Source organism: Marinobacter sp. ST-43 (assembly GCF_030541085.1).
Taxonomy (GTDB): domain Bacteria; phylum Pseudomonadota; class Gammaproteobacteria; order Pseudomonadales; family Oleiphilaceae; genus Marinobacter; species Marinobacter nauticus.
In genome coordinates this window covers 57,672-107,034 of sequence record NZ_JASSVO010000011.1, presented here as the reverse complement: position 1 = coordinate 107,034, position 49,363 = coordinate 57,672, and the positions used below count along the sequence as shown (strand labels likewise).

The following is a 49,363-nucleotide window of genomic DNA, read 5'->3' as shown; positions in this document are numbered from 1 at the left end:
CTACCGGCTGTTCCAGTACATCGGCGGCGGCCACATCCGGGTCGGTGCTGGCCAGCTGTAACCGGCCATGGAACAGATCAGACAGCCGTTCGGTCAGCGCGAAGCCGACAACGACAAAGTGATCCGAGGGGAATTCGCCTACACGGGCGGTGAACTGCAATCCGCTTGCCTGGGGCATGACTTCGATCCCTGAAGATTGAATGTATCCGTTTTCAGCCTGCGCCATCCGGGTGCCGGCTCCCGCCAACCCGGGCACACATACCCGGGCGACGGAACACAGTTTAATACAAGCTGCGGGGTATGCGGTACCCTGAGAGCAATTGCTCTGTGAACGGGTTGGTATTGCTGGCCGCGTGCAGGCGATAACGCATTTCCCCGTCATCCACCGTGAACTTCACGTCCACCGCATTGCTGCTGACACCGGTGATGTCCGCCTTACCCAACAACCGGAACAGTGCCCAGGGACCACTTTCGGAAATGCTCCGGGGCGAGCGGTTAACCTGGATCGGCACCAGCGTTACCCGACTCTCCACGGTGTCCCGCAGGGTGTTCGGCCATACCAGCGGAATGCTCTGGCTGGGACCATGGGAGAACTCCACCAGCTGGCCATCGATATTCACCACCGAGCGACGTTTGTTGTTGCTGAGGTTCAGGGGTTCCAGCGCGAATTCCACATCCAGCGTACCGCTGCGGGTGAAAAACGCCTGGCGAATCTGCCGGGCACGATCAAGCGCAGCAACCACGTCCCGTCGCACCAGGCTGGCCCGGCGGGCATCACCCACATGTTCCGGATGGTCTTCCAGGAACAGCTTCAGGTTGTCGTTGTAGAAGGTTTCCAGAATACCGTCCGGCGCGAAGAAGCGCTCGAAGTCCTGCAGCGCAGCATCACGCCCTGCCCCCTGGGTAAACGGATAATGCCGGGCCAGGTTCTGCTGGAAAGGCTGGTAAACCTCGCGATACCAGTCACGCTCCAACTGGGCCACCGCACTGTCCAGAACCACCCGCCAGCTTTCGGTGGCCAGGCGGTTCAGTATCCGGTTCAGGGGTTCCGGCTGATGACCGGCCATGCGTTGCAGGGTGAAGATAGGGTCAGCGCCCTGCAGGCCCATGCGAGCACGAGCGGCACTGAGGGCGGCTTTGCCGGTATCCGGGGATTCCTGGATGTTTCGCATGTATTCATGCAGCTCACCCACCACCAGCATGACTTCCTCCAGCCCAGACGGCTCCTCACCCTGCTTGCGGGTAAGCTGGTTCAGATCACTGAACTGGCGCTCGATGTCCTGCAGCATGCGGTAATGGGGAGATTGCTCAAGCAACTTGCGTGCGGCTTCCGCTTCGCCTTCACCTACCGGAATCAGGCGGGTGTTTTCCCGCACCTGCGCCAGCAATCGGGCCAGTGGCTGATGGCCGCTGGTCAGGCTGTCGAGAATACGAACGCCGTGGTTGAGATCCTCAAACCGATGGATATCCAGCCGGCTCAGCGCTGTGCGCCAGGCCTCGGCATAGTGCTCGGCGTACAGCGTTTGCAGGCTGGCCAGCAGTTCGGCTTCATCGGCCTTGCTGAAATCAACATCATCCCGACGGCCCAGCACCCAGGCGTCAATCAAGGCCAGTTCGGTGACCGATCCGGATTCCCGAAGGAACCATTTTTCCAGTCCCTCCCGGGTCAACAACGCTGGTATCGAAAGTGGATCCTCAGCAGACGGCACATCCTCGGCAAGCGGCTCGCCGTAACTGTCCAGGCGGGTGAACACGGTCGAGAACGCCGGGCCGGAGCTGCGGGCCAGTTCCAGTGGGGTCGGGAAATCACGGCTGGCCTCATTCTCCAGCTCGCGGTATACGCGGTCTGAGGTGCTGATACGACCAAGCTCGTGCTGTGCCCATTCAACACTGCTGCGGAAGGGCGCCAGAGCCATAGTGGCGGTTGGGTCGCCGTTGGCTGCCAGGTCCGACAGGTCGGTGTGGGCCATGGCGTATTGCAGGTGCCCATACAGGCGATTCTGTACATCGCGCTGTCCGGGGAAACGGGCCTGCCAGTATTCACGCATGTAACCGGACACGATGTCGGTACGGCGGCCGCTGGCATCGTAAAGCATCCGCAGCACGCGCAGGTGTTCGAGCCGCTCAGTGCTGTTATCCGGGGCCTGGCCCATTTCCTCCATCACACCAAACATCAGCGCAGGCAGGTATTGATAGGCCAACATGTTCAGGTAGGCCTTATCCACTTCCGGGCCCACCTTGTGCCCCTGGTACAGCCCCATATCGGTCACCAGCCGCCACTCCTTGCGGTAATCGCCGAAGGCCAGAGTGGCATCCCGCAGCTCATCCAGCGGTTGCAGCAGATTACGGCCGGTGGTGTCCGGCTCATAGCCAACCGGCTGCCAGTCGTTCAGATAGCTTTTCACCCGGTTTTCCACCTGGGCGGCCGCTTCGGCATTCTGGAGAAAATAGTGCTGCCAGCCCGCCGTCATGCCCGCACCGGCGGCCAGAGCCACCACGGCGGCAACGGCCACCCGACGATGACGCTGGCGCACCACCCGCCGGTTATCCCCTGCCAGGCCCGCCTCCGGATAGATGATTTCGGGGAACAGCCCCTTGGTGAACAGGCTCGCAGACTGGCCACCACGCTGGGCCGGCTGAATCGGGTCGGACATCTGGTAGTTCCGGGCAGCAGCGGAGACAAAGGCGTCCTCGGGCACACCTTCCTGCAACACCGAGGTGAAGTAGGTGCCGCGTACCAGTGCCGGTGTGGAGAAGGCATCCGCCGACAGCAAATCCGTCAGGAACTGCTCCATGGCCGGCTTCAGGCCCGCCAACTGGCGGGTGAACGAATAAGCCGCCGCCCGTTCTTCGTTATCACGGGTGTTGGCCAGCACGTCCGGCAGGCGTTCGGTGAGCTCATCCACCATATCGGCGTAACGCTCGGCAAACTGTTCCAGCCACTGGTCCTGATCCTGCTGGCCGTCCAGCCTGAAGGTGAACCCCAGGGCCTTATCCTTCTCCGCCTTGCTGAGAGTACGGACAAACGGCGCAAATCCGTACATCAGATCCATCTTGGTGAAGGTCACATACACCGGCAGCCGGGACCCAAGCTGTTCCATCAGCTCCCGCAGGCGGGTGCGCAGCAGAATGGCGTGGGCTTCACGCTGCTGTTCGTTGGCGGCGCTCAGGCGCGCAAGATCCACAGCCAGGATAACGCCATTGAGCGGCCGCTGGGGCCGACTGCGTTCCAGCCAGGCGATAAAGTGGTTCCACAGCCGGCTCTGGATTTCACCGGTGGCACCCTCGCCCTGGTTCTGGCTCAGCAGTTCGCCATCCGGGTCGATCAGGACACCGTTGTCGCCAATCCACCAGTCAAAACTGAACGGGTTACGGTCGCCCCGGTTGTTACGGGTGACGTTGGTCAGGGTATAGGTTTGCCCGGCACGCTGAATCAGGCTGGTCTTACCGGCATCTTCCAGGCCCATCACCAGATACCAGGGCAGACGGTACAGGCCCTTGCGACCCGGCAGATTGCTTTTCAACGCCTGCAGCTGGCGGTCCAGCAACCGCTGTTGGCGACGCTCCATGGGCAGAATCGGGTCTTCCTGCTCCCGCTGCTCCTCGGCCTTGGCCTTGTTCACTTTACCCAGGCGACGGGCCAGCATGGTACCCCAGACCATCACCACCAGCAGGACCACCCCAAGGGTGACCAGAGCACGCATCTGCCAGGCCATCAACGGGTAGTCGCCGTTGATTTCCAGGCGTGGCCCCAGCCACCAGGTGGCTACCAGCAGGGCAATTACCCCCAGAGCCAGGGTGACGGGGGCGGCGCTGCGGATGTAGGGCAGAAGCCAACGACCAATGAGTAATGCTTTTCTCCACATGGTTTCCATTCCTGCGTTCGTTGCGTCTTGCGGGCGTTACGCCAGTCGTTCCAGTTGTTTTATAAGAGCCGGTTCCCAGTCTTCGAGAACCCGCCCCTGGATCTGGTTTTTCAGATCCTGAATCTGTTCGGCGGCCAGGGCTTTCAGGCCGGTTTCCTTGAGCAGCCGGGCCGTGGCCAGGCGCCAGTAGAAGCGCTCGCGCGGCTCCCGGGCATCGGCCAGACCCTGCTCCAGCAGTTCCATGGCCGGCGCCAGTTTGTTCTGCCGCACCAGCTCAAGCGCACCGTCGAATGCCTGCTCCCAGGGATTGGCACCTGCGCCCGTTCCTTTGCCAGCTGCCGGGGCTGTGTGCAACCAATCTGCACCATCGTCACTGAGAAACGGTGTGCCATCGTTGAAGGTGAGCTCGGCCAGTTGCGGCAGGCGGTCGACAAACGCTTTCAGGGCTTCCCGGATGGCCTCCGCGCAATCGGTATTGCCAAGGGCCATGGCCGCCCGGGCGCTGAGCCAGTGGCCATCGAGCCAGAACGGGCTGACCGACAGGCTTTGTTCAATGCGCTGCCACAGTTCCAGGTCCGGTGTTTTCTCCAGAGCTTCCCTGTACTCGGCCACCCGGTCTGCGCTGACGGCTGCCAGATCTGTGCGCTTGCCATCCCGGGTTGGCGGCAGGCTGGTGATACTCTGCCAGATGGCATACCGACGCATCCGGTAGCCCAGGGCGTTGTCCGGTTCGCTGCTGGTCAGCAGTTCGGCGACCTTGAGCAGACTCTGCCGGGTCGCACGCTCATTACTCGGGTCCAGTGTCAGATTGCCCAGCGACGCGGCCGTAGTGTTGGAACTGGCCGAGCTGGAGGGCGATGAGCTGGCCGTGCTCTCCTGTTTGTTTGTCGGGGAGCTTTCAGACGCCGTCCGGGGCGCGGTGGCCTGGTCAGGCTTGGGCAACTTTTCCACGGCCCGCTTCAGGTCGAACAGGGCGTCGTCAGGCAAATCCCGGTCTTTCGCCTGGGTGTCCAGTTTTTCAACCAGGTCCAGACAGAACTGACGACCATCTCCTACGCTGGCATCAAAGTTCAGGCTCTCGACCGCCTTCAGGGCCCGCTGCAGCATCTGGGTAAACAGCATCTTGCGGGCCCGCTGCCCCTTGGCACCGGGATAGGGCCAGGCGTTTTCCCACCAGTCGTCCAGCACCCGATGCAGCAGGTGCAGCGAGAGGGCAAACCGTTCACCATCGCCGCCACGTTGCAGGCTGAGCATGACAAAACCCAGCACCTTGATGTCCTTGCTGCGATCCGCCAGCAATTTCAGTGCTTCGCTTTCAACCTTGTGCCAGTCGATGTCGTTGTGAGCCAGCGAGCCCACTTTCATGATCTCGTCTTCGAGAAACTCCAGCGTGCTGTCTTCAGCCAGGCTTTCGCCTACCCCGGTGTCACCCGGAATCGCGTTCAGTACCTGATCCACGTAAGGGTGCTGTTCAATCACCTGCATGCCATCACTCCTTACCAGCCACAGGCCTGGCGCAAAGGCTTGATCGCCTCAGCAAAGCCGTTGAGGTCAAACAGCAGGCCATCAAGCTCCCGAACCCCCGCCTGCAGGCGCACATCCGGCTGGTTGACCACATCCAGCACGGTGCGGATAGCGGGCAGGCCGCGACCCGCGCTGACCACCAAACCTTCATCCCGAACCCGCCAGTGTGCCCGATGGGGCCCCAGAGTTACGTCCACTCGCTCGCGATCCAGTGGCTCCGGCAGCATGATGGCCAGCTCGGTGATGTTGTTGTGGCACTGCAGTGACAGCACCGGGCGTGGAGGTTGTACCCCGAGCGCGGTCACCGTCACCAGATGACCCGCCGCGCTGCCGGTGTCGCGATAGACCACCCCGCCGGCATCGTTCCCGCTGGCCTGTGCAAATACCCTGCGCCAGCGCTCCGACTGGTTCACCAATGCTGGATGCTGGCCGGCCTCGTACTGCGCCAACGGCGTACCGAACACCTCATCAAAACAGGCCAGACGTTCCAGCCGGTTCGGTTGTTCAGTGCAGGCCCGGGCTTCCGCCAGGCGGGTATCAGCCCAACTGCTGGCACTCACCAGCAACAAAACCATCAAGGGCAATCGGTGCAGGTCTTTCAGGGTCATACGTCGGTTACCTGATACTTCAGACATTTATGGGCCAGTGTGCGTTTTGGCAGGCCCAGGCTTTCCGCGGCCTGAGCGCGATTGCCGCCATACTGGCGCAGACGTTCGCGGATGATGGCGGCCTCAAAGGCCTGGGCGGCGGCTTTCAGATCGCGGATATCATCGGCCGGAGGTACGCCCGGAATGGTTTTGGCTTCCACGAAGGCCATGGTCGACTCCGGGGAGTCGGCAAACAGATCGTCCAGGCGCAGGACTTCCGGCTGAATGTCGTCACCGGCCGGGGTCTGCAAACAGGCCAGTTCGATGATGTTGCGCAGTTCCCGGACATTGCCCGGGAAGCTGTAGTCGGCCAGCGCGCTCAGGGCGTGGCTGCTGATGCCCAGCGGGCCACTGCCCTCGCGCTCAGTGTAGAGCCGGATGAAGTGACGGCTGAGCGCTTCCAGATCTTCACTGCGTTCCCGCAGTGGCAGAACGCGCAGGGGAAACTGGCTGAGGCGGTAGAACAGGTCCCGCCTGAACCGGCCATCCTCAATGCCCTCCTGAAGCGGCTGATGGGTGGCCGCCACCAGGCGGAAATCCGAATGTTGCTCTTCCCGGGCACCCAATGGCCGGAACTGTCGGCTTTCCAGCACCCGCAACAATTTGGATTGCAGTGCCATGGGCATATCGCCAATCTCATCCAGAAACAGGGTGCCGCCGTTGGCCTGGGCCAGCAGACCTTCTTTGGCCTGGTCGGCACCGGAGAAGGCACCCTTGGTGTGACCAAACAGTTCACTCTCCAGCAAGGTGTCCGGGATGGCGGCACAGTTGACCACCACCAGAGGCCCACTGGCACGGTCGGACATATCGTGGATGCCCCGGGCCACCACATCTTTGCCACAACCGGTTTCGCCCTGAATCAGCACAGACAGCTGGCTGCCAGCCGCTCGCACCACCTGGGCCCGGAGGTGGGTCATGGCTTCGGAATTGCCAACCAGGGTATAGGCTAACTGGCTGCAGCGCTGGCGCAGGCTTTCGGCATCGTGCAGGTGGTCCAGGGAGCGCTTGAGCAGCCGCCGTTGCCACACCTGGTCACGGGTTTGCAGCTGGCTGATCCATTGATGCACCAGCAGTTGCTTCAGGCCGCTGTAAAGTGGCTGCGTGACGATGCCCTGCCAGTCCGGGTGGTCGCCGCACAACACGAGCATACCGAGGGTGCGGCCATCTTCGCCTTTTAGTGGCTCCAGCCAGAAGCTTCTTGGACGGCCACTGAGTTCCAGGAGCGTCTGGAAGCCGGCATGATCCAGGCGATAGCTGGCAGCACGGGTGAGTTCCCGCGGCTGGCCTGTCTGCAGCACGTGGGCAAAGGGGTGGCTGAAGTCGTTACAATCAAACTCGCCCGCTTCGTCCAGTTTGCTGCAGTGCAGGGTCCGGCCGCTGAGGTCGAGTTCCAGCGCCCAGCACTTGCTGAGCCCGAAGGCGCTTTCGAGTTGGCGGGTGGCGGTGTTCAACAGCGCTGGCAGTGTGTCCTGTTTGATCAGTGCCACCGCCAGATCGATGCCGGTGTGCAGTTCCTTCTGCATCCTTCCCATGCTTTCATTCCCAGAATAATTACTTAGGAGATCGTCGCCCGCGCATCCTGCGGGGTGGCTTTCCAAAACACGCTGTGAATACATCCTTGTAAGCTCCGCTCCGCCCCTCACTGCTTACTGCTCCTGCGTCGCAGTGAGGGTCCTGTCTTGGCCATCCCTGGCCAACCCGTGAAGGGCTTTCGCCCTTCACCCATGGCTCCGCAGGGTTTTGGAAAGCTATCCCCCACGGTGCGCTACGATTCAGTCAGCCCGAAAGTCAGGCGACTGTGCCCGTGAACTTGTTTTCAGTAACCCCAAGCGTCACCTTCGTCACCGGCTCCCTGGCCGCCAGTTTTTCCAGCAGCGCCAGCGACACCGGTGGCAGCAGTTCGCCTTCGATGATCGACTCCAGCATCCGCGCGCCGTTTTCACTTCTGGTGGCGCGGCTGCGGATGGCTTCGACCAGGCCGTCTTCCAGTTCCACATCGGTGTGGTAGCGAGCTTGAATCTGATCCGCAAGGCGCTGGAGTTTGTCGCCGACGATGCGGTTAAGAGTGTCTTCTCCCAGCGGCAGGTAGGGCACCACTTCCATCCGCGCGAGCAACGCCGGCTTGAAGAAGTTGGCCAGTTCCGGGTACAGCGCTTCTTCGATTTTCTCCGGCTCTTCGGCGTGATTGACGATGGTCTGGAAGCCGAGGTTGGAGGTCAGGAAAAAGACCACGTTCTTGCAGTCGATCAACCGGCCTTCTCCGTCAGCCAGTTCGCCTTTGTCGAAAGCCTGGTAGAACAGGTTAAGCACTTCCGGGTGGGCTTTTTCGACTTCGTCGAGCAGCACCACGGAATAAGGCTTCTGGCGGATGGCTTCGGTGAGGATGCCGCCTTCTCCGAATCCGACGTAGCCTGGGGGCGAGCCGATCAGGCGGGAGACGGTGTGTTTCTCCTGGTATTCGGACATGTTGATGGTGGTGAGGAACTGGCGGCCGCCGTAGAGCAGTTCAGCCAGTTGCACCACGGTTTCGGTTTTGCCCACACCACTGGGGCCTACCAGCAGGAAGGCGCCCATGGGGCGACCCGGCCGGCGCAAGTCGGCGCGGGCGGTGAGCAGGTGCTGATGCAGGCAGTCGATGGCCGTGTCCTGGCCTTTGATATGGGCCTGCAGGTACGCCGGCAGGTGGGTGATTTTTTCCAGCTCGTCGGTGGTCATGCGATTAACCGGGATGCCGGTCCAGTCAGCGATGACTTCGGCTACCTGGCGGGCGTCCACCCGGGCGTGTACCAACGGTTCGTCGGCCTGGAGTTCAGCCAGTTCCTGTTCGATGGCGGCGGCTTCGCTTTTCAGGTCCGGGCGTTCTTCGCGATCGCTCTCGGCCAACTCAACAGCAACGTCATCTGCGGTTTCGCGCTCGACATCCCCCACCAACAGCTGTTCACGGATCTCGACCAGCCGGGCAACAAGCTCCCTCTGGTCATTCCAGCTTTGTTCCAGCGCTCCGGATTCGGCGGTCAGGTCAGCAATCTTCTGCTCCAGGGCCTGTTCGCGCTCGGCATCCACGTTCTGGCCAAGCGTGTGTTCCCGGCTCAGAAGCTCCTGCTCCATGGCCAGCTGGTGCAGTTCACTGCGCACATGACTGAGACGGCGTGGCGGTGTACTCAGGTTCAGGCTGACCCGGGCGCAGGCGGTATCGAGAACATCGATGGCCTTGTCCGGCAGCTGGCGACCGGCCAGGTAACGGGCGGACATTTCTGCGGCGGCTTTAAGGGCGCTGTCCGCGATCAGTACCTGATGGGCTTTTTCGTAGACCGTGCGCAGGCCACGGAGGATGTGGACGGCTTCGCCCGGCGTTGGCTCGTCCAGGGCCACCGGTTGGAACCGGCGGCTGAGAGCCGGGTCTTTTTCGAAGTATTTCTTGTACTCGCGCCAGGTGGTGGCAGCAATGGTGCGCAGTTCGCCACGGGCCAGGGCTGGCTTCAGCAGGTTGGCAGCGTCGGAGCCACCTTCGCTGTTACCCGCACCGATCAGGGTGTGAGCTTCGTCGATGAACAGGATGATCGGGGTCGCCGAACCTTTCACGGCTTCGATTACGCCCTTCAGGCGTTTTTCAAACTCGCCCTTCACCGAAGCACCAGCCTGCAGGGCACCCATGTCCAGGGTCCAGAGTTCGACGTTCTTCAGGCGGTCCGGCACGTCACCGTTAACGATGCGCAGGGCCAGGCCCTCCACCACGGCGCTTTTGCCCACGCCTGCGTCGCCCACCACGATGGGGTTGTTCTTGCGGCGACGGCATAGGATATCGATCATCTGATCGATCTCGGCATCGCGACACACCACGGGGTCCAGTTTGTCTTCCCGGGCCAGCTTGGTGAAGTCAGTGGCATAACGTTTGAGCGGGTCCATATCGGCTTCAACCGCTGGCCTGGCACCACCGCTTTCCGTCAGCTGCGGACGCTCCACAGAACCCTCGGTTACCCGATCAAACTGCTTGCGCAGCTGTTCCCGGTTGATGTCCACCAGCGCCTGCGCCACCCGGGGCATCAAGTAGCGATCGGCGTTCATCAGCAGGGCCAGGAACACCGCGCCGGAACGCAGTTCGGTATGGCCGAGTTCGGTGGAGGCCAGCAGCCAGGCGTCCTGCATCAGTTCTACCAGCAGCGGCGAGAACGACGGATACGGTTCGGCGGTCTGAGGTTCGCCGTTCAGGCTGTCACCCACCACGGGTTGCAGTTGCTGGTGGTTGATGCCGGTGTGTTCCAGAATCTGGCGCACATCCGAGAACGGCGTTTCCAGCAGTTTGAACAGCAGGTGCGCCGGGGTAATCTCGGCGCCCTGACGGCTGATGCACAGGGCCGCGGAGGCTTCCAGAGCCTGGCGTGAAATGTCGTTAAGGCGCCCGATCAGCGCCGGCAGTTCTACCCGAATCACAGTGATGTCCTTATTTCGGTAGTTGTTCCAGAACGCTGAGCACATCCCTGATGCGTTCGTTCAGCGCCATGTTATAGAGCGAATAGATCCCGGCCATGGCCGCCACAAACAGGCCACCAATACCCCACAAAGGCAGGCCGCTGCGCAGGCGGTTGCGGGCCGGCATCAGGTTTTCCGTAGCGTCGGCCAGCGGCCGGCTGTCGCGGTCGCCACGCAGTTCCCGAAGCTGGTCATAGAGGCCACGAACCACCTGTTCGTATTCGTCCCGACCGTTTTCCATGACCTTGTAGCGACCCTCAAAACCCAGACACAGGCACAGATAGATGAACTCGAGCATGTCCCGGTAACGAGTCGGCTCTTTTTCCATGCGGGCCAGGATGGCAAACACCTTTTCGCCACCCCAGGTTTCGTTATGGAATCGGCTGAGCAGCGAATGCTGGGACCAGACGCTGTGGGCGCCCCAGTCGGTACCCAGCACAGCCTCGTCGATGAAGGCGCACAGCACGTAGCGGTAGGCCACCACCGTGGGGCGCTCATAGCCCTGCTCCACCAGTTCCCGGTCAACGGCGGCGACTTCGTCCACTACCTGCTGGTACAGGGTTTCCACCTCGCGGAAATCCGCCAGTCGCCGCACCCGAATAACCAGTCCCAGCAGCGGGGTGGCGGCGTCAATCAGCCGGTTATCTTCCAGGCCACGAAGCTGGAAGCTGCTGTCATCGGATTCAACCGGCGACTGGCCGGCGCCGCTATCTGCAAACAAAAGGTCGCTGAATGCACGATCACCCGAATCCCTGGTGTTGTCTGGTCTGTCCATTACCGGTGCATCTGCCATGATTTAGCTCCTGATTGCCCAGAATTGCATCTCCAGCCCCGGGAAGCTGCCCGCCACGTGGAAGGCAAATCCACTGGCGTTGTCCAGCATCTGCCAGGCCTGGCTTTGATCGTCCAATCGGAAATACACAAAACCGGCGTGGTAGGGCAACTGACGCGGGGCCACCGGAAGTGCCGACAGTGGGATACCCGGCAGCTGGAGGCTGATGAGATCCCGAATCTTCTCCACGGAGGCCACCTTGCACTGCTGAACAAACTGTTTGCGCAGGTCGTCCAGTGGCATATCGGCTTTGACCGCCAGAATGAACTCGGCGTCGTTCATCAACTGGCCATCCTGAACCGGTGCGACGGTGAGTCCGTACTGGCGCTGCTGCAGGGCAATCGACAGCGCCCGGGGCTCCAGGACCGTGCTCAAGGCCTGCCTTAGAATCTGCATCAGCGGGCTGAAACAGCCTTCCGGCAGATCGTGATCGTAAGGGGTGAATTCCCTCGGCAAACGGCTTTCATCGGTAAAGGTGACCAGCTCCCCACACAGCTCCAGAAGCGCTTCGTACAAACGCTCCGGGTGCAGCTGACGCAGCCGTGCCAGGTGCATGAAACGCGGGTGCGCCCGGTTCAGCATCTGCAGCAGCATGAAATCCGAGACATCGGCGACACCACCCTGCCCGGGCGCGCCCACCCGTTCGGCAATGTTACGGGCCCGTTCCTGCATCAAACCCGCCATCTCACCGACAAAGCGCTGAAGCCTTGGCGCTGAGCGCACGCTGAGCATGGTCGGCAGGAAGTTCGGGTCCATCACCAGGCTGCCATCGGGACGTTTTTCCAGAATCCGGCCAATGGCCAGTGCTGCATAGGCACTGCGATCTTCCCGCTCCAGCATCAGGCGCGGAGCCACCCGCCCCACATCGATGGTGTGAGCATCGCCGTCAATGGAATGCAGATCCCGCACTTCCACCGGCTGCGCCTGGAACCGGCCGGCCACGGGCGCTTCCGGCCATTCGACTTCGGCCAGGCTATCGCTGCCCAGAGGTAAAGCCAGATAGACCACCTGGTTGGCCACCGAGGCATCGGTGATCTCCAGTGGCTCCGGCATCACGTCGTCCTGGGGCAGGTTGAACCGGGTTCCGTCCGGAAACAGTCCGGAGGCCCGCACCAGTCCGACCCGACCAAAGCTCAGGTATTCGGCATTGAGCTCCAGATCACTGAACCCGAACAGATAGTCCGAGACGGCCAGAGCCCGTTCGTTAATCTGGTGTTCCAGATAGCGTTGCTGTTGCTGGAAGTGCTGAGGTTTGATGAACAGCCCATCACTCCAGACCACTCGATTCGTGACTGCCATTAGCTTTCATCCGACCGTCTGAGTTGCACTTCACGTTCGCGCAGGTTCACCAGCAGGTGATACCGTCCGCCAATCGGGTCGACCTTCACCACTTTTTTCCACTGGGACAGGTTCGGGTAGGCGTAGAAGGCGATCACGGCGATGTAGCGGGTGTCGGTGCTGACCTCAAAGGGCTCGACAAACTTGAACTGGCCGGGCACAAGGCTGTAATCGCTATGGTCCACGTAGTTCTGGCCCAGAGAGTCCTCCAGGTCGTTCAACAGCTGGTCGAAATCGCCCGCCATCAGCAGCGAGCTGTCCCGCAGTTCAATCACCTGAAACGCAATGGGGGTGGGCGCCAGGGATTCGTTCGGGTTCACGTTCGGTTCCGCCAGCATGGTCAGATCCACCCGGCTGGGCAGATCTTCCGGGTAGCCAACAGGAATATCAGGATCCCAGAGCACCTTGGCGGTCTTGGTCACCGCGTTGTAAGGGGTGCTACACCCCGCCAGAATCAAAGCAACAACCAGCAAGCTCCATTTGCAGTACTTCACAACAGTTTCTCCCTCTGTAATTGGCGCAAGTGTTGGTCATAAGCCTGGTCGAACACTTCCTGGAACAGGCGCTCGAAACCCTGCTGACGACTGGATTTCAGTTCACGGTAATAGTGTTGGTACATATCCCAGGCCCAGCGGCCCTCGTCTTCGTTGTCCTGCAAACCACGGCGATAGCCGTGAAACCGGCGCAACAAGGCTTCCGGTGAGAAGGCGTGCAGAATGGCTTCCAGCGCCTCGCGAATGGCTTCACGGGTGGCCTGCTGGTGGTGATTCAGGCTTTCCAGGCTCTCACGGACAGCAGCGGGGGCCGACAGATGCACCGGACTGCGCTGGGCGGCAAACAGAGTCTGAATGGTGTCCGGATAGTCGTTGGCCAGCCGCAGCGGGTTGTCCTCGATGGGCTGCAAGCGGGTCCGCAGCGCCTGGTGACGGCTGTCTTCGCCCTGATGCAGCGCCAGCAATCCTTCCACCGTTGCCTTCAGGGTCTGCCCGGCTTCCTCCAGAAACAGCCGCATTTCGTCGCTGTCGGCAAAATCAATATCCGCATCCAGCCCCCGGAGCAGTGGTGCACCACTGATGTGCTGGCGGCTGACCTCCCGCATGTTTCGTGTCGTTTCGGACATTCCCTGTCGTTCCTTATGCTCGCGTTGTGGGGTAACCGGCAGGCCCATGGCCACATCCCGGTTCTCCCGGTACTCATCGCTAACCTCAGCCGAACGGGCAAACCAGGCTTGGTCGCTGGCCAGCAGCTCGGGAGCCTCCTCGTCCGGGCGCGTCGGTTTTTGCTGCCAGGGCGCCAGCGGATCACAGCTGACCGGATCGCCGGCTGCCGGCTGCAAACCCTCCAGAGGCTCGCGACCTTCAGGCCGGTTCTGTTCGTTGGCGGCATGCCGTAAACCATTCTCGGGCGCATCCACCAGGCCGTGATCTTCGTGTGCGTTGTGTTCGGTTTCGCTGACAGCCGCCGGTGCGCCGGAGAGCTCGGCCCGTATCTGGTAGCGGCCTATGCTCACGGTGTCGCCGTGGCTCAGCCGGGCACGACGGCCCCGCCCCACAGGCTGACTGCTGCTGTTGATGTAGGTCCGGCCACTGCGATCAATCAGGCAGAAGCCGCCGTCCAGGTAACGCACCTCGGCATGGCCGGCGACAGCGCCGGTACGGTGAGGAGAAAGCTGCCAGCTGTCGCTGGCCGCGGTGCCGATGGAACCGCCACGGGTTCCGAAGCTATGTTCAATGCTGGCGCCACCACCGGTTTCCGTCGGGTTGGTGATCACTAATGTCAGTTCTGCTGCTTGTTGTGCCACGTCTCCGGCTCCCTGCCCTAACGTCTGATCTGTATCCGCACCGCCGGACGCTCACGGGCCCGGTCCGGTGTTACGAAGGAATTCCAGCCCAGGCGAACATCCTCGCCCAGTTGCATGGGGCGAATATCCTTGGGCCGCATTTGCAGCTCCAGGTCATAGGCCAGCTGCTCCCGGGTAGCGAACTCCACCAGTTTGACCAGGCGCTGGTGATCCCGGCCATTGGGCAGAAAATCCGCAAACCGCTGCCGGGTCAGATTGCGCAACCGGAGAATAAACTTGCCGCTGCGATCCCGGATGCGCGAACCCACCAGCGTATCTTCGCCCAGGGTGGCGTTGGCCCTGCCCAGCGCGGTCTGCTGATCCCGAGCGATGTCCACTTTGCGCAGCACCCACTGTTCGATGCTGACGTCGTCCAGGTCAAAACAGTGGCCGATGATGCCGCTGACCACTTCCGGTGACCGGCTCCGGCCCGCCATCAAGCCGGCATAGGCCAGCATCTTGGACCAGTTCACCGGCGTCGCTTCCCGCAGCCGACTGTCGCCCAAACCGGTCAGGGCAAACACCAGTTCCGAAAAACCGTCGCTGGCCCCGGGCTGGAATCGGATGTAGTAGCGGTATTTGCGCCAGGCCCGATGGAACAGGGTCACCAGCCGGTGATTGAAGAAATCCAGAAAATGCCGACGAACACCGAGATTCTGGCCCGCTTCCCAGGCCAGATCTTCCAGGTAATAACCGGGCAGTGGCGACTGGGAGCCGTGAAGCCCCAGGAAGCTGACTTCCATCTGATAGGGAGCGTGCTCATGCTCCGGCGACAGCGCCGACACCACATCACTGCCGGGAAACCCCAGGCCGGCCGAGGCCGAGAACCGGATGCGTTCCTGGCGGGGCTCATCGTGACCGCCACGCTCCAGGTCGTCTCCATGGTGCCGGTGAATCAGATCCACCAGCTGAAAAAAACTGTATCGCCGCGCGTTGCCGAGAACGGGTTCCAGCCCGGCTACATCAGCGGCTGCTGACCTTGCTGTAACGTCCATGTATACCGTTCCTGATTGTCTGTATTCACCACTTCCAGTTGGTGAAACGCATTGATACTCGCGTAAAGCGCAAAAAACTGACTCAACACCGTGCCGAACAGGTAGAGGTCACCTTCACTGGCAAACCCATGCTGATCCAGCTGCAGCTCTGAGCGGATACCGCGCACCGGCAGCCCGCGAATCATGCGATCAACCGGCTTGGTGGTGATGCCCGTGATACCCGCCAGCCGCTTCTGGGACACCCGCTCAGCCTGTCGGTCGACGAGGGCCCGGAAGTCATACACTCGCAGCACGGTGCGCAGGGCATCCACATCCAGCATCGACAGGTAGTTCAATGACAGGTTGGATATCAGCGTCCACAACAGGCTGCCATCCAGGGTCGGCCGCAGGGTCGCCGTCGGGCGCGTGATATTGCTGAATGCGGCAAAGGCCGGTGTACTCTCGGTGGCCATGCACACTTCCCCGACGGCCAGTTGTTGTGGCAACTGGCGATTGGTGCACGTGAGAGTCAGCGAGACCGCTTCCTGACGATTCAGACATTCGGTTTCATCACCACGAACAAAGGAAATGTAGTGATCAAAACCATCACCACGCACGCTCTCCCGGGTACGTACCCGGTAGTAAAGGGCGGTGCGGCCGCGATCCCGCTCCACTTCATGCTGGAAACTCTCGAACGCCGTGTAGATGCGCGGCTCACCCCGGCCGGAACGGCCTTCCAGCCAGCCCTCAACCTGCTCGATACTGAACACCTCGTAGTGTTCCGGGCAGCGGCTGGAGGGTGAAATACGGTATTCAGTCTGGCGACCGTTCAGGTCTACGGGCTCGCCTTCGTGGCTGAACAGATTTACCGCGGGGGTGCAGTACAACTGCATGGAGTCCCGGGTTACCCGGGTGTCCGGGGGCAAAATCCGGCTGAAGTGGAAACGCAGACTGATCTCATCAGCCTGCACCGCTGGCAACCGGGATTTCAGGCCGGTGATATCAACAAACCGGAAGGCCTCCGGAAAACTCAGGTACTCCTGGATAATCCGGTAGCCGGCATAAGCATTCTTGGGATAAGGCAGGATCGCCTCGTCTGCCGCAAAGCCAACCGGCTGCAACAGGGATGAAGGCAGACTGACCACACGGTCGCCCACCACCAGCTCCATACGGCTGAGGTAATGGTTTAACCACAGATACAGAGTCTCTGCCGTGTGGTTGTCGCCCCCCAGGTAAAAACGCAGATTTTCCAGGCCAATGCCATTCAGTGGCTGGTCCGTATGCAGGGCCAGGTCTACGGTCACGGAGGAAACTTCCCGTGAGTGCTCGGCATTGGCATCGGCCACACTGATCGGAAAAATATCCACCGACCGGCAGGTGCGGAACCGGCATTGGGTCTGGCGGCTGGCGTCGCCCAGGGGGCGGCTCTTGATCTCGGTATGACGATCCACAACCTGACGTTCACTGATGGCATGCAGCTGTGGATCAAAACGCATGATGGTGCAGCTGGGCACTGGCCGCAGATAATTGGGCCAGAGCATGTTCAGCAGCGAATGAGTCAGCTCCGGAAACTCGTCCTCAACTTTTTCCCGCAGTTTGCCGGTCAGGAAGGCGAAGCCTTCCAGCAGCCGTTCTACGTCCGGGTCGGTGCTCTGTTCGGATAGAAAGCGGGTGAGCTGCGGGTGGGCTTCGGCAAATTCCCTGCCTTGCAACCGCAGAAAGCTCAACTCATCCCTGTAAAAGCGATTTAACTTCATCGTTACTGCACCACTAGTCTGGCCCCGAGCAAGGGTGTGGTTGGCCTTTCCAAAAGACGCTTCAAGCCCATCCATGGGGCGCTTGAGCTCCGCCATCCATGGCTCCGCACACTTTTGGAAAGGCCAACCACACCCTCGCTCTCATCCTTGCCTGCAGAATACTACCCATGACGCTAGATCACGCGGTAGTACCGCTTATCATCCAAAACCAGGTCTATGGTCGTCCGATCATCGCTTCCTGCAACGTTCAGGTAGACCGTCACCTGGAACTTCAACTGCAACGGGTCCGGGCCCGGTGGCATGGCTACCACATCCACCCGCTTAACCCGCGGCTCAAACTTCTCGATGCACTGACGGATGGCCCCGCGGATCTGGATGCTCAGGTCATGAGTGCCCAGAGTGGCGTCGTTGAAATCCAGCAAGCCAAGATCCGGTGCGCTGCTGCTGTTGCCCGGGTGGGCGTTCAGCAGTCGCACCAGGTGGCGCTTGATGGATTCCACCACATGGGTGAACTCGCCCATGCTCTGGCCCGCGGGAGCGGCAGCCTGTTCAAGCCGTTCAAACAGGCTGCCGGTGTTGCGAACGCCGTCAGTGCCGGTGCCGTCGAACACGGATTAATCCTTGTCCAGTCGGCCAACCAGCGAGAGTTCAAAGTTGGCGCCCATGTATTTGAAGTGCGGACGCACTGCCAGGGAGACCTGGTACCAGCCCGGATCGCCTTCTACATCGGAGACTTCCACTTTCGCGGCACGCAAGGGGCGGCGACTGCGGACGTCTGCAGGCGGGTTTTCCTGGTCGGCCACGTACTGGCGAATCCAGGTGTTCAGTTCCCGCTCCAGATCCTGGCGCTCTTTCCAGGAGCCGATCTGCTCTCGCTGCAGCACCTTGATGTAGTGGGCCAGGCGGTTCACGATCATCATGTACGGCAACTGGGTACCCAACTTGTAGTTGGTTTCCGCTTCCTTGCCTTCCTTGGTGTTCGGGAACTGCTTGGGCTTCTGCACCGAGTTGGCGGAGAAGAACGCGGCGTTATCGCTGCCTTTACGCATGGTCAGGGCGATGAAACCTTCTTCCGCCAGCTCGTATTCGCGACGGTCGGTAATCAGCACCTCAGTCGGAATCTTGGCTTCCAGCTGACCGAAGGACTCGAAGGTGTGCACCGGCAGATCTTCCACCGCACCACCACTCTGGGGACCAATGATGTTCGGGCACCAACGGTACTTGGCGAAGCTCTCGGTCAGGCGTGTGGCCAGCAGGTAGGAGGTATTGCCCCACAGGTAATGCTCGTGGTCACCGGAGACATCTTCCTTGTAGTTGAAGCTGCGCACCGGGTTTTCAGTCGGATCGTAAGGCACCCGCAGCAGGAAGCGCGGTGCGGTCAGGCCCAGGTAACGGGCATCCTCAGATTCCCGCAGGGAACGCCACTTGGCGTATTTCGGGCCTTCGAAAACGGCGCTCAGCTCTTTGATGGCCGGCAGTTCCTGGTAGCTGTCGACGCCGAAGAACGACGGTGCAACCGAGGACAGGAACGGCGCGTGGGACATGGCGCCAACCGACGACACGTACTGCAGCAGCTTCATGTCCGGTGTTGATGGGCTGAAGGCGTAGTTGCCAACAATCGCGCCCACCGGCTCACCACCGAACTGGCCATACTCGGCGGCATAGATGTGCTTGTAGAAGCCGGTCTGGGTCACGTCCGGAGCAAATTCGAAATCTTCCAGCAGCTCGGTCTTGGTGGCATGGAGAATATCCACCTTGATGTTCTCGCGGAAATCGGTGCGATCCACCATCAGTTTCAGTCCGCGCCAGGACGATTCCAGCTCCTGCAGCTTGGGCGCGTGCAGAATCTCATCCATCTGGGCGCTGATTTTGCGATCCAGCTCGACCACCATCTGGTCGACCAGCGCCTTGTTGACCGGCTGGCCTTTTTCATCGCTCTTCAGCAGGTTGGCAATAAACGTGGCCACCCCTTTACGGGCAACATCGTAGCCTTCATCGGCCGGCGCCATACGGCTGTTGGCCATGACCTGGTCAAGCAGAGAGCCTTCTGCTACGGATTCGGAGGCAGCAGATTGCTGCACAGCAGTATCAGACATACCACATCCCTTCAGTACGTGATTGATAATCGGTGTAGGTTACCGGGTTCCGGTGTTGCGATTACTCGCCGCCGTCGGTGGCCAGCTCAAGTTCAGCCAGCAGCTTTTCCCGGGCGTCGTCGTTGTCCAGCAGCTCCTGCAGCTTGGAACGGAACGAAGGCACGTTGCCCAGCGGGCCCTTGAGGGCAACCAGGGCTTCACGCAGCTCAATCAGCTTCTTGAGCTCAGGGACCTGGCGGGCAATGCTGTCCGGAGAGAAGTCTTCGAGCCCCTGGAATTCGAGATTCACGGGGAGGTCGTCGGCACCGTCTTCGAGCTTGTTGGAAACACTGGTGGAAAGCGTCAGACCCGCTTCCTTCATGACAGAACGGAAGTTGTTCTTGTCGACGGAAATGGCCTTACGGTCTTCAATGGGGGTTTCTTCAGCGTGACCCTTGAAATCACCAACCACGAACATCTTCAGTGGCAGTTCGGTTTCGGCCTGCTGATCGCCTGTGGCGGGGACATACTTGATATTGATGCGCTCTTTCGGCGCAACGGAACCGTCTTTGGCAGACATGGCGTGCTCCCTGTGCAAGTCATTTGCAATTGTATCGATCCTTGGTGCCTGCCCTCCTGGCAGACAACGCGTAAAACTGTACACAGGTCACCCAGGGTTCTCAAGCAAAAATTGGCCAGCGATGGCTCAAAATGTGTACTTGGGCAAACTTTTGCCAGATTGCCAGGGCGACCGGAAAGCCGCTGTTTCGGTCAATGACGCCAACCACCACCGTCGCTATACTGCCAACATGTTTGAACGGAAAAAAACCACCAACACCACGGAGACACAACATGAGTGACCTGAAAGCAAAATTCGAAGAAGCGGTAAACTACATCCAGACGGCGGAAGGCGATTTCAAACCTTCCAACGAGTTGAAACTGGAATTCTACGCCCTTTACAAGCAGGCCACCGAAGGCGATGTCAGCGGCAAGCGTCCGGGCATGATGGATTTTGTTGGCCGGGCCAAGTACGACGCCTGGGAGAAACTCAAGGGCATGTCCAGCGATGACGCCATGCAGCAGTACATCGACAAACTTGAATCCCTGAAGTAACGCCCCTGCCCCGCCGCCACACCGGTTGCGGGGCACCGCACCCGCCAGAATTTTGCGCCGTTCAAACGTTTGTCATATGATGCGCGCAACATAACAAAAACAAGCTTTTGAACGAGTAAACACCATGGACATTACTGAGGCCCTGGAGCAATCGCGCCCAGGCATGATTGGCCAGGTACAGGCCGCCATCCGCAAACGCGAACTGAATCAACGCGCCGAGCAAACCTATCTGCACTGGATCAGCCGATTTGTGCTGTTTCATGATCTGAAGGATCCGGACAATCTGGCCGAAGAGGATCAGAAGCTGTTCCTGACCTATCTGAGTGAAAAGATCCGGGTATCCCGGGCGCGACTGAATCAGGCCAGTCAGGCTCTGAGCTTTTTCTACGAAGATGTGCTCGGCAGGCCCACTGCTGCAGATTCAGCCGCTGCCTGAGCCCGGGCAGCAGGGCCGATGATTAACGACCGGTGAGATTGGTATTCAGGGTATCGTAGGTGCGGTTCTCGGGTGGCCGGATCACGTAATTGTTGCCGTGGCTCTGGCCCGGTATCACTTTGGGATTACTGAAACGGATCTCGACGGGAATCTCGGAACGACCCAGATCGGTTCGCGGGTCTCTCGGCTGCAGGGCCAGCGGGTCCAGATAGAAATCGTCATCCGTTGCCTGCTGCACCGGTACCCCGGCCGCCGGCGCTGCCAGCCCACCCTCAATCACAGTATTGGCCAGCTCCTCTTCCGCGACTGAGCGAAACGGAATCGTGTCGATAGTGGAGCGCTCTTCGTACTCAAACGCGGCGTCATCGTCACTCTGGGCATAGGCAGGCAACGCCGTCAGCAGCATCAACGGCAACGCCAGCAACGCTGCCCCGGCTCGTTTTCCCTCTGTCTGTTTCCTGGCATTCATGGCGTTCATCCCAACCCTAGCCGATCTTCCATTTTCCCTGACGGGTGACAATATTTGATCAGTCTATCGCCAAAAATGACCCTTTGCCCAGGCAAAAGCCAGTTTTGTGACAGCACTCACTTGTCGTTCGAGGCCATTTGGTAGCGGATATCGGTAATCACCACCTGCTTCCAGCCCTCAGGGGTTCTCACCGATACCTCGTCATCCAGATGCTTGCCAATGAGCGCCCGGGCCAGCGGAGAATTGATACTGAGATAGCCTTTTTCGAGATCGAATTCATCGGCACCCACGATTCGATACTCCTGCTCACTGCCGTCCTCATCCTCGATGGTCACCCAGGCACCAAAGAATACCCGGCTCCGGTCCTCTGGCAGGCGATCCACCACCGAGACCTCATCCAGCCGCTTGCTGAGGAAGCGTACGCGACGGTCGATTTCCCGAAGCTGCTTTTTGCCATAGATGTACTCGGCATTCTCGGACCGGTCTCCCAGGGCAGCCGCTTCACGTACTGCCTGGGTAACCTCTGGTCTCTTTACTTTCCATAGGAATTGCAGCTCATCCCGGAGCGCCTGCTCACCTTCGGGGGTGATATAGCGCGGCCGGTTGTTGCCTGAAGGCGTCTGGTTGGCCATGGGTGTCCTGGTTCAAGAAACAATGCATTTCGGAAGGGCAAAAAAAACCCCGTGAATCACGGGGTATAAGGCTAGCGCTGTGCTGGAGGGGGAAGCAAGCAGATCATCCGCCCGCTTCCGCATCTACACCCTCTATTCTGCACATTGACCATTACCTGCCTGTGGCCATGCGATTACCTTTTGGCAAGGCATCCGTTCCGCAATCTAGGTTGAACACTCTAGCGCCAAGGATTAGCGTGGCCGACAATGACACCTGATCTTTTCTGCATGGAGATATGCTAATGGATACCAAGAAACTGATGAATCTGGCACTTGAAGGGGTGGATAGCCTGGGTTTCCGGCTGGACCAGCTGGGCATCACCAGCCGCGTCAATCGCCACAATATTGCGGCCTTTCTGATGGCCGAACAGAAGCATCTGGAAGGCGAGTGGGACAGTATTCAGGCCAAGGTGGATCGCCGTCGCTCGCAGTTTGATCATATCAGCCAGCAGGTCGAGTCACGGGCCGACGCGGTACTTGGCCCTGTCCTGAGCCGTATCAACCGCTTTCGCGCCAGCCAGTAATCTCAGGCCGTGCCGGGTTCTGCGGAGGAGCGACCCTCCTCCGTTGAACCACCATTCTCAGACTGTGTGGCCTTGATCCGCTTTTTTACGGCGGTGTACGCTGGCATCCGGACCGTGACGGTCAAGCCCGGCATGTCTTCCCCAGGATGGGTATCACTCAGCAGAATCTGGCCCTGATGAATCTCCGCCACCGCCGACACCAGGCTGAGCCCCAGACCATTGCCGGGTAACGAGCGGCTCTTGCCAACCCGGTAGAAGCGCTGGAAAACCTGGTCTTTCTCATCATCCGGAATACCGATACCGGAATCCTGAACCTCAAACACCGCTCCGCCGCCGTCCCGGCGAACGACCACCTTGATGGCACCATGCTCCGGCGTGTATTTGATGGCGTTGTCGATCAGGTTACTGATCATCTGGAACAGGAGATCCCGGTCTCCCTCAATCCGGACATTTTGCTCAAGTTCCTGAGAGAAACTCTGATCCTTGTCCTCAGACAGGGCCTCGTAGAGTTCACAGGCATCGCTGACCAGTTCATCCAGCGCCACCACTTTCATGTCGGCCGAGTTGCCCCGGGTCTCCAGCCGGGCGATGCGCAGCAAGGCATTGAAGGTGGCCAGCAGCTGGTCAGCCTCCGCCACAGCCTGCCCGACATGCTCGCGCGCCTCGTCATTGTCGACCGTAATCAGCGTGTTTTCGAGCTGGTTACGCAGTCGCGTCAGTGGAGTGCGAAGATCATGGGCGATGCTGTCGGAAACATGGCGTATGCCTTCCATCAGATACACGATCCGGTCCAGCATCTGGTTCAGGTTTTCGGCCAGTTGATCAAAATCGTCGTCGGTCCCACGGGTCGGAATTCGGAGGGACAGGTGCCCATTCATGATCCGGCGGGAGGTGTTGTTGATCACTTCAATGCGGCGAGTGGTGCTTCGGCTCATCAGGAAGCCACCCAGGAGCGCCAGGGCAAGGGTGATTCCCATACCCCAGTTGATGGCAGTTTCAATCACCCGCTTGAGGTTGGTGAGGTCATCCACATCGCGCCCCACCAGCAAGCGCAAACCACCCTGGACCTCAAAGATTCTGGCCCGGGCCAGGCGCTCGGGGCCCTGCCAGCCAACGGAGGGGTTCAGGGTGAAATTGATCCAGCCACTGTCAGACGAGCGGCTGCCCTCTGGCCAGGTTTCAATATTCCCGGCCAGTTTCAGAAAGTCGTCTGTGGTCAACAGGTAAATGGACTTGGCATTCGGATCCCTGGCCACCCGTTCCCGGATGATGGTGATCAGACCATTTACACCACGACTGCGATACTGCTCCGCCAGGCCGGCGATTTCCGCTTCAATGGTCTCGTCGGTCTGGGCAGTCATGAACCCGGCTGTACGCCAGTAGATAAATGCCAACAGCAGAAACACCGAGGTGGCAAACACCACCATATACAGCAGGGCAAGCTGGAAAGACGATGTTCTGAGCTGACTAAGCAGTTTCACGTAACATGTATCCCGCCCCCCGCACTGTCTGCAGCAGGGGTGTATCGAATTCCTTGTCGATCTTGGCGCGCAGACGGCTGATATGCACGTCGATCACGTTGGTCTGGGGGTCGAAGTGATAATCCCACACTTTCTCCAGCAGCATGGTACGGGTAACCACCTGCCCGGCATTACGCATCAGGTATTCCAGCAGCCTGAACTCCCGGGGCTGGACATCAATATTCTGGCCGGCTCGTTTTACGGTGCGGGCCAGCAGGTCCATCTCCAGATCCGCCACTTTCAGTACGGTCTCGGTCTCGGCCGCCTGACGGTTACGCCGGATCAGTGACTCGATGCGCGCCAACAGCTCGGTGAAAGAGAACGGCTTGGTCAGGTAGTCATCGCCACCGCCACGCAGCCCTTCGACACGGTCATCGACATCGCCCAGAGCACTGAGAATCAGCACCGGCGTCTGGTTGCCCGTGGCCCGTACCGTCTTGATAATGGAAAGGCCATCCATACCCGGCAACATCCGGTCGACAATCATGATGTCGTATTCTTCACTGGCCGCCATCATCATGCCTTCCTTGCCGTCGGCCGCATGATCCACCACGAAGTCGGATTCCCTCAGTCCCTTTAGCAGATAATTTGCTACATCCCGATCGTCTTCGATTACCAGCGCTTTCACCGGTGCTCCTCCTGATAGCGGAAAACATTAACAACAAGGGTACGAAGAACTCCGGGAACCGGCCAGTTACGATCTTGTAAGAGGGTGTCGCCTATGGCGACGGTCAGTTTGCCTCAGAAAACCAGCCCAGAGACGGCTCTGTCGCCCCCGTAGGCCTGTACTCTGCGCTCACCCAGCCGCCATAACCCAGTCTGTCTATCGCCGAGAAAACATTCAAAAAGTTAATCTCCCCGGTTCCCGGCTGATGCCGGCCCGGGTTGTCGGCGAACTGGATGTGGCCAATCCAGGGCAGCAGGCATTCGATGCCACGAATCAGATCCCCTTCCATGATCTGCATGTGATAGAGATCGTACTGCAGGCGCACGTTGTCTGCCTCCAGCGCCTCAATCAGCGCCATCACCTTGCCACTGGTATCGAGCATGAAGCCCGGCATATCCACCCGCGAATTGATGGCTTCCAGGCACAGGGTCAGGCCGGCTTCGGCGAAGCGGTCGGCTGCGTACTGCACATTCGCCACCAGGGTCTGCCAGGCTTCTTCCTCGGCAACGGATTCGGGCTTCAAACCTGCCAGGCAATTGAGCTGCTTGCAGTCCAGCATCCGGGCGTAGTGAATGCCCTGCTCGACACCGGCGCGAAACTCCTCAATGCGATCCGGCAGACAGGCAATGCCTCGCTCCCCTGCTGCCCAGTCGCCGGGCGGCAGGTTGAACAGTACCTGTTCCAGCCCGTTGCTCTGAAGCCGCTCCGCCAGTTGTTCTGCCGGCCACTCATAGGGAAACAGATACTCCACACCATGAAACCCGGCACTTCGGGCCCGGGCGAAACGTTCCAGAAACGGCACTTCGGTAAACAGCATGCTCAGGTTGGCAGCAAAACGGGGCATGGCAGATTTCTCCGGTTAATTCAGTGCTTGGGGCCTCGGCCCAGGGAACCCATCAAGGAGCCGTTCAGATGCTCCAACTCCAGCAACAGGCCGCTGTGATCGACATCGCTGTGGCCATTGGCGACCAGGGCAAGGTATTCATTATGCACCTGCTGGGCCAGCGGCAGGGTCAGATTTTCCGAGCGGGCCTCATCCAGAATCATACGCATATCCTTGAGCTGGATGCGGGCCGGAGCGCCCGGCGCGAAGTCCCGGTCAATCATCCGCTGGCCATGCAGTTCCAGAATCCGGCTGCCGGCAAACCCGCCCATCAGCGCTTCCCGCACGGCGGCCGGATCCGCGCCACCCTTGGCGGCCAGCAACAACGCCTCCGACACCGCACCAATGGTGATACCCACAATCGCCTGATTGGCCAGCTTCGCCAACTGACCGGCCCCCACCGGCCCGATGCGGGTGCATTTGCCCAGCGCGCTGAACACCGGCAAAGCCCGCTCGATATCGGCTTCAGAACCGCCCGCCATGATACTCAGCCGGGCCTTGGCCGCACCCACCGTGCCACCGGACACCGGTGCATCCACGTAACCCACCCCCTGCTCTGCGGCCAGCTCGGCATGCTGTCGCGCCAGCGAAGGCTGCACCGAACTCATATCGATCACCAGCGCACCCGGCTTCACCGCAGCCATAGCACCCTGCTTCACCAGCACATCATCCACCACCTGACCATTCTCCAGCATGGTGATCACGATATCGGCCTCCGCCACCGCCTCGGCGGGCGTCCCGGCGATCGTCGCTTCGCTGGCAAAGGGCTCGCATTTGCTGGTGGTGCGATTCCAGAGCGTCATGGAAAAACCGGCGTCCAGCAGGTTACGGGTCATCGGCGTGCCCATCAGGCCGATGCCGAGAAAAGCGATACGAGGAGAATGTGCAAACATTTTGGGGAATCCCACTCAGAAGCCCGGCGAAGGGATTGGGGTAGCCTTTCCAAAAATTTGCGGAGCCATGGATGGCGGAGCAGAAGCGCCACATGGATGTGCCGCAGGAGCGTTTTTTGGAAAGGCTACCCCAATCCCTTCTTCCCAGCCACGTGAATTAAATGGTTTAGGCGGATTATACAAACAAAAACGCCACCAACCGCGAACGGTGGTGGCGTTTTCAGCTTTCGAGCTGGCGAGAAAACCTCAGGCGACCTCGGCCATCTGCACCCGGATCTTCTTCATGGCGTTTTTCTCAAGCTGGCGGATCCGCTCAGCGGACACCCCGTACTTGTCGGCCAGCTCATGCAACGTCGACTTGCTCTCCGACAACCAGCGTTCACGCAGAATATCCTGACTGCGCTCGTCCAACTGCTCCAGCGCCTGCATCAGCCGGCCATTGGAGTCCTCAGACCAGTCAGCGTTTTCCAGCTGAACCGCCGGATCGCTACGGCGATCTTCCAAGTAGTAAGCCGGCGCCTGGTAGGCGTTGTCTTCGTCATCATCCATCGGGCCGTCAAAAGCGGTGTCCTGGGAAGCCAGGCGACCTTCCATTTCCCGCACCACGTGGGGCTCGACACCCAGATCATTGGCGACCGCTTTCAGCTCATCGTGATTCAGCCATGCCAGCTTCTTCTTCTGGCTGCGCAGATTGAAGAACAGCTTGCGCTGGGCCTTGGTGGTGGCCACTTTCACAATGCGCCAGTTACGCAGAATGAATTCGTGAATCTCCGCCTTGATCCAGTGCACGGCAAACGACACCAGACGCACGCCATACTCAGGATTAAACCGCTTGACGGCCTTCATCAGGCCAACGTTGCCTTCCTGGATCAGGTCGGCCTGGGCCAGGCCGTAGCCGGAATAGCTGCGAGCAATGTGAATCACAAAGCGCAGGTGCGACAGCACCAACTGACGCGCGGCCTCAACATCGCCATGGTAGTGCAGCCGTTCTGCCAGTTCCCGCTCTTCATCAACGGAGAGAACAGGAATGCGACTCGCCGCCTGGATATACGACTCGAGATTCGCACCCGGAACCAGTCTGTCAACCAGCTGTAAACTCGTACCCATGCATTAACCTCCGAACCTGACAGCCTTTAAATATAGCAACTCAATATGAGACCGCCAAGAACTCAATTAGTTCCCGAACTTCCCAGTAAAACGTTAAAAATCATACATCTGGAAAGATCGCCTTTGCTTTTCTACAAATCAAACTACGTCAGAAAAGGCTCTTTTTTCAATACGGTTTTCCCGCGATCCGGATCAGCCTCCAGCAATATCGCCCGGCTCTATGTCATCCAGATGACGCCTCACCGCAACCCAGGCGCCCAGCCAGCCTAACAGCATCGCTACGATTATCAATGCCAACGCGCCATCGAATCCCGGCCCCTGCAAGGTAAACTCACTGCGATACAGCCCGGCAAGACGCTCGATCGGGCCGCTTAACCACCAGAGCGACACCTGAATCAGTAACCACGCCACCAGGCCACCCCCGAGCCCGAACCAGGCGCCGGTGTAAAGAAACGGACGACGAACGAAAGCATCGGTTCCGCCCACCAGTTTTGCCACGAGGATTTCATCCCGCCGGTTCTCGATGGCCAGACGTACCGTGTTTCCAATCACCAGGATAACCGCAGCCCCCAGCAACAAAGCCAGCGCCCAGACGGCGCGGGCAAGGATGTCGGTCATTGCGTTCAGGCGTTGCAGCCAGCCCAGGTCGACCTGGACCTGATCGATACCGTTCATATTCTCGACAAACGTCACCAGTGCCTGAACGCCCTCTGCCGAGCGAGCGCTGTCTTCGGGTGTAATCAGCAGCGTGTGCGGCAAAGGATTCTCTTCCAGAAAATCCAGCGCCTCGTCCAGCCCGGAACTGGCTCGAAAATCGGCCAGGGCCTGGTCACGCTCGACCAGCTGAACCGATACCACTCGCCCATCGCTTTCAATGTCCGCGGCCATACCCCGGGCTTCCTCCGCCGGCAGTTCCATCGCCAGATAGGCGGTAATCCTGGCCGTGCTCTCCCAGCCTGCACTCACACCCTGCAGGCTGGTCAACAGCAACAGCAGGGCAACCGGCAAGGCCAGAGCTACCCCCATCACTGTCCAGGTCATGGCACTGGCTACCGGGGTTTTCCACATTCTCTGGATAGAATCGCGGGCTACTTTCCGGTGGTGCCCCAGATAACTCCGGGCCTGGTCACTCAACAGTGATCGCGAACGGTTAGCGCCCCGGCGATTATCCGGCTTCTGGCGAGAGTCAGTGGCCACTCACACCTCCGCCAGCAACCAGTTGGCCCTGATTCAGAGTCAGCGTACGTCGATTCATTTCATTAATCAGAGCAATATCGTGGGTTGCCACAAGTACCGTTACCCCAACCTGACTGAACTGGGTAAACAACCGCATGATGTCTGCAGACAATTCGGGATCCAGGTTACCGGTCGGCTCGTCCGCCAGCAGTACGGGTGGTTTGTTTACCACCGCACGGGCAATACCGACCCGCTGCTGCTCACCCCCCGATAACTGCATGGGGTTCATCTTTTCCTTTTTCAGCAAACCAACCTTGTCCAGTGCCGCCCGCACGCGCCGGCCGGTGTCTTCCGGCGAGGCCCCCATCACCTCCAATGGCATGGCCACGTTGTCGAACACCGTGCGGTCGAACAACAGCTGGTGATTCTGGAACACCACACCGATATGACGCCGGATGTAAGGAATCTGGCGGCGGGGCAGGCTATTCAGTTTCTGGCCGCCCACGATCACCTCACCCGCTGTCGGGCGTTCCATCACCATGATCAGTTTCAGAAGGGTACTCTTGCCCGCGCCGGAATGACCGGTCAGAAACGCCAGCTCACCACGATCCAGGTGAAAGTTCACAGCCCTGAGTGCGGTGTGATCACTGTCGTAGCGTTTGGTTACCTGGCGGAACTCGATCATCGGGGCAGCTACTCCGTATTTACGGCGTCAGTCTTCGAACAACGCATCCACAAAAGTTTCGGCATCGAAGCTGCGCAGGTCTTCGGCCTGTTCTCCCACCCCGATATAGCGGATTGGCAACTGCAGCTGACGGGCGATCGCAAACACAATACCGCCTTTGGCCGTGCCGTCCAGTTTCGTGAGCGTAATGCCGGAGACACCTACTGCCTGCTGGAATACCTGGGCCTGGCTCAGGGCATTCTGGCCGGTACCGGCATCCAGCACCAACATCACCTCATGAGGCGCAGATTCATCCAGCTTCTTCATCACCCGAACGACCTTGGACAACTCGTTCATCAGGTTGTCCTTGTTCTGCAGGCGACCGGCGGTGTCTGCAATCACCACATCCACACCCCGGGATTGAGCAGACTGGATGGCGTCGAAAATTACCGATGCACTGTCTGCGCCGGTATGCTGGGCCACCACCGGAACGTTGTTGCGCTCGCCCCAGACCTGCAATTGCTCAACCGCCGCCGCCCGGAAGGTGTCACCAGCGGCCAGCATGACCGACTTACCCTCGCTCTGGAATTTCTTGGTGAGCTTGCCGATGGTAGTGGTTTTGCCGACACCGTTCACGCCAACCATCAGGATAACGTATGGCTGTTTACCAGCATCGATCTCCAGCGGCCGGGTCACGTCCTTGAGAAGGCCATGCAACTCATCCCGTAGCGCCTTGCGCAGGGCCTCGCCATCTTTCAGCTGATTGCGTTCGAGTTTCTCGGTCAGGGCGTCGATGATCTCAGAGGTGGCGGTCACACCCACATCGGCCATGAGTAACGTGGTTTCGATTTCTTCCAGCAGATCTTCGTCAATCTTCTTGCCCACCGAGAACAGGTCGGCCAGACCACCGGTCAGGCTGGCCCGGGTTTTCCCCAGACCCTGCTTGATGCGTTCGAAGACACTGACTCGGGTTTCCGGTTCGCGCTCAACCTCAGGCTCCGCCGCCGGAACGGGTTCCGGCGCGGGAGCCGGCTCAACAGCCGGTTGAGCCGCTTCCGGCTCAGCGGCTTCTGCCGCGGGTTCAGGCGGCACTTCAGTTTCGGCCTCCGGTTCCGCTGGCACAGGAGCCGGCCCCCTGGCCACCTCCGGCTTACGCTGAGGTACCGGCTTGGGCCGGGGCGCACGCTTGCGATTGCCGGCGATATCCAGCACAAAAAACAGAACAAGAAGGGCCAACAGGCCGACTGAAATCCACTCTGCCGTCATAATCTATCCATCTGTCTGAAAAAAGGGCGGGCACAGGCCGCAGGTTCGCGAAGAGGACACAAGAACCTCAGCTCGCCAAAATAAGTGGAGCATTCTAACAGACTGGCCGGCACAAGTGATGGGGCAGGATTAACCGGTCTCGTGGATTCCGGTACCATAGCCGCAAACATCAGCCATCCATGATTTTCCCGGAGCCTCGCCCCTATGGCACGACGTCCCCCAGCCCGCAAAAAACCCGTCGTCTCACCAGGCAAAGGCTCCGGAACCGGCGAACTGAGAATCATCGGCGGCGACTGGCGCAGCCGGAAACTGCGCTTTCCGGACGCCGGCGGCGTGCGGCCCAGCCCGGCCCGCACCCGGGAAACCCTGTTCAACTGGCTGAACTTCCACCTGGCAGGCAGCCGGTGCCTGGATCTGTTCGCCGGTTCCGGGGCTCTGGGACTGGAAGCACTGTCCCGTGGAGCAGCGCAGGCAACGCTGGTGGACCACACCCCCGCCCTGGCCAAAGCGCTCCGGGACAACCTCCGACTGCTGGGAACCAACAAAGGGGATGTCGCCTGCCAGGATGTGGAACAGTTTCTGGCAAAGGGTGACGGCCAGGGCTACGACATCGTGTTTATGGACCCGCCATTCCGGCAAGGCTGGCTTGAACGGTTGATACCGCTGCTGGACACCCAGCAATGGGTGAAGCCGGGTGGCTGGATCTATGTCGAACACGAGAGTGAAAGAGCCTTGCCGGCGGTACCGGCCAGCTGGCATCTGCACCGACAGAAATCAGCAGGCCAGGTCAGCTACTGTCTTTTCCGGGTTGAACGGAGTGACGAACCGGAAACCCAGTAACGGGGGGGCTTCCGGCGCATCCTACAGGCAGGCCTGTCTCAGGAAGCGGGGCGCAAGGAATACGCTCGCAGGTGGGCGGCAAACTCTTCCAGGTAACGAACACCACTGGCTTCGGCGTCACGACACCACTCCATCAACGCCTGCAGCTTGTCCTGGGGCTTGAGCCCGCGCTGGCGCCAGAGTGCCTGGAGTTCATGACTCTTCTCGTAGATCAGCCTGAGCACTTCGTTGCGCTCCAGCACCGTGTCGAGATGTTCTTTTTCCCGAGGCTTGATCAGGCTGATTTCGCGAGACAACAATTGCTTGAGCTTGCGATAACGGGGACGAATTTCGTCGTCCATCAACGCTTTCTGCTGTCGCAGCACCGGCTCCATTACTCGCTTGCGATACTGGCGCATGATCACAAAGCGGTTATTGGCGATAGCCTGAACGGTTTCCACGTCCACCGCCTGCTTGCCCGGAACATAATGAGCAATAGGCCGGTAGCCTTTCGGCGTCGCCAGACCAAACAGCTGGAACAGACGAATGTAACCCCAACCGATGTCCACTTCGTACCAGCGACGAGACAGCTTGGCCGAATTCGGATAGGTGTGGTGATTGTTGTGCAGCTCTTCACCACCAATCAGGATACCCAGCGGCGAGATGTTGCGGGCGTTATCGGCGCATTCGAAATTCCGATAGCCCAGGTAATGGCCGATACCATTGACCACGCCGGCAGCCCATACCGGAATCCACATCATCTGGACCGCCCAGATCCAGATACCGTGCACCCCGAACAGCGCCAGGTTGATCACCGCCATCAAGGCAATACCCAGGGTCTTGTACCGGCTGTAGAGGTTGCGCTCGACCCAGTCTTCCGGGGTGCGCTGGCCATAGCGCTCAAGGGTTTCAGGGGTGGCAGAAGCTGCGTATAACTCGGCGCCCTCAAACAGCACCTTGCGAATACCCAGCACCACCGGGCTGTGAGGATCTTCCTCGGTTTCGCACTTGGCATGGTGTTTACGGTGGATGGCCGTCCACTCTTTGGTGTTCTGGGCCGTGGTCAGCCAGAGCCAGAAGCGGAAAAAGTGCTTGAGGACGGGATGCAGATCCAGCGCGTTATGGGCCGAATGACGATGCAGATAAAGGGTAACGCTGACGATGGTGATGTGTGTCATCACCAGAGTGACCGCGATCAGCTGCCACACAGAAAGGTCCAGAAGACCGTTAAACCACATAGATAATCCTCGAAACTCGATTAACTTCGAAAGGCGATACTGCTGAGGGATGTCGCTGGCACTCGAAGGGGGTGATCGTTAGGCCCACTCTAGCGTACAGGTGTAAGCCTGGACAACCAGGTTTGGCGGCTTTTTTGTTACCGATTACACTGTTTCGTCTCAAAATCTGTCTGTTGGTGGAGGCTCTGTGCCGGAATTACCTGAAGTTGAAACCACCCGTCAGGGCATTGCGCCTCACTGCGAGGGCCAGACCATCCAGCGGGTAATTGTCCGCAACCCCAGCCTGCGCTGGCCGGTGCCGGCGGATCTGGCCGAGCACCTGGAAGGCAAGACCATCCGGGCCGTGGAGCGCAGGGCGAAATACCTGTTCCTGCACCTGGAGACTGGTTCCGTGATTGTCCATCTGGGCATGTCGGGCAGTCTCAGAGTGATCACCGACGACAGCCCCGCCATGACTCACGATCACGTCGAGCTTGTCCTCGGCAATCATCGCCGCCTGCGCTTCAATGACCCGCGACGCTTCGGCTGTTGGCTGTGGACTACCGACTGGAACCGGCATCCACTGATCAGCGCGCTCGGTCCGGAACCCCTATCCGAAGGTTTCAACGGCGCCTGGCTTTTTCGCCTGTCCCGGCATAAACAGACGCCGGTCAAATCCTTCATCATGGACAACCATGTGGTGGTTGGTGTGGGCAACATCTACGCAAACGAAGCGCTGTTCAAGGCCGGCATCCACCCGAAACGCAAAGCCGGCCGCATCAGCCTGGACCGCTACCACAAGCTGGCCGAGGCCATCCGGGAAACCCTCAGCGCCGCCATACTGATGGGCGGCACCACTCTGCGGGACTTCGTCAACAGCGACGGCAAACCGGGGTATTTCGCCCAGTCGCTACTGGTTTATGGCAAGGCGGGAGCGCCCTGCACCGAATGCAACACCCCGCTGAAAGAGATCCGCATGAACAACCGATCGACGGTTTACTGCCCCCGATGCCAGCGCTGAGATTCCGCAACGGCTCACACTTTTCAACGAAAAACCGTTTGAAATTGAGGCAATATGATTCATAGTTAATGGAGTGCTAGTACCCGGTCGCCGCACGCAGCGCGAACATGCTGGCTCGCAATACAGAGACAGGCGAGCCCTGACCAACCGGGCTGATACGTTCAGGAGAGAATGACATGACCCGCAAGATTTCCCGCACCCTGGTAGCCACCGTCGCAGCCTGCCTGCTGGCATTCTCATCGCTCGGCCATGCCCGTGCCGTGGACGAAAGCCCGTCTGCGCTGGCCATGACCGCCGATGCGGTGTTGCTGCGCCCGGCGCTGCTGGCCACAACCATTATTGGTAGTGCTGTGTATCTGGTATCCCTGCCATTCTCGGCGCTTGGCGGCAATGCCGGTGAAGCCGGTGAAGTGCTGGTGGTTGGCCCGGCCAAGGCCACCTTCGTGCGCTGCCTGGGCTGCACCCGCACCGGTCGCAAGTCAGAAACGGTGGAGCAGTCCGACAACTGATTTGGCGCACCGATCCGTAAAATCCCGGCTTGCCACTGGTCGGGATCTGAGGCAGCCTGAAGAAAATTCTTCAGGCTGTTTTGTTTATGGTGGACTGGTCAACCCTCGATACGGTGTTCCTCGATATGGACGGGACACTGCTGGATCTGCATTTCGACAACCACTTCTGGCTGGAGCACCTGCCAAGGCGCTATGCCGAACACTTTGACCTGCACCCAACCGAGGCCCGGGACTACCTGATTCCGATGATTATGGCCGAGCGGGGCTCACTGAACTGGTACTGCACCGATTACTGGAGCGAACGCCTTGCCCTGGACATAACCGGCCTTAAGGCGGAAGTTGGCGACCGCATTGGCTACCGCCCCCATGTAACCGACTTCCTGGCCGCACTGCGCCAGGCCGGACTGCGCTCGGTCATCGTCACCAACTGCCATCCGGATCCTCTGGCCCTGAAGCTTCAGCGGACCGGACTGGATCAGCATGTTGACGGCATCGTCTCCAGCCACGAACTGGGCAAGCCCAAAGAGGACCCGGCGTTCTGGCAGGACCTTGCCGGCCGCTCCCCCTATCGTCACCAATCTACCCTGATGGTCGACGACAGTTTCCCGGTGCTTGAGAGTGCCCGTGCCGCCGGTATTGGCCAGTGCCTGGCGATTCTGGCCCCCGACAGCCAGCAGCCATCCAAAGACCACCACCCGGACATTCCCGGCATTCATCACTTCGATGAAGTACTGCCTGCCTTGCGCTCACATACAGCAGTGCCATCCACCCCATGAGGGGGTTATAATGGATTATTGCGGCATTTGCCCGACAGGTGAGGAGATATGACGGCGGCGAACGCAGACGATCAGAAAGTCCGGCTCGATAAATGGCTGTGGGCAGCGCGATTCTATAAAACCCGCTCGCTCGCCAAAGAGGCGATTGAAGGCGGCAAGGTGCACTACAACAGCCAGCGCACCAAGCCCGGCAAGATCGTTGAGACCGGCGCCAAAGTGACCCTGCGCCTGGGCTGGCAGGAAAAGATCGTGATCGTCGACGACATCAGCGACCGACGCCGGGGCGCCCCGGAAGCCCAGAAGCTCTATCACGAAACCGACGACAGCGTGAAACGGCGGGAAGATCTGGCCTGGCAACGCAAGACCATGCAGGCTGCACAGCTGCCCCCGGCTCGAAGGCCGAGCAAGAAAGATCGCCGGGATATCCAGCGCTTCCGGGAACAGAATGGTCTGTAACCATTGAATCCCACATATCTGACAACCCGTATACAACCCCGTTTCAGTAACTCCCAGTAAATCGATACATCAGCTCCAGGAGACACCATGGCATCCCGCGACCAGTTCCAACGTTTTCTCTTTGAACACAGCCAGGTGCGGGGTGCCTGGGTACAGCTGGGCGAGAGTTTCAAGGAAATCACCGGCCAGGCCCCCTACCCGGATTCAGTCCGCGAGCTGCTGGGAGAATCCCTGGTAGCCAGCGTACTGATGAGCAGCACCCTGAAATTCAAAGGCACTCTCTCGCTGCAGGCAGCGGGTGAAGGTGCCCTCAGCACACTCATGGCCGAATGCAGCCATGACCGCCATATCCGTGGCCTGGCCCGCTTTGATGCCGATGCGGTCAGCGGCGAAACCCTGCACGAGCTGCTCGGAAAAAGCCGTATGGCCATCACCATTACCCCGGAACAGGGCCAGCGCTATCAGGGCGTGGTACCAAGGGAATCAGAAACCCTGGCCGGCTGCCTGGAAGAGTACTTCGAGCGCTCCGAGCAGATCGCCACCAGCCTGTTCCTGTTTGCCAACGAGGATACCGCTGCCGGCCTGTTACTCCAGCGCCTTCCCGGCCATACCGATGACGACGATGACCTGTGGAACCGGGTGAACCACCTGGCCCGCACAGTGGAAGCGGAGGAACTGCTGAGCCTGGACAGTGAAACCCTGCTGCACCGGCTGTTCCACGAGGAAACGGTGCGCCTGTTCGAGCCGGATCCGGTTGCCTTCCGCTGCAGCTGTTCCCACGAACGCACCCTGGCCGCGCTGGAAGCCATCGGCAAGGACGAGTGCTACAGCATCCTCGACGAACAGGGCAGCATCAACATGGACTGCCAGTTCTGTCACGCAAACTATCGCTTCAATAGAAATGATATTGATCACCTTTTCACCGGCCATACGTTACACTAAGCAGTCACTGAACTTGCCCGGAAGCCGCCTCTGGCGCGGCTTTCAGGGCAGTCGTTTTTTGTGGGCGTCTCTGGCATAATAGCGCGCCTGAATTGACCCGATTGTTCAGTTTTCCGTCAATTTTCGGGGGGACGGCCTGGGCAATCACGAAGACATCCCGAGGGCGAGGTCGAAGTGAGCAACACTTATAATGATCTGAGTACAGCACGACTGGTCGAGCTGGCATTAGCAAGGAACGAAGGCCAGCTGGCATCCAACGGTTCTCTGGTGGTCACCACCGGTGAGCGTACCGGCCGGTCTCCTATGGACCGCTTTATCGTCGAGGAGCCCAGCACCGCCGACGACATTCACTGGGGTCCGATCAACCGCCCGTTCGATGCTGAAAAGTTCGATGCCCTGTGGGATCGCGTTGAAGCCTACATCGCCGAAAAAGACCGCTTCGTCTCTCACGTTCACGTTGGTTCCGACCCGGAACACTACCTGCCGGTAAAAATGACCACGGAAACCGCGTGGCAGAACCTGTTCGGCCGCAACCTGTTCATTCGCCCGGATAGCTTCAACCCGGCCGACAAGCAGGAATGGCAGATTCTCAACGCCGCTAATTTCGAGTGTGTACCGGAGCGTGATGGCACCAACTCCGACGGCTGCGTCATCATCAACTTCGCCAAGCGCAAGGTGTTGCTGGCCGGCATGCACTACGCAGGCGAAATGAAAAAAGCCATGTTCTCGGTTCAGAACTTCCTTCTGCCCGAGAAAGACGTTCTGCCCATGCACTGCTCAGCCAACGTCAGTGAAACCGGCGAGACCTGCCTGTTCTTCGGCCTGTCCGGCACCGGCAAAACCACCCTGTCTGCAGACCCGCACCGGTTCCTGATCGGTGACGATGAGCACGGCTGGGGCCCGGGCACCGTATTCAATATTGAAGGCGGTTGCTACGCCAAGTGCATCGACCTGAGCCAGAAGAACGAACCGATCATCTGGGACGCCATCCGTTTCGGCGCCATCGTTGAGAACGTGATGATTGATCCGGAGACCCGCGAGCCGGATTACAACGACGTTTCACTGACCGAAAACTCCCGCTGCGCCTATCCGCTCGAGCACGTCGAAAAGCGCGTGATCGAGAACCGTGCCGGTGAGCCCTCGCACATCATCTTCCTGACCTGCGACATGACCGGCGTTCTGCCTCCGGTATCCATCCTGAGTCGTGAAGCGGCTGCGTACCATTTCCTGAGTGGCTACACCGCGCTGGTGGGCTCCACCGAAATGGGCTCATCCTCCAAGCTGAAGTCCACCTTCTCGACCTGCTTTGGTGCGCCGTTCTTCCCGCGCCCGGCCGGCGTCTATGCCGAGCTGCTGATGAAGCGTATCGACGAATTCGGCAGCAAGGTATTTCTGGTCAACACCGGCTGGACCGGTGGCCCCTACGGTGAAGGCAAGCGTTTCAGCATTCCGACCACCCGCGCCATCATTGCCGCCATCCAGAACGGCGATCTGGACGACGTCGAAACCGAGCACCTGGATGCCCTGAATCTGGACGTGCCCAAGCACGTTCCGGGCGTAGACACCGAGCTGCTGAACCCGCGCACCACCTGGGTCAGCCCGGACTACTACGACGGCAAGGCTCAGGAGCTGATTGCCCAGTTCGTGGAAAACTTCAAGAAATTCGACGTGGCCGACGCCATTGTTGAAGCGGGCCCGAAAGCCGGCTAAAGCCGCTTTCCCACTGCCATAAAAAAAGCGCCTTGCGAAAGCTCGGCGCTTTTTTTGTGCCTTTGGTTTGAGAACACAGACCAGACAGGCCGCCGGGGCGGCCTCGGGCAGAGAAATCAGTTGGCGTAGAACAGCAACGGCACAAAGGCCACCAGTACCAGAGAAATACCCATGGCAATCAGTGGCATGATGATGCGTTCGTGGCGCTGGTAGAAGGTTCCACCTTCCTGCTGGGCCGCCAGCACCTCAGCCTCGCCCACCACCTGGCGGGTGAGCAGATGGTTCAGGGCCACAGGCGGGCTCAGGTAGCCAAGCTCGAAGGCTACCAGCGTCACCATCCAGAAATGCACCGGGTGAATACCGCTGGAGTAGGCTATGGTCGCCACCGTTGCGGTTACCAGAATCACCGCCCCGAAGGCGTCCATGATCATCCCCAGAATCACCAGGATCACTACCATCAGCAGCATGGCAGACCAGGGACTGTCGAACGCCTGCGGGAAAGTTTCCATGATGTGGGAGCGCTCGATCACACCACCAATGCTCACCGACAGCCCCAGCAGCAACAAAAGGGCGCCAATCTCGGCGGTGGTATCGTTGGTCGCGCCACGAACGCTGCGCTCCAGCCCCTGGTGATTGATCTCACCGGACGCCCGGCCCCGGCCATTTTTCAGGCTGATATGCTCATATACCAGAATGGCCAGCATGATCACCGGCAGCAACCGGGGCGCCGAAAATTCGTCCATCTTCACATCCAGGGCAAGCCGGTAGAACAGCACTACGGCAGCGATCACGATCACATAGGGAATCAATGGCCGCAAAGCCTGGATGGACGCCGGAAAGGCATCGGCCGCCGGGGCCAGGTCAAACTGGCTCTGCCGGTTCACCGTGAGAGCCACCATCGCAAACATGGTGGCGGTCAGTACGAATACCCAGATGCCCCAGCCAAACAACTCATCGGTCGTCACCTCTCGGTTCAGGTAGGCAATCACCACCACCAGCAGACACGGCCGCAATACCACACCCAGGGAGCCCGACATGGCCGTGGCCGCCAGGGCCAGATGTCGGCGCGCGCCCGCCGCTCGGAGCTCACTGTAGATAACGGCACCGGCAGCAATTACAAAAATACCGGAAGCACCGGTATAGGCGGTAGGTACCGCCGCCACCAGAACGGCCACCACCGCCAGCATCTCCGGCGGCATACGCCAGGGCCGGAAAATATTGAAAACCAGAGTCGCCAGGCGGGTCTGTTTCAGCATCATGCCCACCCACACGTACAGTCCCACATTCAGGAACATGTCGGCCAGTTCCATCATCTTGCCCAGATAGATCCCGATACCGGAGGAATGGCCGATCAGCGCGAAGTAGGTACCTGAAATCAGACACATCACGGTATAGAGCGGAACCGACAGAAACGCCTGATTCAGATTGCCCCCCGGCGCCAGATTGTCGGGCACGCGGAACAGGCGATAGAGGCTCGCCAGCGTCAGGCAGGCAAAGCCGACAATCCAGAAATTGTGTAGCAGCAGCTCCTCACCGGATACGGCGGTGCTGCTGGCCAGGCTGGATTGCCGGAAGATCACTGACGAGCCCAGCAACATGGCGTTGGCAATGGTTTGCAGAGTGTGGGAGACGGTGTAGTCCAGCCGGGTCTCCATGGCTCGCATGGCAATGTGATGGCGGGTGAGTGTGGCGGTCACCGCACACAGCATCACCAGAATCACCAGAACATAGCGTTGGGCTGTGAGCCCGAACGCGATCAGGTCGGCTACAAAAAGCTCTACCGCCCGATAGGCTTTCACACCGGGAGTCAGTTTGTCCTGCAGGTCTTCGTAACTGGCGTGAGCGGCCCGGCAATCCGCCACCGAGCGCTCTATGGCAAGACGGACTTCCCGGGGGTCTTTTTCATGGGCGCCAAGCAGTGCTGCCATCGGGTCGTCTGCCGGCGCTTGCTCAGCCAGCTCCCGAGCGACCTCTGCCTCAATATCCCGGTTGAGGTCGCACTCCGGTTGTACCGGGTCCATGCGCAGCTTGTAATAACCGCTCCAGAGCTGCTCACCAGCGCGCAACATCTGATTATGAATATCACTGCTGGTGGAGAACAGAACCACAGCCAGCAACAACAGACAGGCCGGCAGCGATGAAAACCACTCCAGACCACTACGACGAAAACCACCCTGGGGCATAACGGCTTACTCGGCTTGATGATGGTTACAACAGGTCGTCCAGATCCATGGTCTCGACCGGTTCACGCTGGTCATCCCAGAAGGCACCGAACTGCCCGATGGGGGTGCGGTGGCCGGTGTTTTCCACCCACAACCGATCCGAAATCGCCACCAGCATATTGGTCGCCATGGCATCCACAAACCGCCATTCCTCGTTGGCGGGATTGGCCTCAAGGGATTCAGCATGGTCCCGGATAACCGACTTCACCAGGGCTTCATCATTCTTGTTCATGGCCGCAATGGCCTGGAACACATGGCCCAGTCGGACGCCAGCTTCCTCGCCCTGCTCCGCGGCAATGGCCAGGCGCTCGAAGGCATCTTCACCCTGGGGCTGGGTTCCCGGGATCATGGCCCAGACCGTGGCACGCAGGCCCATGGGGGCGCCCCACCATTTCTTGTTATCCAGACACTGGGTAGCACGGCCCACCACGGAGCCGGTATTGAACGGAACGCCCACCGAGGAAGTGGCCTGGATCTGGGCGTTAAGCGCCTGCAGCCCGGACAGCAAACCGGCCATGTACATGAACTCGTCCATGTCATCGTCGAAATCCGGGCACTCGGTTTCATCCGGGTTGCCATAGTGGCTATTGTGATGCTGCCAGCTTTTCAGATAGCGGCGAGCGGCCAGGGTATGGGCACGCTTCTGGCGAATAAAGGCGTCTTCCGCCGCGGTCGCGTCCATGGAGTGCATGGCGGCCAACCCTGCCAGCTCATGCTCCCTGGCCTGCTCTTCCGCACAACTGCCCGAAGACAGGTAGAGCATCACAGCCAGTTGATCCGGCTCGCTGGTTACCCGACCAAACGACATCAACAGCGGCGCGGTAGCCTCGCTCATGGAACAGCCCATGGCCAGATCGTCCGACTCCATGAGGTAGGGGACGGTATGGTTGCGGGAGAAGCCCTTCATGACATCCCCCGTGGTCTTGTAGATCATGTTATTGACCGCCCCGCAGCCGCTCAGCAGGAGACCGGCAGTCAATGCCGCCACCATGCCGCGAAGCCCAGATGATGTTGTCGGGGATCTCCGGAAACCCTTCATACCTTTCAACCTTTTGTTCTTGTGTTCTGTCCAGAAGATGGGGGCGGACTGCACCGTTTGTTACAGTCTGTAACCGGCGTTCATTATGACGAACTCCGCCCCGGGTTTATGAGACCGATCCCGCAAATGACGCCTCCGGGAACATATCGTTACCGAAGAAGGTTTGCAGATTCAGCCCAAAGCCACTATAGATTGCTTCAGCCTCCGGCCTGGCCGGGGCAATAACCAACAACAATCAGAACGAATAATCAGGAGTATCCGATGCGCAAACCTGAACTTGCTGCTGCCATTGCCGACAAAACCGGCCTTACCCGGGAAAAGGCCGGAGAGGTAATCAACGCGTTTACCGACCAGGTGTCGGCGGCTGCCGCGCGGGGAGAGGACGTGACACTGATCGGTTTCGGTACCTTCAACATCCGCAGCCGGGAAGCCCGCAGCGGGCGCAACCCGCAAACCGGCTCAAGCATCCAGATCCCTGCCAGCAAGACCGTGGGTTTCAAGGCCGGCAAGGCCCTGAAAGACGCCATCCGCTGATCACCTGCGGCCCGCTCTGTATGCGGGCCGCTCAGTGCCTCAGGATGCGCACTCCGAACGGGAGCCATCCACCCGACAGCGAATCGCCTCCATCAACTTGATGGCGCGCTCGTCATAGACCCCGTCCTCCAACAGTGAAAGACGAACCTGGCGCAGCATCTTGTCGTACTCGGCCACATCTTCCCGGGGCGGGTGCATCCAAACCTCGGCAGGAATCCCGGACTCCGCTTCCGCAATGATCTCGTAGGCCTGATCAATCCGCTTGATGGACTCATCCCGAACCATCTGGCCGGCGTCTTCCGGGAAACGGTCGCGATGAATAATGACCTGGAAGTTCATGTACGCCAGGGCATACTTGAACACCCCACCCTTGGAATTAACGCCCTTATAGAGTTCCAGAGGCTGATAGGCCACGGCTGGTGCATAGGCCAGGTCGACACTGCCATTATTGAACTTGCCGGCAAAGTTGGCGGAGTTGGAGCCAACCACCGATGCGCCGACATGACGGACCATGCGCACCGAGGCCGAGTCGTAATCCAGCGTTGCGATGCGTTTGCCCTGGAGTTTCTCGACCGAATCAATGGCCCGGTCGCGGGTATACAGGTAAATGGCCCCGGCAGGAAAGACACCGGCTACCTCATAGGGCCCGTCAACCAGGAACGGCCGGGCCTTGGGCTGGCTCAGGGTGTTGTACAACAGGCGCATTTCTTCTTCACCCGGCACTGCCCCCATGGCTTCGAGGCTACCGGTAAACTTGTTGAATTCCCGGGCACGGGTGCCGGTCAGCAACACGGCATCGCACTGACCGGCCTTGAAGTCTTCGGCCGCTACTTTTTCATCGGTGTAGGCACGCAGTTCCAGCTTGATGCCTCGCTTGAGGGCCACCGGCTGGAACTCCTTGGTAATGGCAAACAGCGGGCCATTGGCACCAACCGGGTCAAACACACAGAAACTGCGCTCAAGGATTTCATCCTGGGCCTGAACCAGGGAGGGTGCCACCACGCTGGCACACAGGACGGCCGCCATGGCGAGCCGGCGGGAAAAGCGGATTGATTTCACGGGATGACTCCTGAGTTTTTATTGTCGGGCCGGTCACATCCGGGTGACTGGCTCTCGTATTCTATGACCTGACCGTAGAGGGTCAGGTCATAGAATACGTTGGCTCAGGTGCCTGCCATCAAGGGTTTTTCAGCAAAACCGGCGAGTTCTGTGATGATGTCGACAGAGGCGGAGCCACCTCTGCCTCATTTTTCAAAGAGGTGTTCCGGGAGCCTGCCAGGCGGTGCGACCTGCCACCAGGGTGAGTTTCACCTCCCCTGGCAGGGCTCGTTCCAGAACCGGAGCGTGCCGCCCAGCCGACAGCAGCGTTGCTGCGGAAGGCTGCCAGTGGCCATCCGGGTCAAACAGACAAAGATCAGCAGCAGCCCCGGCCGTCAGAGCCACTTCCCGGCCCAGGACAGCCGCCGGGCCAGCGGTCAGTGCCCGCAGCAAATCCGGCAATTCCAACTCATGATTCTGTACCAGCTCCAGACCCAGGGACAGCACGCTTTCGATGCTCGACAGCCCGGGCTCGGTCGCGGGCAGCGGGGCCTGCTTGGCCGCGGAATCATGGGGCTGATGCTGACTCACAATTGCATCGATAACGCCGTCCCGCACACCGGCCACCAGCGCCTGACGGTCGGCTTCTCCGCGCAGGGGAGGCCGGACATGAAAACGACTGTCGAAGCCGGCCAGGGCCGACTCGGTGAAGACCAACTGGTGCATGGCAACATCGGCGGTAACCTTCACGCCGCGATCCCGGGCCTGGGCCAGCATCTCGACGCTGCGGGCGCAGGACAGCTGGCTCAGGTGCAGGCGCACCCCGGTCTCTTCCGCCAGCAGTAGCATTTCCATAACCGCGGCCGTTTCGGCCACCTCGGGAATACCCAGCAGCCCCAGACGCGTGGTGACCTGGCCATCATGGGCGTAGCCATCGGCCGCCAGTGCCGTATTTTCCGGACTGAACATCACGGTCAGTCCGAAGGTCTGGGCATAGGCCATACACCGGCGCAGAATGCGGGCATTGCGCACGCCCCGGGAACCATTGCCGACCGCCACGCAACCGGCTGCTTTCAGGCCGGCCATATCACTGAGCATATCGCCATCAAGGCCACGGGTGATGGCACCGATCGGCAGCACCCGAACCACACCTCGGGAGGCCACGCTGTCGAGAATCAGATTGGTCACGGCACCGGAATCATTGACCGGCGAGGTTTCCGGCGAGGCACAGACCGTGGTGAAACCACCATGGGCGGCGGCTCGTGTTTCCGAGGCAATATTGCCCTTCTGGCCATTGCCCGGCTCCCGGAGATTACAGCACAGGTCGATAAAACCGGGCGCGATCACCTGCCCGGCGGCGTCCAGTGTTGCGGCGCTCTCGGCTGCCTGGGCCTGCTCTCCAACCGCCTCTATGCGACCATTGCGCACCAACAAGCCCGGGTTACTGATCAACCCCTTGCCCGGCTCAAACAACTGCCCGCCGGTCAGTTTCAGGCCGCCCTCATTCCAGTTCGCTGACGCTGTCATGCCAGGCCCTCCTGCTGTCTTTGCTGACGCTCCGCCATCTGACCACCCATGGCCATGGACATCACCGCCATCCGGATAGCAATACCATTGGTGACCTGGTTAAGAATGACCGACTGGGGGCCATCGGCCACCGCTGACTCGATCTCGACCCCGCGGTTGATCGGGCCCGGATGCATAACGATGCAATCGGGCTTTGCCAGCCCCAGCTTTTCCTGATTCAGCCCGTACAGACGGTAAAACTCACGTTCACTGGGTAGCAGGGCACCTTCCATGCGCTCCTTCTGAAGCCTCAGCATGATCACCACATCCAGGTCTTTCATGCCCCGGGCCATATCGTATTCCACGGTACAGCCAAGATCCTCGACATCTCTGGGCAGCAGCGTGCCGGGAGCAATCACCCGCACCTCTTCCGCGCCCAGCACATTCAAAGCACGAATCTGCGAGCGCGCCACCCGGGAGTGCAGCACATCCCCGACAATGGCAACTTTCAGGCCTTCGAATCGGCCCTTGTGCTGACGGATGGTCAGCATGTCCAGCATCGCCTGGGTGGGATGGGCGTGGCGGCCGTCACCGGCATTGATGATGGCAACGCCCGGGGTCACACTCTCGGCTATGAAATGCGGCGCGCCGCTCTGGGAATGACGCACTACGAACATATCCGAAGCCATGGCCTCCAGATTAAGCAGGGTATCGGACAGGGATTCACCCTTGGAGGTAGCTGAGGTAGAAATATCCAGGTTCAGGACGTCGGCAGACAGGCGCTTGGCCGCGAGTTCGAACGTACTCCTGGTCCGGGTACTGGATTCAAAGAACAGGTTGACTACGGTGCGGCCTCTGAGAAGGGGCACTTTCTTGATACTTCTCTCTCCCACCTCAATAAAGGAGTCGGCGGTGTCGAGAATATCCGTGAGCAGTGGCTGGCCCAGGCCATCCAGCGTCAGGAAATGCCGCAACTGACCATCCCGGGTCAGCTGCAAGTGGTTCGGGGAAGGGTCGTTCGCGGTCATGGCTCGCCTGTTATCAGTTGGGAAGGTTTACTGCCCGGATTCCTGTACTTCAATGCGCAGTGGCTCGGGGCCACGCAGTTTCACTCGTTGATGGGCTTCCAGCGTCAGGGCCCGTCCCACCACATCCGGCTGGATTGGTAGTTCCCTGGCGCCCATATCGATCAGCGTGGCCAGTATGATACTGGCCGGACGGCCGTAGTCGAATATTTCGTTCATGGCAGCCCGGATCGTCCGGCCACTCATGATCACGTCGTCGATCAGGATGATGTCCCGGCCTTCGGTATCAAACGGCAGACTGGACGGCATCACCCGGGGGTTCAGACCAATGCGGCTGAAGTCATCCCGGTAGAACGAGATGTCCAGCTCTCCGAAAGGCTGGGCAATACCCAGGCGCTTCCCCAACACATCCGCCAGCCAGACACCGCCGGTCCTGATTCCGATCAGCACCGGGTCATCCACGCCACGCGCCTGGAGAATCTGACGCAGGCCGGATTCCAAGGTGTCGAGCAGCTGGTCTATATCAAGCAATGCGGTCATTACAGCCTCGTTTATCAGATCAGCCGGCCTGCTCCCGGCACCAGGTTTCCAGTATCAGCACGGCGGCACGGTCATCGACGCCGTGGCGGCCGAAATCGCGGCTGCCACCACCGGCCATCACCTCGCCCTTGGCTTCGTAGCTGGTGAGTCGTTCATCCACCATTTCGACCGTGACATGGTAGCGGCCGTGCAAACGCTTGCCGAACTTGCGGGCCCGCGCGCACATCTCATTTTCGGTGTCATCCATATTCAGAGGCAGGCCAACCAGGACAATATCCGGCTGCCATTCCGCCAGCAGCGCCTCGATCTGCTGCCAGTCGGGAATCCCGTCCCTGGCCGGAAGCATGGCCAGGGGCTGGCCGGTTCCGAGCATTTCCTGCCCTGACGCCACCCCGATACGCCGGGTGCCGAAATCAAAGGCCAGTAGTCGACGGTTACCGGGATCAGGCATGACCCACCGAATCACTGAGCTGGTTCAGATCAATGCCCATCAGGCGGAGTACCGCCTGGTAACGTTGGTCTGCCGGCGTGCGGAACAGAATGTCGGTACTGGCCGGGCAGGTCAACCAGGCATTGCTGCCCAGCTCTTCCTCCAGCTGACCCTCGCCCCAGCCAGAGTAACCCAGTGCCACCAGAAACGATTCCGGCCCCTCATCCCGGCCAATGCTTTCCAGAATATCCCGGGAGGTGGTCAAGAACACCCCATCGGTGACTCGCGCGGTATTCTTCCACTGCCGGCCCGGCGAGTGCAGAACAAAGCCGCGCTCTGGCTGAACCGGCCCGCCGGTGTATACCGGCAAGTCCAGTTCCCCGCCGTGCATGTCGAGCTGCTCGAGGATCTCACCCAGGTGGATATCCAGCGGCTGATTGATCATCAGCCCCAGCGCGCCCTCCTCCGAGTGTTCGCAAAGGTAGATCACCCCACCGTGAAAGCGGGGATCAGCCAACCAGGGCGAAGCCACCAGGAAGTGGTGCCTGAGACTGCCTGTGGTGTCGTGTTCGGCCGTCATCCTGATGTAAGCCCCCGTCTCTGAAATGACCAGGTGCGTATGATTTCCAGTTCGTCCACGTCCTGACGCATTTCCTCCGGGAAAGGCGCAAACGGAGCGGCCATACGCACAATTCGGATTGCGGCATCATCCAGCACCGTGCTGCCGGAGGACTGGAGGATTGCCACTTCCTTGATTGTGCCATCTTTCTTCAGCGAAACCAGCATGCGCAGGGTGCCGTAGATGCCTGCCTGCCTGGCTTCGGTGGGATAGTTGATGTTGCCCACCCGGGTCACCTTGCTCACCCAGTTCTGCACATACCAGGCGTTGCTGGACTTCAGGGTCGAGGCTGCCGTTACCCGCATTACCCGGGGTTTGCGGGCATAGGCCCGCTGCTGTGCGTCAAACCGCGCCTCCAGGCTGGCAATCTCCAGGCTGCGCTCCATCAGGCTCTTTTTCTCGCTCTGGGGCAAGGGCTCTTCCTGGGGCTCGGTTCGCTCCTCGGGCCTTGACGCCTGGCGCTCGGTGCGAGTCTCGGTCTGGACGACCGCCCGCTCCTGTTGAGGCTGAGGCCGGGTGGTGGTCTGTGGCTCGGGTTGCACCTGGGCCAGCTCCGGCTGACTGATCTCGGAGGGATTGGGCGAGGTCATTTCCATGGCCTGCTCTTCCGAGCCACTGCCCTGTTGACTGGTCTGGGCCAGAAAATCGGCTTTCTCCGGCGCCTGCTCATCGTCGAACCGGGACAGGGTAATTTCCATGGTCTGAGCCGAAGACCGGGGCGATTCCGGGGCAAAGGTAATCCCCAACACCAACATGGCATGAACGGCCAATGCCATAAACAGGGTGAAGGAAAACCGATCGAAATCGCTAACCTGGGTTGCCATGACGGTTCCTGAGTCTCCTTGTGCGCTCAAAAGCTGTGATCGGTCTTCAGTCTCTGGCCAGACGTCGCTCGATGGCGTCCATCAGCATGCCGGCAATGTCGATGCCAAACGCCGCATCCAGCTCACGAATGCAGGTGGGGCTGGTGACGTTGATTTCCGTGAGATAGTCACCAATGACATCAAGCCCCACGAACATCAGACCCTTTTCCTTGATCACCGGCGCTACCCGGGCACAGATCTGACGGTCACGCTCGGTCAGCTCCCGGCCCTCACCACGACCTCCGGCGGCCAGGTTGCCGCGATTCTCACCGTGTGACGGAATGCGTGCAAGGGCATAGGGTACCGGCTCGCCCTCAATCAGCAGAATACGCTTGTCACCTTCGGTGATTTCGGGGATGAATTTCTGGGCCATGGCCTGATGGCTGCCGTAATTGGTGAGGGTTTCGATGATGACCCCGAGATTGGCATCGTTTTCCTTGACCCGGAATATCGAGCGGCCACCCATGCCGTCCACTGGTTTCATGATGATGTCACCATGTTCGGCATAGAATTCCCGGAAACGCTGGGCAGAGCGGGTCACGATCAGCGGCGGTGTCAGGTCTTCAAACTGGGTGGCAAACAGTTTTTCGTTGCAGTCCCGCAGAGTGGCCGCCGGATTGACCACCAGAGCGCCCTGCTGCTCCGCCGATTCCAGTATATAGGTGGCCATCAGGAATTCCCGGTCCACCGGTGGGTCCTGCCGCATCAGAATCACGTCCAGATCACCGAGCGCACGATCCTGACTGGCGCCGAAGCTGTACCAGTTGTCCGGATCCATGTGCACAGTCAGCCCACGGGTGTGAGCCCGGGCCTGGCCGCCCGCAAGATAGAGATCCGGCAGTTCCATGTACTCGATTTCCCAGCCACGTTTCTGGGCGGCATGCAGCATGGCCAGAGAACTGTCTTTCTTGAAGTGAATATCCTGAATGGGATCCATCACGATCCCCAGCCGGATTGTCATAGCGTCTCCTGGAACTGTCGGTAAGAAAACACGAACCGGTCAGCAGAGCGAACCGGTTATTAAGTGCTATGCTGAGAGGTCAAATGGTATTGTACCCGAGCCGCGAATGCATCCGGAGAAATCCGCAGATAAATCCGTGATGGCAGCGGCAGAAGTACATTTGGTCACAAACTAATACTTTTTATCCAGCCATGGATACTCTATAAATGAGCGGGGTTTATAGAACAACCTTAACGTTTGTGTTAAAACCCCCGTTCGAAAATAACGACAGTCGCTAGAGCGCAAGGCAGTTGGACAATGGATGACAACTTCGAGAACCTGAAGATCATGGTGATTGACGACAGCAAGACCATTCGTCGCACCGCGGAAACCCTTCTTAAAAAGGTTGGCTGTGAGGTTATCACTGCCACAGACGGCTTTGACG

General features: G+C 59.8%; 47 protein-coding genes (1 of these 47 running past the window's edge). 12 read left to right on the top strand and 35 right to left on the bottom strand.

Features of this window, described 5'->3' with window-relative positions; all coding sequences use genetic code 11:
- Nucleotides 1-281: 281 nt before the first annotated feature.
- The 14 genes from tssM to tssB all read right to left on the bottom strand — a co-directional run bounded on the left by tssM (nucleotide 282) and on the right by tssB (nucleotide 19,903).
- On the bottom strand, nucleotides 282-3,875 hold the full coding sequence (gene tssM / locus QPL98_RS13750; RefSeq protein ID WP_153741737.1) for a type VI secretion system membrane subunit TssM: 3,594 nt from the start codon (nucleotides 3,873-3,875) through the stop codon (nucleotides 282-284).
- 27 nt (nucleotides 3,876-3,902) lie between these two features.
- Complete coding sequence (gene tssA, locus QPL98_RS13745; protein ID WP_303293432.1) at nucleotides 3,903-5,351, bottom strand: type VI secretion system protein TssA; 1,449 nt, start codon at nucleotides 5,349-5,351, stop codon at nucleotides 3,903-3,905.
- A gap of 11 nt (nucleotides 5,352-5,362) precedes the next feature.
- Nucleotides 5,363-5,998 carry a type VI secretion system-associated protein VasI gene (vasI, locus tag QPL98_RS13740; protein WP_303293431.1) on the bottom strand — a complete coding sequence of 212 codons (636 nt, stop codon included), beginning with the start codon at nucleotides 5,996-5,998 and terminating at the stop codon, nucleotides 5,363-5,365.
- On the bottom strand, nucleotides 5,995-7,560 hold the full coding sequence (locus QPL98_RS13735) for a sigma-54-dependent Fis family transcriptional regulator (protein WP_303293433.1): 1,566 nt from the start codon (nucleotides 7,558-7,560) through the stop codon (nucleotides 5,995-5,997). Before QPL98_RS13735 ends, vasI begins: the two co-directional genes overlap by 4 nt.
- A gap of 265 nt (nucleotides 7,561-7,825) precedes the next feature.
- Nucleotides 7,826-10,468: a type VI secretion system ATPase TssH gene (tssH, locus tag QPL98_RS13730; protein WP_286714241.1), complete on the bottom strand. Its 2,643-nt coding sequence runs from the start codon at nucleotides 10,466-10,468 to the stop codon at nucleotides 7,826-7,828.
- A 10-nt stretch (nucleotides 10,469-10,478) separates the two neighbouring features.
- Complete coding sequence (gene icmH / locus QPL98_RS13725; protein ID WP_023008683.1) at nucleotides 10,479-11,300, bottom strand: type IVB secretion system protein IcmH/DotU; 822 nt, start codon at nucleotides 11,298-11,300, stop codon at nucleotides 10,479-10,481.
- Between the two features lie 3 nt (nucleotides 11,301-11,303).
- Nucleotides 11,304-12,638 carry a type VI secretion system baseplate subunit TssK gene (gene tssK, locus QPL98_RS13720; RefSeq protein ID WP_014422964.1) on the bottom strand — a complete coding sequence of 445 codons (1,335 nt, stop codon included), beginning with the start codon at nucleotides 12,636-12,638 and terminating at the stop codon, nucleotides 11,304-11,306.
- Nucleotides 12,638-13,171, bottom strand: a complete 534-nt coding sequence (gene tssJ, locus QPL98_RS13715; protein ID WP_011787131.1) for a type VI secretion system lipoprotein TssJ — start codon at nucleotides 13,169-13,171, stop codon at nucleotides 12,638-12,640. The genes tssK and tssJ overlap by 1 nt, the downstream gene beginning before the upstream one ends.
- Nucleotides 13,168-14,478 carry a type VI secretion system-associated FHA domain protein TagH gene (gene tagH, locus QPL98_RS13710; RefSeq protein WP_278350560.1) on the bottom strand — a complete coding sequence of 437 codons (1,311 nt, stop codon included), beginning with the start codon at nucleotides 14,476-14,478 and terminating at the stop codon, nucleotides 13,168-13,170. The genes tssJ and tagH overlap by 4 nt, the downstream gene beginning before the upstream one ends.
- 17 nt (nucleotides 14,479-14,495) lie before the next feature.
- Nucleotides 14,496-15,512, bottom strand: a complete 1,017-nt coding sequence (gene tssG, locus QPL98_RS13705; RefSeq protein ID WP_014422966.1) for a type VI secretion system baseplate subunit TssG — start codon at nucleotides 15,510-15,512, stop codon at nucleotides 14,496-14,498.
- Nucleotides 15,476-17,248, bottom strand: a complete 1,773-nt coding sequence (gene tssF / locus QPL98_RS13700; protein WP_011787134.1) for a type VI secretion system baseplate subunit TssF — start codon at nucleotides 17,246-17,248, stop codon at nucleotides 15,476-15,478. Before tssF ends, tssG begins: the two co-directional genes overlap by 37 nt.
- A gap of 173 nt (nucleotides 17,249-17,421) precedes the next feature.
- Complete coding sequence (gene tssE, locus QPL98_RS13695) at nucleotides 17,422-17,859, bottom strand: type VI secretion system baseplate subunit TssE (RefSeq protein ID WP_199451578.1); 438 nt, start codon at nucleotides 17,857-17,859, stop codon at nucleotides 17,422-17,424.
- A gap of 3 nt (nucleotides 17,860-17,862) precedes the next feature.
- On the bottom strand, nucleotides 17,863-19,344 hold the full coding sequence (gene tssC, locus QPL98_RS13690) for a type VI secretion system contractile sheath large subunit (RefSeq protein ID WP_011787136.1): 1,482 nt from the start codon (nucleotides 19,342-19,344) through the stop codon (nucleotides 17,863-17,865).
- A gap of 61 nt (nucleotides 19,345-19,405) precedes the next feature.
- Entirely contained in the window at nucleotides 19,406-19,903 is a 498-nt protein-coding gene (tssB, locus tag QPL98_RS13685; RefSeq protein WP_011787137.1) for a type VI secretion system contractile sheath small subunit, read from the bottom strand.
- 272 nt (nucleotides 19,904-20,175) lie between these two features.
- Between tssB and QPL98_RS13680 the strand changes: the two genes are divergently transcribed.
- Together QPL98_RS13680 and QPL98_RS13675 are read left to right on the top strand one after the other, a co-directional pair.
- On the top strand, nucleotides 20,176-20,436 hold the full coding sequence (locus tag QPL98_RS13680; protein WP_011787138.1) for an acyl-CoA-binding protein: 261 nt from the start codon (nucleotides 20,176-20,178) through the stop codon (nucleotides 20,434-20,436).
- 124 nt (nucleotides 20,437-20,560) lie between these two features.
- Entirely contained in the window at nucleotides 20,561-20,872 is a 312-nt protein-coding gene (locus tag QPL98_RS13675; RefSeq protein WP_228224237.1) for a site-specific integrase, read from the top strand.
- A 22-nt stretch (nucleotides 20,873-20,894) separates the two neighbouring features.
- Here QPL98_RS13675 and QPL98_RS13670 read toward each other — a convergent pair whose 3' ends face one another.
- Both QPL98_RS13670 and greB read right to left on the bottom strand, forming a co-directional pair.
- Nucleotides 20,895-21,278: a hypothetical protein gene (locus tag QPL98_RS13670; RefSeq protein WP_081698849.1), complete on the bottom strand. Its 384-nt coding sequence runs from the start codon at nucleotides 21,276-21,278 to the stop codon at nucleotides 20,895-20,897.
- Nucleotides 21,279-21,457: 179 nt separating this feature from the next.
- Nucleotides 21,458-21,973, bottom strand: a complete 516-nt coding sequence (gene greB, locus QPL98_RS13665; protein WP_014422972.1) for a transcription elongation factor GreB — start codon at nucleotides 21,971-21,973, stop codon at nucleotides 21,458-21,460.
- A gap of 281 nt (nucleotides 21,974-22,254) precedes the next feature.
- Here greB and QPL98_RS13660 point away from each other — a divergent pair, with 281 nt between their 5' ends.
- Nucleotides 22,255-22,536 carry a hypothetical protein gene (locus tag QPL98_RS13660; RefSeq protein ID WP_011787142.1) on the top strand — a complete coding sequence of 94 codons (282 nt, stop codon included), beginning with the start codon at nucleotides 22,255-22,257 and terminating at the stop codon, nucleotides 22,534-22,536.
- 2 nt (nucleotides 22,537-22,538) lie between these two features.
- On the opposite strand, the gene QPL98_RS13655 is transcribed toward QPL98_RS13660, so the two are convergent.
- The 8 genes from QPL98_RS13655 to ftsY all read right to left on the bottom strand — a co-directional run bounded on the left by QPL98_RS13655 (nucleotide 22,539) and on the right by ftsY (nucleotide 30,712).
- Nucleotides 22,539-24,017, bottom strand: a complete 1,479-nt coding sequence (locus tag QPL98_RS13655; RefSeq protein ID WP_014422975.1) for a HAMP domain-containing sensor histidine kinase — start codon at nucleotides 24,015-24,017, stop codon at nucleotides 22,539-22,541.
- Nucleotides 24,004-24,684, bottom strand: a complete 681-nt coding sequence (locus QPL98_RS13650) for a response regulator transcription factor (RefSeq protein WP_011787144.1) — start codon at nucleotides 24,682-24,684, stop codon at nucleotides 24,004-24,006. The genes QPL98_RS13655 and QPL98_RS13650 overlap by 14 nt, the downstream gene beginning before the upstream one ends.
- 103 nt (nucleotides 24,685-24,787) lie before the next feature.
- Nucleotides 24,788-25,567 carry a hydroxypyruvate isomerase gene (gene hyi, locus QPL98_RS13645; RefSeq protein ID WP_278350561.1) on the bottom strand — a complete coding sequence of 260 codons (780 nt, stop codon included), beginning with the start codon at nucleotides 25,565-25,567 and terminating at the stop codon, nucleotides 24,788-24,790.
- A 20-nt stretch (nucleotides 25,568-25,587) separates the two neighbouring features.
- Entirely contained in the window at nucleotides 25,588-26,499 is a 912-nt protein-coding gene (locus QPL98_RS13640) for an NAD(P)-dependent oxidoreductase (protein WP_303293430.1), read from the bottom strand.
- Between the two features lie 246 nt (nucleotides 26,500-26,745).
- Nucleotides 26,746-27,606 (bottom strand): RNA polymerase sigma factor RpoH, encoded by an 861-nt coding sequence (gene rpoH, locus QPL98_RS13635; protein ID WP_014422978.1) that lies wholly within the window; start codon nucleotides 27,604-27,606, stop codon nucleotides 26,746-26,748.
- 192 nt (nucleotides 27,607-27,798) lie between these two features.
- A complete protein-coding gene (gene ftsX / locus QPL98_RS13630) occupies nucleotides 27,799-28,803 on the bottom strand; it encodes a permease-like cell division protein FtsX (RefSeq protein ID WP_023008692.1) in 1,005 nt (334 codons plus the stop codon).
- Entirely contained in the window at nucleotides 28,793-29,467 is a 675-nt protein-coding gene (ftsE, locus tag QPL98_RS13625) for a cell division ATP-binding protein FtsE (RefSeq protein WP_014422980.1), read from the bottom strand. Before ftsE ends, ftsX begins: the two co-directional genes overlap by 11 nt.
- Nucleotides 29,468-29,494: 27 nt before the next feature.
- On the bottom strand, nucleotides 29,495-30,712 hold the full coding sequence (ftsY, locus tag QPL98_RS13620; protein ID WP_272998579.1) for a signal recognition particle-docking protein FtsY: 1,218 nt from the start codon (nucleotides 30,710-30,712) through the stop codon (nucleotides 29,495-29,497).
- 204 nt (nucleotides 30,713-30,916) lie between these two features.
- On the opposite strand from ftsY, the gene rsmD reads away from it, so the two are divergent.
- Nucleotides 30,917-31,552, top strand: coding sequence for a 16S rRNA (guanine(966)-N(2))-methyltransferase RsmD (rsmD, locus tag QPL98_RS13615; RefSeq protein ID WP_303293429.1), 636 nt, complete (start codon nucleotides 30,917-30,919; stop codon nucleotides 31,550-31,552).
- A 38-nt stretch (nucleotides 31,553-31,590) separates the two neighbouring features.
- Here the strand turns inward: rsmD and QPL98_RS13610 are convergent, their stop codons facing one another.
- A complete protein-coding gene (locus QPL98_RS13610) occupies nucleotides 31,591-32,769 on the bottom strand; it encodes an acyl-CoA desaturase (RefSeq protein ID WP_011787152.1) in 1,179 nt (392 codons plus the stop codon).
- A gap of 187 nt (nucleotides 32,770-32,956) precedes the next feature.
- Here QPL98_RS13610 and mutM point away from each other — a divergent pair, with 187 nt between their 5' ends.
- The 6 genes from mutM (at nucleotide 32,957) to QPL98_RS13580 (ending at nucleotide 38,162) form a co-directional block, all read left to right on the top strand.
- Nucleotides 32,957-33,769 (top strand): bifunctional DNA-formamidopyrimidine glycosylase/DNA-(apurinic or apyrimidinic site) lyase, encoded by an 813-nt coding sequence (gene mutM, locus QPL98_RS13605; protein WP_199451585.1) that lies wholly within the window; start codon nucleotides 32,957-32,959, stop codon nucleotides 33,767-33,769.
- A 176-nt stretch (nucleotides 33,770-33,945) separates the two neighbouring features.
- A complete protein-coding gene (locus QPL98_RS13600; RefSeq protein WP_011787154.1) occupies nucleotides 33,946-34,278 on the top strand; it encodes a hypothetical protein in 333 nt (110 codons plus the stop codon).
- 86 nt (nucleotides 34,279-34,364) lie between these two features.
- Nucleotides 34,365-35,054, top strand: coding sequence for a GMP/IMP nucleotidase (gene yrfG / locus QPL98_RS13595; RefSeq protein ID WP_199451586.1), 690 nt, complete (start codon nucleotides 34,365-34,367; stop codon nucleotides 35,052-35,054).
- A 48-nt stretch (nucleotides 35,055-35,102) separates the two neighbouring features.
- Complete coding sequence (hslR, locus tag QPL98_RS13590) at nucleotides 35,103-35,510, top strand: ribosome-associated heat shock protein Hsp15 (protein ID WP_011787156.1); 408 nt, start codon at nucleotides 35,103-35,105, stop codon at nucleotides 35,508-35,510.
- 87 nt (nucleotides 35,511-35,597) lie between these two features.
- Nucleotides 35,598-36,452 (top strand): Hsp33 family molecular chaperone HslO, encoded by an 855-nt coding sequence (hslO, locus tag QPL98_RS13585; RefSeq protein ID WP_022991325.1) that lies wholly within the window; start codon nucleotides 35,598-35,600, stop codon nucleotides 36,450-36,452.
- Nucleotides 36,453-36,626: 174 nt separating this feature from the next.
- A complete protein-coding gene (locus QPL98_RS13580; RefSeq protein WP_022991326.1) occupies nucleotides 36,627-38,162 on the top strand; it encodes a phosphoenolpyruvate carboxykinase in 1,536 nt (511 codons plus the stop codon).
- Between the two features lie 116 nt (nucleotides 38,163-38,278).
- On the opposite strand, the gene QPL98_RS13575 is transcribed toward QPL98_RS13580, so the two are convergent.
- Together QPL98_RS13575 and QPL98_RS13570 are read right to left on the bottom strand one after the other, a co-directional pair.
- Nucleotides 38,279-40,345, bottom strand: coding sequence for a TRAP transporter large permease subunit (locus tag QPL98_RS13575; RefSeq protein WP_286714239.1), 2,067 nt, complete (start codon nucleotides 40,343-40,345; stop codon nucleotides 38,279-38,281).
- 25 nt (nucleotides 40,346-40,370) lie between these two features.
- Nucleotides 40,371-41,423 carry a hypothetical protein gene (locus QPL98_RS13570; RefSeq protein WP_286714238.1) on the bottom strand — a complete coding sequence of 351 codons (1,053 nt, stop codon included), beginning with the start codon at nucleotides 41,421-41,423 and terminating at the stop codon, nucleotides 40,371-40,373.
- A gap of 261 nt (nucleotides 41,424-41,684) precedes the next feature.
- On the opposite strand from QPL98_RS13570, the gene QPL98_RS13565 reads away from it, so the two are divergent.
- The gene (locus QPL98_RS13565) at nucleotides 41,685-41,957 is read left to right on the top strand and encodes an HU family DNA-binding protein (RefSeq protein WP_286714237.1); all 273 of its coding nucleotides are present in this window, start codon (nucleotides 41,685-41,687) and stop codon (nucleotides 41,955-41,957) included.
- A 39-nt stretch (nucleotides 41,958-41,996) separates the two neighbouring features.
- On the opposite strand, the gene QPL98_RS13560 is transcribed toward QPL98_RS13565, so the two are convergent.
- The 8 genes from QPL98_RS13560 to gshB all read right to left on the bottom strand — a co-directional run bounded on the left by QPL98_RS13560 (nucleotide 41,997) and on the right by gshB (nucleotide 48,939).
- The gene (locus QPL98_RS13560; protein WP_303293428.1) at nucleotides 41,997-43,016 is read right to left on the bottom strand and encodes a putative solute-binding protein; all 1,020 of its coding nucleotides are present in this window, start codon (nucleotides 43,014-43,016) and stop codon (nucleotides 41,997-41,999) included.
- A gap of 192 nt (nucleotides 43,017-43,208) precedes the next feature.
- Entirely contained in the window at nucleotides 43,209-44,522 is a 1,314-nt protein-coding gene (locus tag QPL98_RS13555; RefSeq protein WP_011787163.1) for a dihydroorotase family protein, read from the bottom strand.
- A complete protein-coding gene (locus QPL98_RS13550) occupies nucleotides 44,519-45,529 on the bottom strand; it encodes an aspartate carbamoyltransferase catalytic subunit (protein ID WP_286714236.1) in 1,011 nt (336 codons plus the stop codon). The genes QPL98_RS13555 and QPL98_RS13550 overlap by 4 nt, the downstream gene beginning before the upstream one ends.
- A gap of 27 nt (nucleotides 45,530-45,556) precedes the next feature.
- Nucleotides 45,557-46,066, bottom strand: a complete 510-nt coding sequence (pyrR, locus tag QPL98_RS13545; protein ID WP_011787165.1) for a bifunctional pyr operon transcriptional regulator/uracil phosphoribosyltransferase PyrR — start codon at nucleotides 46,064-46,066, stop codon at nucleotides 45,557-45,559.
- Between the two features lie 19 nt (nucleotides 46,067-46,085).
- Complete coding sequence (gene ruvX, locus QPL98_RS13540; RefSeq protein ID WP_153739614.1) at nucleotides 46,086-46,517, bottom strand: Holliday junction resolvase RuvX; 432 nt, start codon at nucleotides 46,515-46,517, stop codon at nucleotides 46,086-46,088.
- Entirely contained in the window at nucleotides 46,510-47,076 is a 567-nt protein-coding gene (locus QPL98_RS13535; RefSeq protein WP_153739615.1) for a YqgE/AlgH family protein, read from the bottom strand. The genes ruvX and QPL98_RS13535 overlap by 8 nt, the downstream gene beginning before the upstream one ends.
- Nucleotides 47,073-47,939, bottom strand: a complete 867-nt coding sequence (locus QPL98_RS13530; RefSeq protein ID WP_153739616.1) for an energy transducer TonB — start codon at nucleotides 47,937-47,939, stop codon at nucleotides 47,073-47,075. The genes QPL98_RS13535 and QPL98_RS13530 overlap by 4 nt, the downstream gene beginning before the upstream one ends.
- A 46-nt stretch (nucleotides 47,940-47,985) precedes the next feature.
- Nucleotides 47,986-48,939, bottom strand: coding sequence for a glutathione synthase (gene gshB / locus QPL98_RS13525; RefSeq protein ID WP_011787169.1), 954 nt, complete (start codon nucleotides 48,937-48,939; stop codon nucleotides 47,986-47,988).
- 297 nt (nucleotides 48,940-49,236) lie between these two features.
- On the opposite strand from gshB, the gene pilG reads away from it, so the two are divergent.
- A protein-coding gene (pilG, locus tag QPL98_RS13520; RefSeq protein WP_011787170.1) for a twitching motility response regulator PilG crosses the window boundary here: on the top strand, nucleotides 49,237-49,363 show its beginning. The gene runs 266 nt beyond the window's last position; 127 of the gene's 393 nt are visible here — the first part of the coding sequence; the start codon lies at nucleotides 49,237-49,239; its stop codon lies beyond the right edge, outside the window.

Bases quoted from the DNA above. Each gene is read 5' to 3' on its own strand.
- tssM (WP_153741737.1), bottom strand. From the start codon at position 3,875: ATGGAAACCATGTGGAGAAAAGCATTACTCATTGGTCGTTGGCTTCTG.
- tssA (WP_303293432.1), bottom strand. From the start codon at position 5,351: ATGCAGGTGATTGAACAGCACCCTTACGTGGATCAGGTACTGAACGCG.
- vasI (WP_303293431.1), bottom strand. From the start codon at position 5,998: ATGACCCTGAAAGACCTGCACCGATTGCCCTTGATGGTTTTGTTGCTG.
- QPL98_RS13735 (WP_303293433.1), bottom strand. From the start codon at position 7,560: ATGCAGAAGGAACTGCACACCGGCATCGATCTGGCGGTGGCACTGATC.
- icmH (WP_023008683.1), bottom strand. From the start codon at position 11,300: ATGGCAGATGCACCGGTAATGGACAGACCAGACAACACCAGGGATTCG.
- tssK (WP_014422964.1), bottom strand. From the start codon at position 12,638: ATGGCAGTCACGAATCGAGTGGTCTGGAGTGATGGGCTGTTCATCAAA.
- tssG (WP_014422966.1), bottom strand. From the start codon at position 15,512: ATGGACGTTACAGCAAGGTCAGCAGCCGCTGATGTAGCCGGGCTGGAA.
- tssF (WP_011787134.1), bottom strand. From the start codon at position 17,248: ATGAAGTTAAATCGCTTTTACAGGGATGAGTTGAGCTTTCTGCGGTTG.
- tssC (WP_011787136.1), bottom strand. From the start codon at position 19,344: ATGTCTGATACTGCTGTGCAGCAATCTGCTGCCTCCGAATCCGTAGCA.
- tssB (WP_011787137.1), bottom strand. From the start codon at position 19,903: ATGTCTGCCAAAGACGGTTCCGTTGCGCCGAAAGAGCGCATCAATATC.
- QPL98_RS13680 (WP_011787138.1), top strand. From the start codon at position 20,176: ATGAGTGACCTGAAAGCAAAATTCGAAGAAGCGGTAAACTACATCCAG.
- QPL98_RS13675 (WP_228224237.1), top strand. From the start codon at position 20,561: ATGGACATTACTGAGGCCCTGGAGCAATCGCGCCCAGGCATGATTGGC.
- QPL98_RS13670 (WP_081698849.1), bottom strand. From the start codon at position 21,278: ATGCTGCTGACGGCGTTGCCTGCCTATGCCCAGAGTGACGATGACGCC.
- greB (WP_014422972.1), bottom strand. From the start codon at position 21,973: ATGGCCAACCAGACGCCTTCAGGCAACAACCGGCCGCGCTATATCACC.
- QPL98_RS13660 (WP_011787142.1), top strand. From the start codon at position 22,255: ATGGATACCAAGAAACTGATGAATCTGGCACTTGAAGGGGTGGATAGC.
- hyi (WP_278350561.1), bottom strand. From the start codon at position 25,567: ATGCCCCGTTTTGCTGCCAACCTGAGCATGCTGTTTACCGAAGTGCCG.
- QPL98_RS13640 (WP_303293430.1), bottom strand. From the start codon at position 26,499: ATGTTTGCACATTCTCCTCGTATCGCTTTTCTCGGCATCGGCCTGATG.
- rpoH (WP_014422978.1), bottom strand. From the start codon at position 27,606: ATGGGTACGAGTTTACAGCTGGTTGACAGACTGGTTCCGGGTGCGAAT.
- ftsE (WP_014422980.1), bottom strand. From the start codon at position 29,467: ATGATCGAGTTCCGCCAGGTAACCAAACGCTACGACAGTGATCACACC.
- ftsY (WP_272998579.1), bottom strand. From the start codon at position 30,712: ATGACGGCAGAGTGGATTTCAGTCGGCCTGTTGGCCCTTCTTGTTCTG.
- rsmD (WP_303293429.1), top strand. From the start codon at position 30,917: ATGGCACGACGTCCCCCAGCCCGCAAAAAACCCGTCGTCTCACCAGGC.
- QPL98_RS13610 (WP_011787152.1), bottom strand. From the start codon at position 32,769: ATGTGGTTTAACGGTCTTCTGGACCTTTCTGTGTGGCAGCTGATCGCG.
- QPL98_RS13600 (WP_011787154.1), top strand. From the start codon at position 33,946: ATGACCCGCAAGATTTCCCGCACCCTGGTAGCCACCGTCGCAGCCTGC.
- yrfG (WP_199451586.1), top strand. From the start codon at position 34,365: ATGGTGGACTGGTCAACCCTCGATACGGTGTTCCTCGATATGGACGGG.
- hslR (WP_011787156.1), top strand. From the start codon at position 35,103: ATGACGGCGGCGAACGCAGACGATCAGAAAGTCCGGCTCGATAAATGG.
- hslO (WP_022991325.1), top strand. From the start codon at position 35,598: ATGGCATCCCGCGACCAGTTCCAACGTTTTCTCTTTGAACACAGCCAG.
- QPL98_RS13575 (WP_286714239.1), bottom strand. From the start codon at position 40,345: ATGCCCCAGGGTGGTTTTCGTCGTAGTGGTCTGGAGTGGTTTTCATCG.
- QPL98_RS13570 (WP_286714238.1), bottom strand. From the start codon at position 41,423: ATGAAGGGTTTCCGGAGATCCCCGACAACATCATCTGGGCTTCGCGGC.
- QPL98_RS13565 (WP_286714237.1), top strand. From the start codon at position 41,685: ATGCGCAAACCTGAACTTGCTGCTGCCATTGCCGACAAAACCGGCCTT.
- QPL98_RS13555 (WP_011787163.1), bottom strand. From the start codon at position 44,522: ATGACAGCGTCAGCGAACTGGAATGAGGGCGGCCTGAAACTGACCGGC.
- QPL98_RS13550 (WP_286714236.1), bottom strand. From the start codon at position 45,529: ATGACCGCGAACGACCCTTCCCCGAACCACTTGCAGCTGACCCGGGAT.
- pyrR (WP_011787165.1), bottom strand. From the start codon at position 46,066: ATGACCGCATTGCTTGATATAGACCAGCTGCTCGACACCTTGGAATCC.
- ruvX (WP_153739614.1), bottom strand. From the start codon at position 46,517: ATGCCTGATCCCGGTAACCGTCGACTACTGGCCTTTGATTTCGGCACC.
- QPL98_RS13535 (WP_153739615.1), bottom strand. From the start codon at position 47,076: ATGACGGCCGAACACGACACCACAGGCAGTCTCAGGCACCACTTCCTG.
- QPL98_RS13530 (WP_153739616.1), bottom strand. From the start codon at position 47,939: ATGGCAACCCAGGTTAGCGATTTCGATCGGTTTTCCTTCACCCTGTTT.
- gshB (WP_011787169.1), bottom strand. From the start codon at position 48,939: ATGACAATCCGGCTGGGGATCGTGATGGATCCCATTCAGGATATTCAC.